General features: G+C 53.1%; 56 protein-coding genes (2 of these 56 running past the window's edge). 29 read left to right on the forward strand and 27 right to left on the reverse strand.

What is annotated here, in order from left to right:
• The 5 genes from mrdA to Q3Y66_RS11320 all read right to left on the reverse strand — a co-directional run.
• A protein-coding gene (gene mrdA / locus Q3Y66_RS11300; RefSeq protein WP_008956612.1) for a penicillin-binding protein 2 crosses the window boundary here: on the reverse strand, positions 1–1,175 show its 5' portion. The gene continues 733 nt to the left of window position 1, outside the view; only the first 1,175 of its 1,908 coding nucleotides appear in the window; it begins with the start codon at positions 1,173–1,175; the stop codon falls past the left edge of the window.
• Between the two features lie 71 nt (positions 1,176–1,246).
• Positions 1,247–1,714, reverse strand: coding sequence for a 23S rRNA (pseudouridine(1915)-N(3))-methyltransferase RlmH (gene rlmH, locus Q3Y66_RS11305; protein ID WP_008956613.1), 468 nt, complete (start codon positions 1,712–1,714; stop codon positions 1,247–1,249).
• Positions 1,711–2,097, reverse strand: coding sequence for a ribosome silencing factor (gene rsfS / locus Q3Y66_RS11310; protein WP_008956614.1), 387 nt, complete (start codon positions 2,095–2,097; stop codon positions 1,711–1,713). The genes rlmH and rsfS overlap by 4 nt, the downstream gene beginning before the upstream one ends.
• 78 nt (positions 2,098–2,175) lie before the next feature.
• Complete coding sequence (nadD, locus tag Q3Y66_RS11315; RefSeq protein ID WP_008956615.1) at positions 2,176–2,835, reverse strand: nicotinate-nucleotide adenylyltransferase; 660 nt, start codon at positions 2,833–2,835, stop codon at positions 2,176–2,178.
• 9 nt (positions 2,836–2,844) lie between these two features.
• Positions 2,845–4,152 (reverse strand): glutamate-5-semialdehyde dehydrogenase, encoded by a 1,308-nt coding sequence (locus tag Q3Y66_RS11320; protein ID WP_008956616.1) that lies wholly within the window; start codon positions 4,150–4,152, stop codon positions 2,845–2,847.
• Positions 4,153–4,497: 345 nt separating this feature from the next.
• Here Q3Y66_RS11320 and Q3Y66_RS11325 point away from each other — a divergent pair, with 345 nt between their 5' ends.
• Genes Q3Y66_RS11325 through Q3Y66_RS11335 form a run of 3 tightly spaced genes read left to right on the forward strand, consistent with a single transcriptional unit; the run spans position 4,498 to position 7,718 of the window.
• Positions 4,498–5,352: a hypothetical protein gene (locus tag Q3Y66_RS11325; RefSeq protein ID WP_008956617.1), complete on the forward strand. Its 855-nt coding sequence runs from the start codon at positions 4,498–4,500 to the stop codon at positions 5,350–5,352.
• A complete protein-coding gene (locus Q3Y66_RS11330) occupies positions 5,349–6,281 on the forward strand; it encodes a diguanylate cyclase (protein WP_008956618.1) in 933 nt (310 codons plus the stop codon). The genes Q3Y66_RS11325 and Q3Y66_RS11330 overlap by 4 nt, the downstream gene beginning before the upstream one ends.
• A 39-nt stretch (positions 6,282–6,320) precedes the next feature.
• Positions 6,321–7,718, forward strand: coding sequence for a bifunctional DedA family/phosphatase PAP2 family protein (locus Q3Y66_RS11335; protein WP_008956619.1), 1,398 nt, complete (start codon positions 6,321–6,323; stop codon positions 7,716–7,718).
• Positions 7,719–7,737: 19 nt separating this feature from the next.
• Here the strand turns inward: Q3Y66_RS11335 and Q3Y66_RS11340 are convergent, their stop codons facing one another.
• The 3 genes from Q3Y66_RS11340 to mpl are packed head-to-tail and all read right to left on the reverse strand — an operon-like array spanning position 7,738 to position 10,463.
• Positions 7,738–8,361, reverse strand: a complete 624-nt coding sequence (locus Q3Y66_RS11340; RefSeq protein WP_008956620.1) for a LysE family translocator — start codon at positions 8,359–8,361, stop codon at positions 7,738–7,740.
• A gap of 3 nt (positions 8,362–8,364) precedes the next feature.
• Positions 8,365–9,030: a flavin prenyltransferase UbiX gene (locus tag Q3Y66_RS11345; RefSeq protein WP_008956621.1), complete on the reverse strand. Its 666-nt coding sequence runs from the start codon at positions 9,028–9,030 to the stop codon at positions 8,365–8,367.
• A complete protein-coding gene (mpl, locus tag Q3Y66_RS11350; protein WP_008956622.1) occupies positions 9,027–10,463 on the reverse strand; it encodes a UDP-N-acetylmuramate:L-alanyl-gamma-D-glutamyl-meso-diaminopimelate ligase in 1,437 nt (478 codons plus the stop codon). The genes Q3Y66_RS11345 and mpl overlap by 4 nt, the downstream gene beginning before the upstream one ends.
• Before the next feature lie 188 nt (positions 10,464–10,651).
• Here mpl and Q3Y66_RS11355 point away from each other — a divergent pair, with 188 nt between their 5' ends.
• Both Q3Y66_RS11355 and Q3Y66_RS11360 read left to right on the forward strand, forming a co-directional pair.
• Entirely contained in the window at positions 10,652–11,671 is a 1,020-nt protein-coding gene (locus tag Q3Y66_RS11355; protein ID WP_303319483.1) for an IS30 family transposase, read from the forward strand.
• 174 nt (positions 11,672–11,845) lie between these two features.
• Positions 11,846–12,232 carry a glutaredoxin gene (locus Q3Y66_RS11360; RefSeq protein ID WP_008956417.1) on the forward strand — a complete coding sequence of 129 codons (387 nt, stop codon included), beginning with the start codon at positions 11,846–11,848 and terminating at the stop codon, positions 12,230–12,232.
• A gap of 57 nt (positions 12,233–12,289) precedes the next feature.
• Here the strand turns inward: Q3Y66_RS11360 and Q3Y66_RS11365 are convergent, their stop codons facing one another.
• Entirely contained in the window at positions 12,290–12,856 is a 567-nt protein-coding gene (locus Q3Y66_RS11365) for a hypothetical protein (protein WP_008956416.1), read from the reverse strand.
• 274 nt (positions 12,857–13,130) lie between these two features.
• Between Q3Y66_RS11365 and Q3Y66_RS11370 the strand changes: the two genes are divergently transcribed.
• The 7 genes from Q3Y66_RS11370 to pepQ all read left to right on the forward strand — a co-directional run bounded on the left by Q3Y66_RS11370 (position 13,131) and on the right by pepQ (position 21,296).
• On the forward strand, positions 13,131–14,711 hold the full coding sequence (locus tag Q3Y66_RS11370; protein ID WP_008956415.1) for an ABC transporter substrate-binding protein: 1,581 nt from the start codon (positions 13,131–13,133) through the stop codon (positions 14,709–14,711).
• A gap of 185 nt (positions 14,712–14,896) precedes the next feature.
• Complete coding sequence (locus Q3Y66_RS11375; protein ID WP_008956414.1) at positions 14,897–15,946, forward strand: ABC transporter permease; 1,050 nt, start codon at positions 14,897–14,899, stop codon at positions 15,944–15,946.
• Entirely contained in the window at positions 15,943–16,899 is a 957-nt protein-coding gene (locus tag Q3Y66_RS11380; protein ID WP_008956413.1) for an ABC transporter permease, read from the forward strand. Before Q3Y66_RS11375 ends, Q3Y66_RS11380 begins: the two co-directional genes overlap by 4 nt.
• 7 nt (positions 16,900–16,906) lie before the next feature.
• Complete coding sequence (locus Q3Y66_RS11385; protein WP_008956412.1) at positions 16,907–17,923, forward strand: ABC transporter ATP-binding protein; 1,017 nt, start codon at positions 16,907–16,909, stop codon at positions 17,921–17,923.
• A gap of 17 nt (positions 17,924–17,940) precedes the next feature.
• Positions 17,941–18,993 carry an ABC transporter ATP-binding protein gene (locus Q3Y66_RS11390; protein ID WP_274377702.1) on the forward strand — a complete coding sequence of 351 codons (1,053 nt, stop codon included), beginning with the start codon at positions 17,941–17,943 and terminating at the stop codon, positions 18,991–18,993.
• Positions 18,994–19,042: 49 nt separating this feature from the next.
• Positions 19,043–19,954, forward strand: coding sequence for a LysR family transcriptional regulator (locus tag Q3Y66_RS11395; protein ID WP_008956410.1), 912 nt, complete (start codon positions 19,043–19,045; stop codon positions 19,952–19,954).
• Between the two features lie 43 nt (positions 19,955–19,997).
• Entirely contained in the window at positions 19,998–21,296 is a 1,299-nt protein-coding gene (gene pepQ / locus Q3Y66_RS11400) for a Xaa-Pro dipeptidase (RefSeq protein WP_008956409.1), read from the forward strand.
• Positions 21,297–21,436: 140 nt separating this feature from the next.
• On the opposite strand, the gene Q3Y66_RS11405 is transcribed toward pepQ, so the two are convergent.
• From Q3Y66_RS11405 to Q3Y66_RS11415, 3 genes are all read right to left on the reverse strand, one after another.
• Entirely contained in the window at positions 21,437–22,033 is a 597-nt protein-coding gene (locus Q3Y66_RS11405; protein ID WP_008956408.1) for an OmpW family protein, read from the reverse strand.
• A 546-nt stretch (positions 22,034–22,579) separates the two neighbouring features.
• Complete coding sequence (locus Q3Y66_RS11410) at positions 22,580–23,656, reverse strand: 2,3-butanediol dehydrogenase (RefSeq protein WP_008956407.1); 1,077 nt, start codon at positions 23,654–23,656, stop codon at positions 22,580–22,582.
• 15 nt (positions 23,657–23,671) lie between these two features.
• On the reverse strand, positions 23,672–25,486 hold the full coding sequence (locus Q3Y66_RS11415) for an NAD(P)/FAD-dependent oxidoreductase (protein ID WP_008956406.1): 1,815 nt from the start codon (positions 25,484–25,486) through the stop codon (positions 23,672–23,674).
• 289 nt (positions 25,487–25,775) lie between these two features.
• Here Q3Y66_RS11415 and Q3Y66_RS11420 point away from each other — a divergent pair, with 289 nt between their 5' ends.
• The 3 genes from Q3Y66_RS11420 (at position 25,776) to Q3Y66_RS11430 (ending at position 29,907) form a co-directional block, all read left to right on the forward strand.
• Positions 25,776–27,758, forward strand: coding sequence for a sigma-54-dependent Fis family transcriptional regulator (locus Q3Y66_RS11420; RefSeq protein ID WP_008956405.1), 1,983 nt, complete (start codon positions 25,776–25,778; stop codon positions 27,756–27,758).
• Positions 27,759–27,867: 109 nt separating this feature from the next.
• Positions 27,868–28,722, forward strand: a complete 855-nt coding sequence (locus Q3Y66_RS11425; RefSeq protein ID WP_008956404.1) for a MoxR family ATPase — start codon at positions 27,868–27,870, stop codon at positions 28,720–28,722.
• A gap of 3 nt (positions 28,723–28,725) precedes the next feature.
• Positions 28,726–29,907: a VWA domain-containing protein gene (locus Q3Y66_RS11430; protein WP_008956403.1), complete on the forward strand. Its 1,182-nt coding sequence runs from the start codon at positions 28,726–28,728 to the stop codon at positions 29,905–29,907.
• A gap of 16 nt (positions 29,908–29,923) precedes the next feature.
• Here Q3Y66_RS11430 and Q3Y66_RS11435 read toward each other — a convergent pair whose 3' ends face one another.
• Positions 29,924–30,457: a cytochrome b gene (locus Q3Y66_RS11435; protein WP_008956402.1), complete on the reverse strand. Its 534-nt coding sequence runs from the start codon at positions 30,455–30,457 to the stop codon at positions 29,924–29,926.
• A gap of 124 nt (positions 30,458–30,581) precedes the next feature.
• Complete coding sequence (locus Q3Y66_RS11440) at positions 30,582–31,145, reverse strand: hypothetical protein (protein WP_008956401.1); 564 nt, start codon at positions 31,143–31,145, stop codon at positions 30,582–30,584.
• A gap of 171 nt (positions 31,146–31,316) precedes the next feature.
• Between Q3Y66_RS11440 and Q3Y66_RS11445 the strand changes: the two genes are divergently transcribed.
• A complete protein-coding gene (locus Q3Y66_RS11445; RefSeq protein WP_008956400.1) occupies positions 31,317–31,712 on the forward strand; it encodes a RidA family protein in 396 nt (131 codons plus the stop codon).
• On the opposite strand, the gene Q3Y66_RS11450 is transcribed toward Q3Y66_RS11445, so the two are convergent.
• Positions 31,675–33,141 carry a cobyric acid synthase gene (locus Q3Y66_RS11450; protein WP_008956399.1) on the reverse strand — a complete coding sequence of 489 codons (1,467 nt, stop codon included), beginning with the start codon at positions 33,139–33,141 and terminating at the stop codon, positions 31,675–31,677. The genes Q3Y66_RS11445 and Q3Y66_RS11450 overlap by 38 nt on opposite strands.
• A 231-nt stretch (positions 33,142–33,372) precedes the next feature.
• Between Q3Y66_RS11450 and Q3Y66_RS11455 the strand changes: the two genes are divergently transcribed.
• Genes Q3Y66_RS11455 through Q3Y66_RS11480 form a run of 6 tightly spaced genes read left to right on the forward strand, consistent with a single transcriptional unit; the run spans position 33,373 to position 39,107 of the window.
• The gene (locus tag Q3Y66_RS11455) at positions 33,373–34,395 is read left to right on the forward strand and encodes a LacI family DNA-binding transcriptional regulator (RefSeq protein WP_008956398.1); all 1,023 of its coding nucleotides are present in this window, start codon (positions 33,373–33,375) and stop codon (positions 34,393–34,395) included.
• Positions 34,396–34,406: 11 nt separating this feature from the next.
• The gene (locus Q3Y66_RS11460; RefSeq protein WP_008956397.1) at positions 34,407–35,423 is read left to right on the forward strand and encodes an ABC transporter substrate-binding protein; all 1,017 of its coding nucleotides are present in this window, start codon (positions 34,407–34,409) and stop codon (positions 35,421–35,423) included.
• Positions 35,424–35,425: 2 nt separating this feature from the next.
• Positions 35,426–36,322 (forward strand): ABC transporter permease, encoded by an 897-nt coding sequence (locus Q3Y66_RS11465; RefSeq protein ID WP_008956396.1) that lies wholly within the window; start codon positions 35,426–35,428, stop codon positions 36,320–36,322.
• Entirely contained in the window at positions 36,319–37,107 is a 789-nt protein-coding gene (locus Q3Y66_RS11470; protein WP_008956395.1) for an ABC transporter permease, read from the forward strand. The genes Q3Y66_RS11465 and Q3Y66_RS11470 overlap by 4 nt, the downstream gene beginning before the upstream one ends.
• Positions 37,108–37,165: 58 nt before the next feature.
• Positions 37,166–38,248 carry an ABC transporter ATP-binding protein gene (locus tag Q3Y66_RS11475; RefSeq protein WP_008956394.1) on the forward strand — a complete coding sequence of 361 codons (1,083 nt, stop codon included), beginning with the start codon at positions 37,166–37,168 and terminating at the stop codon, positions 38,246–38,248.
• Positions 38,241–39,107, forward strand: a complete 867-nt coding sequence (locus Q3Y66_RS11480; protein ID WP_008956393.1) for a phosphodiesterase — start codon at positions 38,241–38,243, stop codon at positions 39,105–39,107. Before Q3Y66_RS11475 ends, Q3Y66_RS11480 begins: the two co-directional genes overlap by 8 nt.
• Here the strand turns inward: Q3Y66_RS11480 and Q3Y66_RS11485 are convergent.
• Positions 39,104–39,967, reverse strand: a complete 864-nt coding sequence (locus tag Q3Y66_RS11485) for a bifunctional transcriptional activator/DNA repair enzyme AdaA (RefSeq protein ID WP_008956392.1) — start codon at positions 39,965–39,967, stop codon at positions 39,104–39,106. The two genes, Q3Y66_RS11480 and Q3Y66_RS11485, sit on opposite strands and share 4 nt — an antisense overlap.
• A gap of 215 nt (positions 39,968–40,182) precedes the next feature.
• On the opposite strand from Q3Y66_RS11485, the gene Q3Y66_RS11490 reads away from it, so the two are divergent.
• Both Q3Y66_RS11490 and Q3Y66_RS11495 read left to right on the forward strand, forming a co-directional pair.
• A complete protein-coding gene (locus Q3Y66_RS11490; RefSeq protein WP_008956391.1) occupies positions 40,183–41,103 on the forward strand; it encodes a glutaminase in 921 nt (306 codons plus the stop codon).
• Positions 41,104–41,206: 103 nt separating this feature from the next.
• Positions 41,207–41,812: a LysE family translocator gene (locus tag Q3Y66_RS11495; protein WP_008956390.1), complete on the forward strand. Its 606-nt coding sequence runs from the start codon at positions 41,207–41,209 to the stop codon at positions 41,810–41,812.
• Here Q3Y66_RS11495 and Q3Y66_RS11500 read toward each other — a convergent pair.
• Positions 41,798–42,670 carry an AraC family transcriptional regulator gene (locus Q3Y66_RS11500; protein WP_193365442.1) on the reverse strand — a complete coding sequence of 291 codons (873 nt, stop codon included), beginning with the start codon at positions 42,668–42,670 and terminating at the stop codon, positions 41,798–41,800. The genes Q3Y66_RS11495 and Q3Y66_RS11500 overlap by 15 nt on opposite strands.
• 155 nt (positions 42,671–42,825) lie before the next feature.
• On the opposite strand from Q3Y66_RS11500, the gene Q3Y66_RS11505 reads away from it, so the two are divergent.
• Positions 42,826–43,644: a DUF1206 domain-containing protein gene (locus Q3Y66_RS11505; protein WP_008956388.1), complete on the forward strand. Its 819-nt coding sequence runs from the start codon at positions 42,826–42,828 to the stop codon at positions 43,642–43,644.
• A 10-nt stretch (positions 43,645–43,654) separates the two neighbouring features.
• The gene (locus Q3Y66_RS11510) at positions 43,655–44,257 is read left to right on the forward strand and encodes a YqaA family protein (protein WP_008956387.1); all 603 of its coding nucleotides are present in this window, start codon (positions 43,655–43,657) and stop codon (positions 44,255–44,257) included.
• 52 nt (positions 44,258–44,309) lie between these two features.
• On the opposite strand, the gene Q3Y66_RS11515 is transcribed toward Q3Y66_RS11510, so the two are convergent.
• The 3 genes from Q3Y66_RS11515 to Q3Y66_RS11525 all read right to left on the reverse strand — a co-directional run bounded on the left by Q3Y66_RS11515 (position 44,310) and on the right by Q3Y66_RS11525 (position 47,111).
• Positions 44,310–45,098 (reverse strand): slipin family protein, encoded by a 789-nt coding sequence (locus Q3Y66_RS11515; RefSeq protein WP_008956386.1) that lies wholly within the window; start codon positions 45,096–45,098, stop codon positions 44,310–44,312.
• 75 nt (positions 45,099–45,173) lie between these two features.
• Entirely contained in the window at positions 45,174–46,523 is a 1,350-nt protein-coding gene (locus Q3Y66_RS11520; RefSeq protein WP_008956385.1) for a nodulation protein NfeD, read from the reverse strand.
• A gap of 180 nt (positions 46,524–46,703) precedes the next feature.
• On the reverse strand, positions 46,704–47,111 hold the full coding sequence (locus tag Q3Y66_RS11525; protein WP_008956384.1) for a DUF4019 domain-containing protein: 408 nt from the start codon (positions 47,109–47,111) through the stop codon (positions 46,704–46,706).
• 201 nt (positions 47,112–47,312) lie between these two features.
• Here Q3Y66_RS11525 and Q3Y66_RS11530 point away from each other — a divergent pair, with 201 nt between their 5' ends.
• Positions 47,313–48,056, forward strand: coding sequence for a class I SAM-dependent methyltransferase (locus tag Q3Y66_RS11530; RefSeq protein WP_008956383.1), 744 nt, complete (start codon positions 47,313–47,315; stop codon positions 48,054–48,056).
• A 41-nt stretch (positions 48,057–48,097) separates the two neighbouring features.
• Here the strand turns inward: Q3Y66_RS11530 and Q3Y66_RS11535 are convergent, their stop codons facing one another.
• From Q3Y66_RS11535 to Q3Y66_RS11545, 3 genes are all read right to left on the reverse strand, one after another.
• Positions 48,098–48,583 carry a DUF1456 family protein gene (locus tag Q3Y66_RS11535; protein WP_008956382.1) on the reverse strand — a complete coding sequence of 162 codons (486 nt, stop codon included), beginning with the start codon at positions 48,581–48,583 and terminating at the stop codon, positions 48,098–48,100.
• A 94-nt stretch (positions 48,584–48,677) separates the two neighbouring features.
• Positions 48,678–49,100: a hypothetical protein gene (locus Q3Y66_RS11540; RefSeq protein ID WP_008956381.1), complete on the reverse strand. Its 423-nt coding sequence runs from the start codon at positions 49,098–49,100 to the stop codon at positions 48,678–48,680.
• A gap of 168 nt (positions 49,101–49,268) precedes the next feature.
• Entirely contained in the window at positions 49,269–49,694 is a 426-nt protein-coding gene (locus Q3Y66_RS11545) for an N-acetyltransferase (protein ID WP_008956380.1), read from the reverse strand.
• 451 nt (positions 49,695–50,145) lie between these two features.
• Here Q3Y66_RS11545 and Q3Y66_RS11550 point away from each other — a divergent pair, with 451 nt between their 5' ends.
• The gene (locus tag Q3Y66_RS11550) at positions 50,146–51,342 is read left to right on the forward strand and encodes a DEAD/DEAH box helicase (RefSeq protein WP_035586153.1); all 1,197 of its coding nucleotides are present in this window, start codon (positions 50,146–50,148) and stop codon (positions 51,340–51,342) included.
• Between the two features lie 56 nt (positions 51,343–51,398).
• On the opposite strand, the gene rho is transcribed toward Q3Y66_RS11550, so the two are convergent.
• A complete protein-coding gene (gene rho, locus Q3Y66_RS11555; protein WP_008956378.1) occupies positions 51,399–52,355 on the reverse strand; it encodes a transcription termination factor Rho in 957 nt (318 codons plus the stop codon).
• Between the two features lie 385 nt (positions 52,356–52,740).
• Positions 52,741–54,384, reverse strand: coding sequence for a hypothetical protein (locus tag Q3Y66_RS11560; protein ID WP_303319484.1), 1,644 nt, complete (start codon positions 54,382–54,384; stop codon positions 52,741–52,743).
• Positions 54,385–54,473: 89 nt separating this feature from the next.
• Here Q3Y66_RS11560 and Q3Y66_RS11565 point away from each other — a divergent pair, with 89 nt between their 5' ends.
• Complete coding sequence (locus tag Q3Y66_RS11565) at positions 54,474–55,445, forward strand: IS30 family transposase (protein ID WP_303319548.1); 972 nt, start codon at positions 54,474–54,476, stop codon at positions 55,443–55,445.
• On the opposite strand, the gene Q3Y66_RS11570 is transcribed toward Q3Y66_RS11565, so the two are convergent.
• Both Q3Y66_RS11570 and Q3Y66_RS11575 read right to left on the reverse strand, forming a co-directional pair.
• The gene (locus tag Q3Y66_RS11570) at positions 55,408–55,695 is read right to left on the reverse strand and encodes an ATP-binding protein (RefSeq protein WP_303319485.1); all 288 of its coding nucleotides are present in this window, start codon (positions 55,693–55,695) and stop codon (positions 55,408–55,410) included. The two genes, Q3Y66_RS11565 and Q3Y66_RS11570, sit on opposite strands and share 38 nt — an antisense overlap.
• Before the next feature lie 11 nt (positions 55,696–55,706).
• A protein-coding gene (locus Q3Y66_RS11575; protein ID WP_050805283.1) for an ABC-three component system middle component 2 crosses the window boundary here: on the reverse strand, positions 55,707–56,103 show its 3' portion. The gene runs 107 nt beyond the window's last position; the window shows 397 of its 504 coding nt (coding positions 108–504); the start codon falls outside the window, past its right edge; its stop codon occupies positions 55,707–55,709.

Raw genomic sequence — 56,103 nt, forward strand, 5'->3', positions numbered from 1 at the left:
GTGTAGTAGTAAGTGTTATTGGAAACAGCCAGGGAACGCTCCATATCGACACGACCGTGCCCCCAGCGCAACCAGTTGCGGTAACGGCGGGAGTCGTTGGGTAACTGATAATAACCGGGGTCATTAATCGTGCTATCAGGGGTAATGACGCCTTTCACCAACCCGGCCAGCGCTAGAAAGGGCTTAATAGTAGAGCCAGGAGGATAATGGCCACGGATAGCACGGTTAAAGAGCGGTAAATCGAGATCCTCCTGCAAACCACGATAAGAAGCCACATCAATGCCGGTGACAAATTGATTACTGTCAAAACCCGGTGTCGAGACCATAGCAAGAATCTCACCCGTAGCTGGCACAATAGCGACGATAGAACCGCGACGACCATCTAACAATTCATAAGCCAACATTTGGAGGGACTTATCCAGCGTCAATGTTAAATTCTTCCCAGGCACCGGGTCAGTGCGCCCTAGCTCTCGTAGCACTCTTCCGCGGGCGTTCGTTTCCACTTTGCGTAAACCCGCCTCACCGTGAAGTTCTTCTTCGTAAAAACGTTCAATGCCGGTTTTACCGATAAAGTGAGTACCCGCGTAACGGCCTGCATCCAGCGTTTCCATCTCTTCAGCATTAATACGACCAACGTAACCTAGCGCATGGGCCATTATTTCGGCATCCGGATAAAACCGCAGCGGCTGTGCCTCTATCTCCACCCCTGGCAATCGGTGGCGGTTAACTGCCAAACGGGCAATTTGGTCTTCGCTTAGATCACTGGTAAGCAGCGCTGGCTGGAAAGGTCGTTGACGCTGGCGTGAGCGCACGTTAAACGCTTCAATCTCTTCTTCAGGTAGCTCAAGAAGCTCTACTAGCAGCGCCAGCGTTTCATCCAGATTATCGACGCGCTCGCGGACGAGGGTCAGGTTATAGGTTGGACGGTTTTCGGCTAACAGTACGCCATTACGATCGTAAATTAACCCCCGATTAGGCGGCAGCGGTTCGACGCGAACCCGGTTATTTTCAGAGCGCGTGCTATACATGTCGTGCTGGACGATCTGTAAATAAATTAGCCGCCCCGTTAACAAGCTGGCAAGGGTCAACACCACCAACACGGCGAGCAGCGCTCTAACACGAAAAATACGCAGTTCTTGCTCGGAGTTTTTTAGCGTGTTGGGGCGCTTGAGCATGGCAACGAAGACTCTCAAATCAAACAAAAGGCGCAACAGGACACAAACAGTAATGGCTTACCATTCAGCCGTTAACGGTGATAAGGGTGACCCACTAATAGTGTCCAGGCACGGTAGAGCTGCTCGGCCAGCATAATTCGTACCAGTGGATGTGGTAGCGTCAGTGGAGAGATTGACCAGGTTTTGTCGGCCGCGGCTGAGAGCGAAGGCTCAAGCCCGTCTGGCCCACCTACAAGCAAAGCAATATCCCGCCCAGCCATGCGCCAAGCGTCAGCTTCTTGTGCCAACTGCTCGGTGGTCCATGGCTTACCTTTCACTTCCAGTGCTACCACGTATTCGTCGCCACGCAACTTATCGCGAATACGCTGCGCCTCCTGGGCGCGCGCTTTCGCGATATCTGCATTTTTGCCACGTTGGCCGAGGGTAATTTCTTCGATCTCGAGATTGAAATCTCTCGGAAGCCGCTTACGGTAGGTCTCCACGCCCTCTTCTACCCACCCAGGCATTTTGCTTCCCACCGCTAACAGCCGGATTTTCATGACATGCCGGCTCGCTCTTGAAAGCGCTCAAGCGACTCACCAATCGCGCCCGAATCCGTCGGCAGATCGGCCCATAGCCGCTCCAAATCATAGAGCGTGCGCGCCTCAGGCATCATGACGTGAACCACAATGTCACCCAGGTCGACCAGCACCCAGTCGGCGTTATCACCACCTTCCACGCCCAAAGGGCCAAGTCCTGCAGCCTTGGCTTTTTCCACTACGTTTTGCGCCAGAGCAGCGACGTGACGGGTCGACGTACCACTGGCAATCAACATGAGGTCGGTGACCTCGGTTAATTTAGCAACATCTAACTGCGTAATGTCGCGTGCTTTCAGTTCTTCTAGCGCGTCAACCGCTAGAGTTTTCAATGTATCGATGTGCATGACTCCTAAAGACAACCTCATGGGGTAATCGGTCAATAAAGCCGGCCATTGTAACGGCTTATTTGACGACTGCCAGCGCTATTCACACTGCTGGTAAAGTCCGTAGTGCGCAATAGCCTGTTCAACGGGGGGCGGCACCAAATAGCGCACGCTTTTACCCGCTTCTAGCCGCTTTCGAATATAGGTCGCTGAAATGGCCATTAACGATGGCAATTCAAGCGACAAAAAGCCCCCACATGACCGCTGCATTAATTCCTCTACGCTATCGACTACCCGATGCTCTACCAGTTCCATTAATGGTGCTGGCAATGGATCGCCATAGCCTGGACGAGCAATAACCACCAAATGGGCAAACTCAAATATGCGCGCCGGTTGATGCCATTGTGTAAGCCGCAAAAAAGCATCGAAACCAATCGCCATGACCAAGCGCGCATGCTCACCATACTCCGCACGCAGCTCGACAAGCGTATCGGTGCTGTAGGAGGGGCCGTCACGCATCAGCTCGCGATCATCAGCCAACAAGCCAGGCGTGTCACCGATACCTGCCTTTAAGAGCGCCAACCGTTGCCGCGCTGACACCTGGGGCTGATCCCGCAAAGGGGGCTGCTGAGCAGGTATCATATGTAGCTGATCAAGCGACAGCGCCTCATGCAACTCCACAGCACTGCGTAAATGCCCCAAGTGAATGGGGTCAAAAGTGCCCCCCAACATTCCGATACGCTGAAACTTTAGACTCACACCGCCCCCTTATTCACGCACTTGGCCATCACCGAATACGACGTACTTCTGGGTGGTTAAGCCCTCTAACCCTACCGGCCCGCGGGCATGCAGCTTGTCGGTTGAAATCCCAATCTCAGCGCCCAAGCCATACTCAAAACCGTCAGCAAAGCGAGTCGAGGCATTAACGATGACCGAGCTCGAATCCACTTCCGCCATAAAGCGTCGCGCCAGTGAATAATCTTGGGTCACAATCGCGTCGGTGTGGTGTGAGCCGTACTGTTCGATATGGGCGATCGCTTCATCAACCCCATCGACCACTTTAATCGCCAGGACCGGGGCTAAGTACTCAGCGTACCAATCCGCCTCATCGGCTGCGATAGCCTGAGGTAACAGTGCCTGAGTACGCTCACAACCACGCAGTTCCACCTCATGTTCAGCATAGGCACGTGCTAGCTCGGGTAACAGTAAATCAGCAATCGGCGCATCGACCAGCAGTGTCTCCATGGTGTTACAAGTGCCGTAGCGATGGGTTTTCGCATTGACGGCGATGGCTAAGGCCTTGGCAGGGTCAGCGGTGGTATCGATATAAACATGACAAACCCCGTCAAGGTGTTTGATAACCGGTACGCGCGACTCACGGGTAATACGCTCAATCAGCGATTTCCCACCACGGGGAATAATGACATCGACATATTCCGGCATGCTAATCATGGCGCCTACTGCCGCCCGGTCGGTGGTTGCTACCACCTGAACACTACCTGCTGGCAGACCTACATCCGCAAGCCCTGCTTGAATACAGGCACTAATCGCAGCATTTGAGGCGCTGGCTTCTGAACCGCCACGCAAAATACAGGCATTACCCGATTTTAGACACAGGCTAGCGGCTTCCAGCGTCACGTTAGGGCGCGACTCATAAATAATGCCAATAACGCCTAGTGGCACGCGCATTTTGCCAACCTGAATCCCGCTGGGTCGGTAACGCATATCACTAATCTCGCCCACTGGGTCTGGCAAGCTCGCTACTTGCTGAAGCCCTTCAATCATGGCGTCGATTCGAGCATCGTTTAGCGCTAAACGGTCTAACAGCGCGCTCTCTAAGCCGTTCTGGCGGCCACGCTGCAAATCCTCAGCATTGGCATCTAGAATGCGCCCACGCGCTTCTGCCAAACGCTGCGCCATTGCCATCAGGGCACTGTTTTTCAATCCCGTATCCGCCCGGCGTAGCTCACTGGCTGCGCGGCGTGCCGCCTGACCCAACGCCTGCATATAGGCGGGCACGTCTCCAGACGCTAGGTGCTGATGGGCCTCTTCTTGGAACGATGTTGAAACGCTCATAGTGTCTCCATGCGGCATCGTGCGTGCTAAGTTCAAATATGAAATTCCAGTACTCAAGCCATGTATTCAAGCCGAGTGTTCAGAATAACTACCAAGATTAAAATCTAAAGTGAATAATGCCCTAAGCAGGGTCGAGGTACGCTGTTCAGTGGTTATGAAATGATAACCCAATATCTTTGAATGGCATGATTGTGCAGCCGTTTTTACGTTTGTGCTTATGTTACGCCATTTCGACGTTATACTGAGGATGATTAAGGCGCTAATATGTGTCGCGTACGTTGTTCATAATACGCTCACCCACTTGCTCAGATATTTCTGGTTATTCAGGACGAATAGTAAGTCACCATGCAAAGCAAGTACAAAATACGCTTACTACGTGCCAACCTTTTAGCGGCTGCCGTTGCTTTGGCGCTTTGGACGCCCTCTACGCCGCCCGCTGCAGCACTCGTGCTGTGGCTTTCAGTCGGCTGGCTATTTATTACCGCTCTAATGCTCGACTTCAGTCACCGACGCTCGCGAGGGTTGCCATGGCAGCTTGTGCCGGGCGTGCTGCTGGTCGCGTTAATTGCGGCTGCTCCTGAACGGCACAGCATTTTGATTTGGGCCTGGGCCGCCATGCTGATGCTGCCACAAAATAATTGGGTGGCGGCGTTTCACCTCAGCGCCGCATTGGTTAGCTCTGTTCTGGTGGCGCCCCAACTGGAAAAGTCTGAATTTATTCTGCTGCTCTGCTGCCTGTTCGTGCTTGGCTTGCTGGCCCTCTCCAGAGCACAGCAGCTTATTGATATGAACGGCTCTATTCGCCAACGCTTACGCTTGATTCCAGGGCTCAATTTATGGGCCGGTGAACAATTACTGCGCGACATTGCCCGCGAACAAACGCGCTGTGAGCGTGAAGGCATTCATGCAGAAGTATTTATACTGCACGTCAAACGTCATCAACTTTGGCCAACCGCACAAAAACTGTGTGGATTAACGCATGATTTTGAAAACGTGTACCGTTTAAGCAGTACGACGCTGGTCACCCTGCTTCTCGCACGTTCACCGAAAGAAGCCACTCAACGACGCAGCTTGCTGCTCGCCGATTTACCCGACAATATCACGAGTGAATACCTTGAATTGATCGATATCGAACCGGCAACCCTATCGGTATGTGAGATGAGTAAGTTACCGGCTGAGCGAGCACGAGAGACAATATGACCGAGCACCATATTCCCAAGCGGTTGATGACGCTCGCCTACGCCGCCAGCATTGCGCTAATGGCGGGTTATGCGCTTTGGCTATATGCCATGGGTGACTACCGCGACCTGCTGATCCCTACGTTCATGACCCTGCTGCTCATGTCAGCGTTACTCATGCATATCGGGCAAGGGCTGAAAAGTTATCTGCCGCGCATCATATTGCTTTGCAGTACTTACTCGGTGGTACTTAGTGCTTTTTACTACCACCCTGGGGCATCGCCCATTTGGCTTGGCCTGCCCGTTACCGCCACTTTTTTATTGTTACCGTTGTGGGCTGCGTTACTGATCAATGTTGCTATTGGCCCCTTATGGTGGCTGCTTCCCTCCGTCGCCGCTGCGCCACCCGCGATTATTGTCGGCTATGCCGCCTTAACGCTGCTCCTTGCGCTACCTCGCTGGGAACACGCCCGTCGCCGTGCTTTGCTTCGGGCGACTGACCCAAACGATAGCGACTGCAACGCCTATCACATTGATACGCTGAAAGAACGCTTAAATAGCGAATTCCAGCGTGCAGCCATGCTCAATCAACAGCTAGCGGTGCTAGTAGTGCACTTGCCGCAGCTGGATATGGCCGCAGAGCAATTTGGCCATCGCGCCCAGACGGCTCTATTAGGCGCACTATGTAGCGAAGTGAATAGCCGCTGCCGTGACCATGATGTCCTGGGTCGCGCCGATAACGCTACGTTTTGGCTGGTTCTGCCAGACACCAGTGAAAGCGGCGCACTATTGGTTCGCGAGCGCTTACAGCGAGCTCTTTCTGAGCGCGTGCTGGTGGAAACTGGCCAGCTTGAAGCACGTATTGCGGCCTGCTTACCCAGTCGAGCAGAAAGCTTTGAGCGCTATTTAAAGCGCCTGGAAGCACGCGGCGCGTCACTCTCCAACGTTTAATTTATTGTTAGCCCCCCTCATTTGTCGCCGGAGAAGTATGTGCCGCTAGCCGATATGCTCCTCTCATTAACGCCATCGCCCCTACTACTACTTTGCTTGGTGCTGGTCATTGCATTAGTGGAATCGCTTGCACTAGTGGGCTTGCTAGTACCTGGCGTGGTGTTAATCACCTCAACGGCCTCTATGGCAGGACATCAGGATATTACCTTGGCATGGCTGATTGGTGCGGCCTTTATAGGGGCTGTTATAGGTGACGGCATCAGCTTTTTGCTCGGCTATAGACATCGCGATCAAGTTACCCAGCGTTGGCCACTGTCTCAGCATCCCGAGTGGCTGGGAAGAGGGTCACGCTTCTTTGAGCGCTACGGTATATGGTCGGTTTTTATCGGCCGCTTTGTAGGCCCTGTAAGACCTATTATCCCTTTGGTGGCAGGCATGATGCGCATGCCGCCGCACACTTTCATTTGGGCCAATCTAACCTCGGCAGCCCTGTGGGCACCTGCTTATATTCTACCCGGCTACTTACTAGGCCGCACTTGGCAGCACCATTTGAATCTACCACCAGGCCTTGAAGCCGCCTTACTGATACTGGCCGTTATTGTTGTCGCTCTCGCGGTTATTTTTTCATGGGGCCGCCATCAAGCCACACGGCATGGGCGACTTTACCGGATGATCGCCGGTACTGCTCGCCGGCTGCCACTGCTACGGCGTCCCTGGCTAGCAATGAGCCAATCTGGAGATGTCCCATTAGCCTCCCTGCTGCTGTTGGTCATAGCACTTGGTAGCCTCTCGGGCTGGACGTTAATGGTTATCGGCGAAAACGGCCCACTGGATATGGATATTTTTATTCATCGGCTGTTTACAGGGCTGCACGGCGATATTTCTTACAGCGTAGGGAATGTTTTTGCAAAAATTGGCGACACCTTTGGCATTATCGCGTTCGCGCTGCCATGGGCGGTGTGGCTACTGTTAGGCAAACGCTGGGATGCCCTACGGCACTGGGGCAGCGCCTTTGCAGGGGTCGCGCTGCTTAACATTATTGGCAAAGGGTTGTTTGGACGTGCCCGCCCTGACACACCGGACTACCTGATGGGCTCTTTTTCCTACCCAAGCGCGCATACATCCACCGCTGTGGTGCTATTTGGTCTGACAGCAGCGTTTATTGCAGCCGAAATGCCTCGCCATAAGCGCTTTTTGGCCTATTGGTGTGCACTTGCGCTTGCACTGCCTATGGCATTATCGAGACTGGTGGTGGGTGTGCACTGGTTTAGCGACCTGGTGGGAGGCGCGCTGTTAGGCTTAGTTGTCTGCGCACTAACCCTGCTGCATTGGCAGCAGCAGCCTCGGCCAAGCCTACGGCCATGCCCTTGGCCTCTACTCAGCGTGGCATCATTGGTACTTCTCAGCGCCCGCATCGGTTTTTTGCCGCCGGTTTAAAGCACTAACACCGTTTTGTTCAACCAAGGGCAAGCCAGAGCCCAACCCCTATCATCAACGTGCCAGCGATACGGTTAAGTAAGCGCACATTGCCGCTCTTGCCGAGCACATTACGTAGCGTTTTACCCCCAGTGGCGTAGACCAGCATGCTAGCGAACTCGATGGTTAAAATGACCGCAATCAGCAGGCTGAGCTGGCCTGGCAATGGGCGATTACTGTCTAAAAAAGGTGGCAGTAGTACCATAAAAAACGCCCACCCCTTGGGGTTTGCTACCGCGGTCACAAAGCCTTGCGTCGCTAGCTGTAGCCGACTGGCTGGTGGGCCAGCATCCAACTCGCTAGGTATTGCCATTCGTCCGCGGGAACGCCACATCATAATGCCCAAATAGCCTAAATAGGCGCCGCCCACCCATTTGAACAGCACAAACAGTTCTGGCTGGCGTAACATTAGCGCCGCCACCCCAGCACCCGCTGCTGCCGCTACCAAGCCGACGCCGAACAGCTCGCCCATCATCATCCACAGCGTACGCTTAACGCCTTGGGTCATACCCAGCACCATAGCAAGTGTCATGCACATGCCTGGGGTAAGCGAGACAAACAAAAACGTTGGTACAAAAACCGAGAGCGTCGCCCACGACATCATAGATTAGTTATCCTTAGTTGATGAGGGGTTTGCTGTGCTTTCCACCTCACCCCAGCGAGGCATCAGCGAATGCTCGATTCCCAACTGGTTTAGGATACGCGCCACAATAAAATCGATTAGATCCTCAATACCTTGTGGGCGATGATAAAACCCCGGCGCCGCTGGCAAGATGACCACGCCCAGGCGGCTTAATGCCAGCATGTGCTCAAGATGAATGGGGGAAAACGGACTTTCACGAGGCACTAACACCAGCGTACGGCGCTCCTTAATTGCAACATCGGCCGCCCGCTCAATCAGATTATTGCTTGCTCCGGTGGCTACCGCCGACAGTGTTCCCGTTGAGCACGGGCACACCACCATTGCCGATGGCGCACCGGAGCCTGAAGCCACTGGTGCCATCCAATCTTCGCGCCCAAAGCAGCGAATTTGCCCTGGCTGGGCACCGCTACGCTCACTTAACACCTGAGCTAACCGCTGAGGCTGCGCTGGCAGTTCGATATCCGTTTCGGTGGCAATCACCATGTGTGCTGCTTTGGAAATCATCACCCACACTTCATGGCCCGCTGCGACCAGCACATCAATCAGTCGTAGTCCGTACTGTGCCCCAGAGGCACCGGTAAGTGCGACGGTAATTGGCTTTTTGAATAGCGGTTCAATTTGATTGGTCACACATGCCCCTCGTTGGCGGCGGCTTTTTGGGCAGTCGTCAAAGCGGCCAGCAAGCGCTCATGCACACCCTCAAAACCACCATTAGACATCACTACAATACGGTCCAATGGTGACGCTTGCTTGACCACCGCCGCCACCAATTTATCGATGTCATTATGCAGCTGCGCACGCGTCCCCTGAGTGGCTACCAGCTCCTCCATTGACCAATCCAGCCCAACGGGCTGAAACCAAAACACACTATCAGCGTCAGCCACGCTCTCAACCAAACGTTCGCGCAGTGCGCCCAAGCGCATTGTATTGGAGCGCGGCTCAATGACTGCCAGCAACCGCCCCTTGGTGGTCGCCGCGCGCAACCCTTTAAGCGTGGCGGCAATTGCCGTGGGGTGGTGGGCAAAATCATCAATGACCTGAATACCATTGATTTCACCGCGCACTTCCTGCCGCCTTCTGGGGGTTTCAAAACGCGCCAGCGCTGCACAACCACGGACTAAATCAACCCCACACACGTTGGCTGCCGCCAACGCTGCCAACGCATTACGAGCGTTATGCTCACCGGTGAGAGACCATTCAACGACACCATCTTCGTCTTGGCCGCTTTGATCCTGGACGGGCTCGCCACCACAATGAAGCACCTGGAAACGGCTGGCATCGTCACGCTCAAGGGTAAGCTGCCATTCACTCGTGGCTTGGTCACCAAAATGAGCGACCGGAGTCCAAGCGCCCTGGGCAAGCACACGCTCAAGAGCGGGCTGCTCATCAGCCACTAAAAGTTGGCCTTGGCTGGGCACGGTACGCACTAAATGATGGAACTGGCGCTCAATCGCGGCCAGATCAGGGAATATATCCGCGTGATCAAACTCAAGGTTATTGAGTATCGCGATATGCGGGCGGTAATGAACGAACTTGGACCGCTTATCGAAGAAGGCCGTGTCGTACTCGTCAGCTTCCACTACAAACGGTGCCCGCGGATCGCCTAAACGCGCCGATACACCAAAATTACGCGGTACACCACCGATTAGGAACCCTGGCGTTAATCCGCCGCTTTCTAATAACCACGCCAATATACTCGCAGTGGTCGTCTTTCCATGGGTACCTGCTACCGCAATCACTCGTCGACCAGGCAATACGTGCTCTGCCAACCACTGCGCGCCTGAGGTGTATGGCAGGCCACTATTAAGTAGTGCCTCCACCTCTTCATTACCGCGCGACATCGCGTTACCGACTATCACAAGGTCGGGCGTAATGCCCGGTGCTACCGAGAGGTGATCCGCGTGGTAACCCTCTTTCAAAATAATACCCGCTTCAGCAAGCTGGGTACTCATGGGCGGGTATACATGCTGGTCAGAGCCGCTTACCTGATGACCCAACTCACGCGCCAGCAGCGCCAAGCTTCCCATAAAGGTGCCGCAGATACCAATAATATGCAGATGCATGGCTTTCGCCCCGTTATTCGCCAATAAACTATTCGCAAAGACGTTTAATTAAAAAGCCAAAAGATGGCGTAAAAATAGCCAAATAGCCTAGCATGCTGACTCAATTTGCTCATCTACTCATCGCTATAAACTGCTTGGCCGCAGAAACTGAGTGCAACACCTAAGAATTTTAGTAAGGTGTTGGATTTATGTCCTATTCAGAACTCAGCATCGAAGAACGTGCCACCATACAGGTAAGCCTCAGGCAAGGCATGAGGCTCCGCCAGATTGCTCACATGTTGAGGCGTTCTCCGTCTACCCTCAGCCGTGAAGTACGGCGCAACCAAACTCAGTCAGGTGCCTACTGTGCTCATAGTGCGCAGACGCACCGCTGCGCTCGACGCATGGTTTGTCGCCCAAAACGTAAGCTGCTGTTGGGGAGTGAACGCTTTGAGCTGGTCATTCATATGCTTCGCAACCGCTTGTCTCCAGAACAAATAGCAGGCAAGCTCAAACGCATGATGACGCCCAGTTTTGAAGATGCTTACGTCTGCCGTGAGACGGTCTACAACGCCATTTACGCCTTGCCTGTGGGCCAGCTTAAGAAAGAGTTGATTCACTGCCTGCGCCAAGGCAAATCGACCCGTAAGCCTCGCCGTGGTCAGGTCGATCGCCGTGGCCAAATACCCGACATGGTGAGCATTCACCTTCGTCCACCGGAGATAGAGAAGCGCGAAATGCCAGGCCACTGGGAGGGCGATTTAATCAAAGGTAAGAACAATGCCTCTGCCGTCGGCACGTTAGTTGAACTCAGCAGTGGCTACGTCATCCTCGCCAAATTACATGACGCCACAGCGACCTCAGCTGTTGAGGGATTTAGCGCAGCACTCAACCGAATGCCACTAGCCGCACGCAAGAGCATGACGTATGACCAAGGCCGAGAAATGGCTAAGCATGCACAGATTACCCAAGCAACGGGTGTTGCAATCTACTTTTGTGACCCTCACAGCCCATGGCAACGCGGTAGCAATGAAAACATCAATGGCTTGATACGGCAGTATTTACCGAAAGGGACGGATCTGTCGCACCACACCCAAGAGGAACTTGATGCCATTGCATTACAGCTGAATATGCGGCCTCGAAAGCGCTTTGACTTCAGGTGCCCAGTTGAAGTGCTGGGCGAAATATTGGCGAACACCAAGAAAGCCCACCAGCCATTCATTAAGTAGCGTTGCACTCAGAGACTGCATCCACCCTGTGATTAACGGGTTCAAAACACCCGTCAAGTGACAAATCCTTTCAGTTGTTGCAGGATGCGGCCACTGTTTATCAATGTTGACTATCACTCTCTTTCCACTCGGCACGCTGATATTAGCCTAACCATCAGCGAAAGGAGCCTTTTGATGCGCATTTTAATCCGCTATTTTTTTCGTGGCGTTCGCTTAGTGCTTGCCCCGTTTATGCTGATTTCTGAAAAGCTCTCTACGCCTAAGTCAGTTGAACGCTCGCCTGAAGAGCAAGCCACTATTGATCAGACATGCCAGCGGCTGGCCCTGTATCAATTCCGCACCTGCCCGTTTTGCATCAAGGTACGCAAAGAGATAGCGCGGCTGGGATTGAACATTGAACTGCGCGATGTCCAGCTTGACCCTGACCATAAGCAGGCGCTCTTGGAAGGCGGGGGGAAAGTTAAAGTGCCCTGCCTCAAAATTATCCATGACGATGGCCGGGAAGAATGGATGTACGAATCTGACACAATCAATGCCTGGTTACATAAGCAGTTTGACTAACTAACAGCGTCATACCGTCATGTATTACCCGAAATGGGCAGATGTCGGTTTCGGGTATCAAAACTCGATTTTTTGCGCCTCCACATCAAACGCCACATCAATCTCAATGGTTTCTTCCTGGCTCGGAGGCTCATCTAGCTGTATTTGTAGCGCCAGCACGCCCTGTATCGTGCCAACCACGTGAACTCGTTGACTCGTCCGCTCATAGTGCGTCAGCGTTACCTCTACATCGCCCCCTTCAGAGGTGTAGAGCGGCGGTGAGGTCGAGTCCCCCAGCGGGTGTAACACCACGGCGCTGATCAGCTCCCCTTCGCTTATCGCTAGGCTAATAGACAGCGCTTCTTGAGTCTCCCAAGCTTCATCATCAACAAACCCTGTGATATCCATAGTGATATGGTCACCTGACTCAATAAATGACGCATTTGAGTCATTGCCATGGCTCAAAATAAACCATTCGCGTAACTCACCATCTAGCGAGCCTTTGATCTGAGCCGCCATTTCCGAGCTGTGTGGCAAATCATGCTCTGAGCCCTGCTCTGCCTTGGATCCGAACGTTGGTTCAACGGCGGCAGCTACGGTGGGAAGGTACCAAGCCATAGCTGCCACGACGATTTTTTTCCACATACGGCTTCTCCGCCTATTCGGGCTTATCTTTTCTCTTACTACTTTCGTCTAATTATAAGCACGCAATGTGCCGCTACTAGCCACGTCATGTAGCAGATGAATGATGCCTGTCATTATTTCGATTGTATGACGCAACAGGCAGTCTCTATGTTGTTAGCCTATGTTATTAAGGTATCTTTCAAGCTGACCGTGTCTGTTTTACGGGTATTTCCGCTCTTTAGCGAGGGAAAGCATCTGTAAAACGAACAATAAACAATGACCCAAGGGAACAATTATGACGTTCAAGAAAACCCTACTGGCTTCTGTTATTGGTGCAGTGGTTGCAGGTACGACATTGCTGCCGATGACGGCAAGTGCTGAAACCCTTCGTATTGGTTACTCTGCCGACCCTGAAACGCTCGATTTACATGAACAACTCTCTGGTGGCGTGCTGCGTTTCTCTCACCTCGCGTTCGATCCGCTCGTACGCTGGACCAAAGACTTCCAGTTTGAGCCGCGCTTAGCCACCGAATGGGAACAAGTAGACGAAACCACTATGCGCATGACACTGCGCGAAGGCGTTACCTTCCACTCTGGTAACGAATTCACCGCTAAAGATGTGGTATGGACTATTGAACGCCTGAAAGAAAGCCCTGATTACCGCGCTATTTTTGAACCGGTTGCCAGTGCCGAAGCGGTGGACGACTACACCGTTGAGATCGTTACCACTGAACCTTACCCACTGTTGCTCAACCTTGCTACGTACATCTTCCCGATGGATAGCGAGTTCTATACGGGTGAAACCGACGACGGTAGCGACAAAGCTGAAATCGTCAAAGCGGGCAACTCCTTCGCTTCACGCAACGTTTCAGGCACCGGCCCGTTCATTGTGACTGACCGTCGCCAAGGCGTTCGGGTTGATTTCGAACGTTTCGAAGATTACTGGGACACTGAGAGCGAAGGCAACGTATCCAACATCGTCATGACGCCTATCGCTGAAAACGCCTCTCGCGTTGCGGCACTGCTTTCTGGCGGCGTTGACTTTATTGATGCCGTTCCGCCCAACGATTTAGACCGAGTCCGTGAAGCAGATGGCGTCAATCTGATTGAGATAGACGGTACCCGCATCATTGGCTTCCAAATGAATGAAGAGCGCGTAGAAGCCTTCCAAGACGCCCGCGTTCGCCAAGCAGTTGATCTGGCTATTAATCAAGAAGGCATTGCAGACCGTTTGATGCGTGGGTTTGCTAACCCGGCTGGACAGTTCTCGCCAGAGGGTTACTCAGGCCACAACCCTGATTTAACGCCACGCTACGATATCGAACGCGCCAAAGAGCTAATGGCAGAAGCGGGATATGAAGAGGGCTTCAGCGTTGAAATGATCGCCCCCAACAACCGCTACGTGAACGATGCCCAGATTGCCCAAGCAGTGGCCAACATGCTGGCACAAATCAACATCAAAGTTGATCTACGCACCATGCCACTCGCCCAGTACTGGCCTGAGTACGATACCCGCGAATCCGATATGGCAATGATCGGCTGGCACGCCGATACGGAAGACAGCGCTAACTTCTTCCAGTACCTCACCTTCTGTATCGATGAAGAAACCGGCGCGGGTCAGTACAACTACGGCAGTTACTGCAACGAAGAGATTGATGCACTAGTAACCGAAGCGGATGGCGAAACGGATCTGGAAAAACGCAACGAAATGCTGCGTGAAGCCGAAGCTATGCTTTACGAAGACGTCGGTTTCATCATGCTGCACTGGCAGAACCTTGCCTACGCCGCGGCGGATGGTGTTGAGGTCGAGCCGGTGGTGAACGCTATCGACTTCCCTTACCTGGGTGACTTGGTCGTTAAAAGCAGCGACGACTAATCATGTCCATCGCGCATTAATTGCATAGTGCCAAAAGAGTCACTGCAATATTAACTGCCAGTATGCTTCGCTCCCTAAGCGTTTAGGGAGCGAAGCCTTTTATTTGGCGGCACGAACCTGCAAGCACTTTGAATAACCATGCCCCTACTTTCTTTGATGAACCCTTCACATAGGTGGCGTACGCCATGATTGCCTTTTTAATCAAGCGGCTGATGCACGCGATTTTGGTGATGTTTGTCATCAGCGTGTTGGCCTTCGCCATTCAGGACAACCTGGGTGACCCCGTACAGCAGATGGTCGGCCAATCAGTGCCGGAAAGCGAACGCGAAGAGATTCGCGAGCGTTTAGGCCTAAATGACCCCTTCCTGGTGCAATACGCGCGTTTTGCTAAAAATGCCGTTCAAGGTGATTTTGGCTACTCGTATTTTTACCGCGAACCGGCGTTAGAAGTCATTGCTCGCCACTTACCCGCCACCCTGGAGCTGGTATTTGCGGCGACACTGATAATTGTGCTGTTTTCAGTACCTATCGGGGTATACAGCGCGATCAAACCGCGATCGCCAATTTCACGACTATTCATGGGTGTATCGATCATCGGTATTTCAATCCCCGTGTTTCTAACCGCGATCGTGCTTATTCAAATTTTCGCGATTGGCGTTACCGTGACGCTATTCCCAGAAAGTACCGGCTGGGGCGCTTGGTTAAACGCCTTCTTTTCTACCGAAGGAAACATGCCGTCCTTTGGCCGTGGCTATGATCTGGTGAATGTGGTGGGTAACTGGGATACCAATTTAGCCACCTGGAACGGCTTACAGCATCTAGTATTACCGGCCGTCTCACTGGCCTCTATCATGTTGCCGCTATTTATTCGCCTTATCCGCGCCGAAATGATGGAAGTCCTGCAGTCGGAGTACGTTAAGTACGCCCGCGCCAAGGGTATCTCTATGCGCCGCGTATATTTTGTTCACGCGCTTAAAAACACCATGCTACCGGTGATTACCGTCGGCGGCGTACAGATCGGCACCATGGTGGCGTACACCATTCTGACCGAGACCGTTTTCCAATGGCCGGGCATGGGTTTGATGTTTTTGGATGCGATCAACCGCGCTGATATTCCGCTCATCGTCTCCTACCTGATGATTGTCGGCGTTATTTTTGTCGTCACCAATACGATTGTGGATCTGATCTACGGTCTGGTGAACCCCACCGTTAAACTGACTGGGAAGCCCGCATGAGCACCACAAGTAATTCTTCACAAGCGAGTGCTTCACCCGGCCGCTGGGAGCGCGTGCGCGACTCCTATATGTGGTACAGCTTCAAGCGTGACCGCACCGCACAGCTCTGTCTGGCCGTGTTTATTTGCATGGTTATCGCTGCCTTTGCCTCCCCGCTGTTGGCGCCAACCAATCCTTACGACCTTGCTCAGATTGACATCATGTCATCTGAACTGCCGCCCTTCTGGATTGACGGCGCCGATGATCGCTATGCCTTGGGCACCGATGCCCAAGGCCGTGATTTATGGTCAATTGTGCTGTACGGCACACGCGTATCGCTACTGATCGGCTTTGGCGCGGTCATTTTGCAAGCGCTGCTAGGGGTCACTTTCGGCCTGATGGCGGGCTATCTTGGCGGGCGTGTCGATACTATATTGATGCGGCTAGCGGATATTCAGCTCTCCTTCTCGACGCTAATGGTCGCTATCGTGGTAGGCGCTTTGGTCAAAGCGACCATGGGCAGCGCTTTCTATAGCCAATACGCAGTGATGATGCTGATCCTGATTATCGGCCTGGCCGAATGGCCACAGTATGCCCGCACCGTTCGCGCCTCGGTGCTGGCAGAGAAAAACAAAGAGTACGTAGATGCTGCCCGTGTAATGGGGCTGCGCAGTAAGCGCATTATGTTCCGTCACGTGTTGCCCAACACCATGTCGCCGATCTTCGTTATCTCGACCGTACAGATTGCCAACGCGATTATTTCTGAAGCGGCGCTGTCGTTTCTGGGGCTTGGGATGCCAGAAACGCATCCATCTCTGGGCTCGTTGATTAAATCAGGCTTTGACTATATTCAGTCCGGCTCCTGGTGGATCACTCTCATTCCTGGTGCGGTACTGGTCGTGCTGGTGCTGTCGATCAATCTACTTGGTGACTGGCTGCGCGATGTCATGAACCCACGACTCTACAAAGGCTGAGGACACCATGGCACTACTTGAAGTCAATAATCTTGATGTCCGCTTTGCGCTGCGCCAGGGTGAAGTCCACGCCTTGCGGGACATTAGTTTCAGCCTTGAGCGCGGTGAGCGCTTGGGCATTGTCGGTGAATCTGGCGCAGGTAAATCTGTCGCGGCTTTTTCGCTGCTTAACTTAATTTCCAAGCCAGGCTTTATTGCCGGCGGCACCGTCAACTTTGACGGCCAAGTGCTCAACCATATGTCTGAGCGCGGCCTGCGCAAAGTGCGCGGCAATCGTGTTTCGATGATCTTCCAAGATCCGATGATGACGCTCAACCCAGTGCTCTCCATTGGCGCGCAAATGGTTGAGTGTTTGAAAGCACACCGGCGTATTTCCTCCAAAGAAGCCCGCGCGATTGCCTTGGATAAGCTGCAACAGGTGCAAATTCCCTCACCGGAAACGCGTTTGGATCAGTACCCTCACGAGCTATCCGGCGGTATGCGCCAGCGGATTATTATCGCCATTGCGCTGCTGCTCGATCCTGACATCATTATCGCCGACGAGCCCACTACGGCGCTTGATGTAACGATACAGGCCGAGATCATGGCCCTGCTGCTGGATCTTTGTGAGCAGCACAACGTAGGGCTTATTCTGATCACCCACGACCTGGGCGTGGTCAGCCAGGTCACCCAACGCATGCTGGTCATGTACGCGGGCCGGGTGATTGAGCAAGGGCCGACACGGGAAATCATTAATGACCCGCAGCACCCCTATACCCAAGGGCTAATCAACGCCTTGCCACAGATGGCAACGCCAGGCGAAAAGCTCAACCAGATTCGCGGCAGTATGCCATCGCTTTCTAACCTGCCAAGCGGCTGCGCGTTTCATCCACGCTGCGATTTTATCAATCGCGCCGATGGCCAGCCCCGCCCCGCCTGCACCCAGCAAGTGCCTGAGTTTGTCGAGTCCGGCAATTGCCGCGTGGCGTGCCACATGGTGGCTGAAATGCTTGAAGACCGCCGTTTGAAGGAGGAAACCTCATGAGTGCGCACGCTGAGGCCATGACGGAAAACCCTATGCCCACTCCTCGTCAGAATGAAGAGAGTGCTGATTCGTTGCTGCAGATCCGCGATTTGAAAAAGCGCTTCTCTCTCTCGGGTGATTTCCTTGATCAACTGCGCTTCAAGGGCGGCAAGCTGGTGCGGCATCAAGAGCACGTCCATGCTATTAACGGCGTGAATCTGGACATCAAACGCGGTGAAGCACTGTGTGTGGTGGGCGAATCCGGCTGCGGTAAGTCCACTGTAGCGCGTACGGTGATGGGGCTTTTGACACCCTCTGAAGGCGAGATTCGCTACGATGGCCAACGTATCGATAATTTAAGCTCGCGTCAGTTGCTGCCGTATCGCAAGCGTATGCAGATGATTTTCCAGAACCCTTATGCGTCGCTTAACCCACGCATGACCATTCAGCAAACCTTGGAAGAGCCGCTGCGCCTGCACCACCCTGACTGGAAGCGGCCAAAAATCCTCGAAAAGGTTGAAGAAGTGATGCACTCAGTGGGTATTGATCCCGACTGGGGCAAGCGTTTTGGCCACGAGTTCTCGGGTGGTCAACGTCAGCGTATCGCGATTGCCCGTGCCCTGGCCGTGGATCCTGAATTCATCGTCGCCGATGAGCCTATTTCTGCCCTCGACGTCTCGATTCAAGCCCAGGTACTCAACCTGCTGATGGAAGCTCAGCAAGAGCGCAACCTGACCTATCTGTTCATCACTCACGATTTAGCCGTGGTCGAGCATTTTGGCACCCGTGTGGCGGTGATGTACTTGGGTACGGTGTGTGAAATTGCCACGACGGCCACGCTGTTTGAAAAGCCGCGCCACCCTTACACCCAAGCGCTGCTCTCGGCGATCCCGCGCTTAAAGGATGACCGCCCTCAGCATATTCGTCTATCCGGTGAAGTACCGACCCCGGTTAATTTGCCCAGTGGCTGCGTGTTTCATGGCCGCTGCCCGCATGCTAATGCACGCTGTAAGCAAGAGATTCCTCTTTTGCAAACACAGGATGACGGAACCCGTGTCGCATGCCACGCTGTTGAAGAGGGGCGCCTATGAGTAGGGTCCCCTTTACAATACAGCGAGCCAAGTCGCTGAGAGGTAGAGCATGGAAATTCGCTGGCTAGAAGATTTTATCGCCCTGGCCAGAACGCGGCACTTCTCTCGCGCAGCAGATGATCAACACGTTACCCAGCCCACCTTCTCCCGGCGGATTAAATTGCTTGAGGAGGAGATGGGCGTAACGCTGATTAACCGTCAAACGTTACCCCTCTCGCTCACGCCCGCTGGTGAGGAGTTTTTAACCCTGTGTGAACAGGTGACCGAGCGAGTGCGGCTTACGCGAGACCGAGTGCGTGAAATCAATGCTGGCCAGCAGCGGCGTATTATGGTGGCGGCGCCGCAGAGCCTGTTGCCGCATTTTTTGCCTGAATGGCTTGCCTCTACAGGCTGGCAAGACCGCGTACAGCCCTATTTGCGGGCGACTGGCTGGGTCGCTAACGACTATTTTCAAGCGTTAGCGCGGGCCGAGTGCGACCTTGCCATCTGCTACTGGCCGATTGGGCGTTGCGACCTGGATATTGATACCAGTGCCTGCACCTACCGGGTCATCGGTCATGAAAGATTAATACCGGTGACTGGGTTAAATGCAGAGAGAGAACCCTGTGCGTTGCTACCAGGGTCGCGCCATCAACCAGCACCTTGGCTTGCCTACCCAAAGCGCGGCTTGCTTGGCTCAGCCGTTAAAGCCCATTTGGCTAGGTTGCCGCAGAGCACATACTTAACTGCACAGAGTGAAAATCTCTACGCGGCGGGCATTAAAGAGCTGGTGCTGCTTGGCTATGGCATGAGCTGGCTGCCTGAGCGCAACGTGGCCGCAGAGCTTGCTCAAGGTACGCTGGTAAGAGCAGGCGATAGCCGTTGGGATGTGCCGATGGAACTACGGCTCTATCGCCATCAAAGCCACCACCACGCTGAACTCGACGGTTTCTGGAGTGAACTCGCCACTCCACGCACTTGAAGTCGTCTTTGAGAAAGCTTAATTGAGAAAGGACACGGTTTGCATGTCGAGCACTCTTTTTAACTTGCAACTCGATCATATAGCCCACCTTCAGCGCGCCTATGCGTCGATGTTGAGCGAACATGGATTAGATAGCCTAGCGATTTACAGTGGTCATGCCAGCGTGCATTTTGCTGACGATCATACGCCCCCCTTTCAGACTTACGGCCATTTCATGCACTGGGTGGGCTTAGCCGATGTACAGCATAGTTGGCTGATTATTCAGCCAGAAAAACGTCCACAGCTATACTTGTATGCACCCGCCGATTTTTGGCATTTACCCACTCATCTTCCCGAAGAGCCTTGGGTGACCGCCTTCGATGTTCACTTTTGCAGCGACAAAATCACACCACCCTTGATCGGTAATGCGGCCATTATCGGCGATACTGACCAACTCTCAGCCAGTCATCAGCAGACGATGAAAGCCGAACGTCAGCCTGAGCAGCTGGTGAATTCACTGGATGAATTGCGGCTATTTAAAACGCCCTATGAGATTGCCTGTATTCGTGAAGCCAACCGCCTAGCGATAGCGGGCCATCAAGCAGCGCAAGCAGCGTTTATTGGCGCCTCCGGTGAACTGGATATTCAATTGGCTTACTTAGGTGCCAGTCGTCAGCGCGAATCAAACGTACCTTACCAAAATATCATCGGTTTGAATGAGCACGCGGGTGTATTGCACTACCAGCATTACGACCTGAACGCGCCTAAACGGCGTTACAGCCTGCTAGTAGATGCTGGTCGACGGTTTCGTGGTTACTGCGCTGATATTACTCGCGCCTACGCTGGCCCCGATGCCCCCGTTGCGTTTGGCGAACTGATCACAGCCATGCATGATTTAAAAGATGAGCTTATGAAAGGCGTTGCACCAGGCGTTAGCTTTATTGCCCTACATGAGCAAATGCATCAACAGCTAGCTGAGATATTGGTGGCCCACGGTTTATTCAAAGGCACCGCAGATCAAGCGGTTGCCGAGGGCGTTACGCGGCTATTCTGCCCTCATGGACTGGGCCACTCGCTGGGCCTTCAAGTGCATGATGTTGCCGGGTTACGTCACTCGGATGGGACACCCGCCCCTGCGCCAGAGCAGCACCCAGCGCTACGGCTTACGCGCACTCTGCGCCCTCGCATGGTCGTTACCATTGAACCCGGGCTCTATTTTATCGCCATGCTGCTCGACCCGTTGCGCAACACCTCACTGCCCGTTAACTGGCGGCTGGTCGACCAACTCTCATCCTGTGGCGGTATTCGTATCGAAGATAACGTAGCAGTGACAGAGAGCGGTTTTGATAACTTAACGCCATAAGCCCTCTATAACTTTTTTTTGCATCGTCTTGCTAATCGCCTCTCTACAACGCACTACGCCCGGCTCAAAGCCGGGCGTAGTGCTATTTCAGAAGGCTTAGCAAAGCTAAAATCTAGGCAAAGCTAAAATCTAGTTAAAGCTTAGAAGCGGTAAGTAACACCACCGCCAATGGTGACGGGTTCGATGTCAACTTCACCACCGACGTTGATATCTGCGTTCACGTCAGCGTAGCTTGCGTAACCATTGAGCATAATATTATCAGTCACGGCCAGATCAACCCCTACTTGCCCGATAGCGCCGTAGCTTTCATCAACGTTCACACCACTCGGCTCGCCAGAGAAGCGTGTGTAGTTAAGGCCAGCACCAACGTAAGGCTGTACACGTGAATCCAAGCCACCCATCGGGTAGTAATTCACAAGTAGATTAACAGGCAGACGATCAACACTACCCACATCGCCTAAAGCAGAGGTGTTCAGATCGTGCTCGAACTTCTCAGAGCTGTTGAGTTCAACGCCAACCTTATCAGTAAACAGGTAACCTGCACCAAAGGTGAAGCCGCGAGCGCTCTGCACGTTCAGTGAATCACCATTCAGATTGCCATTACCTGACCCCGTATCCGTTTGGGCAACACCACCACGAACGAATACATCGCCAGCGTTATAAGCGAGAGCCGCTTGGCTTGCCAGTGCGAAACCGGCAGCGATTACAGCAGCAGAAATCAGTTTCATATTACTCATAAGGGTCGTCCTCTATGCAGCGCGCAGTTCCTTGCGCTTGCGGATTGCGGTAGTTGCTATCCAACTTTCCTATACAGAGTGTAGTATACGAACACTGTTTCCAAATGTCTTGTGAAATATTGTTATAAGAAAGTGCGCCCTGATAGTTTTTCTATTTATAAAACTCGGTCATAAAGCTCAAACATGAAACTAAGACATAAAATACAGGCATAAAAAAAGTCCCCCGAAGGGGACCCAGGTGGAGCACGCCAGCTCACTCGGTGTGTTGCTACCAGGTGGTAACAACGTGGATGAAGAAGGCAGAGAAGCTAGATAGTGAATGGTGCCTCTCTATTCAATCACCCTTTGCCATATATATTGCGATCTGCGTGCCACTTTTTAAAAAATAACCATAAAACAACATTTTAATATAATACCACTTGATTCGCATTGATCTTTCTCGCACTGCAACAAATAAAGTGCACCACCATTGCGCAATTTTCAGCCTTTGTGCATCACAAAGAATCATGTGAGTTCGTTAGCGCTTAAAAATCCTCAAGATAGTGGCTAGGGTGTCACGATAATTTTCACTTGGGCTTTGTCGTTTAGCAGCGCCTCAAAGCCCTCCTCCACGATATCCGCCAGTGGAATGCGCTGGGTCACCATGTCCTCGGCGCGGAAGTAGCCTCGCTGCATCAGTGCCATTACCGCGGGGTAAACATGGCGATAGGCAATAATGCCCTTCATGGTGCGCTCTTGGATGACTAGGTCGTTAGGCTGAAAGCTGGCCTCTCCTTCCCAAATACTCACCACCACCACTTCACCCCCTTCGTGGGTGCTATGCAGCGCCTGATTCAGCACGGCAGGAATGCCGGTGACTTCAAACGCCACGTCTACCCCGCCACCACTCAAGACTTGTAGCTTCGCAACCGCATCCTCCTGTTGCGGGTCAACCACAATAGCCCCTAACGCTTCGGCTTTGGCTTTCCGTGAAGGCGCGACCTCAACGGCATATATTTGAGCAGCGCCTGCGGCCTTGAGAGCCTCAATCGTCATCAAGCCAATCGGCCCAGCGCCAAATACTACCGCGCTATCCCCCGCTTTCAGGCAGCTTTGGCGCACCGCATGCAACGCTACCGCCGCAGGCTCGACCAGCGCGCCTTGCTCGTAGCTAAGATCATCCGGCAGCTTATGCACCATATGTTCACCCATGACGGTGAACTCCGAAAAGCCACCGCCCCCGCCAGAGAGGCCATGAAAGCCCAATAGCGGTGTTAAGTTATAGCGCTCCATTAAGTAGGCGCCATCCTTATTGGGTGAGAGAATCGGCTCAATGGCCACGCGGTCGCCTACCTTCACCCGCGTGACTTTCTCGCCGACCTCAACCACTTCCCCAGCGAACTCATGGCCCATGATGATCGGCGCCTGCTCGCCACTGATCGGGTGCGGCTTACCTACCGGAATAAAAATCGGCCCGGCGGCATACTCGTGTAAGTCACTGCCGCAAATACCACAGGCAGCCACTTTCACCTTCACTTCATGGGGGTCGCTGATAGTGGGCACTGGCACTTGCTCAACGCGTAAATCTTTTGCTGCGTACCAAACCGCTGCCTGCATAGCTTGCTGATTATTCGACTGACTCATGGCTTTGCCTTCCTGTTAAGACATATGATGAACCGGCTGCAGACCGTAGACAGGCGTTTCCAGCCCCTCCATGCGTGCCTTTAACTGCAGCGCCAAATAGTGTGAGTAGTGCCGCGACTGGTGCAGGTTGCCACCATGGAACCATAGCGCCTCCTGCTGGGTGGGTTTCCACATATTGCGCAGCTCGCCCTCCCAAGGACCGGGGTCTTTGGTGGTGTCAGAGCCCAGGCCCCAGCACTTGCCGACTTTATCCGCCACTTCCTGAGAGATAAGCCGCGCCGCCCAGCCATTCATGGAGCCATAGCCGGTGGCGTAGACGATCAAATCTGCCTCTAGCTCACTGCCATCAGTAAGTGTGATGGAGTGGGGGTTAATGCGCTCAATGCCCACACCGCTGCGCAACTTGATATCGCCGTTAGCCACCAAGTCGCAGGCGCCTACGTCGATGTAATAACCTGAGCCCCGGCGTAGATACTTCAAAAACAGCCCCGAGTCATCGTCACCGAAATCGAGCAGAAAGCCCGCGTCTTCCAGCTTCTGATAAAACTCGGCGTCGCGCTGTTTGATTGCCTCGAACGCCGGGCGCTGAAAATCTGGCAGCACCTTGTAGGGAATCGAGGCAAAAATCAGATCAGCCTTGTCGTGGGTTAAGCCATTGGCCACCGCCTCTTCGGAGTAGAGCGGCCCCAGCACTTCCTCCATCAAAGAGTCCGACTTCACGATATGGGTGGATGAACGCTGCAGCATGGTCACATCGGCGTCGTGCTCCCAGAGTGCCGCGGCAATATCGTGAGCGGAATTATTGGAGCCCACGATTACGCACTTTTTGCCCGCATAAGCATCTGGCCCCGGGTGCTGGCTGGAGTGCTGCTGCTCACCTGCAAAGCTTTCCGCGCCGGGAAATGTCGGCACATTGGGCATACCCGACATCCCGGTGGCCATTACCAGCTGTTTCGGGCGTAGCGTGATCTCTTCGCCGTTGCGCTTAACGTTAACCACCCACTCGCCTGCGGCGTCGTCATAGCGTGCATTCTGACACTCAGTGGAGCTCCAATAATTGAGCTCCATCACCTTTGTGTACATTTCCAGCCAATCGCCCACCTTGTCTTTCGGTGCAAACACCGGCCAGTTCTCCGGGAAGGGAATATAGGGTAGGTGGTCGTACCACACCGGGTCGTGCAGGCAGAGAGATTTATAGCGCTTGCGCCAGGAGTCACCGGCTCGCTCGTTGCGCTCGATAATAATGGTCGGCACGCCCATCTGCTTCAGCCGCGCGCCCAAACCAATACCGCCCTGGCCGCCGCCAATAACAACACAATACGGCTGCTGCGTGTAGCCAAGCTCTGCTTCTTCGCGCTCCCGTGACTCTAACCAGGTTTCACGCTGTTTATTGGCACCGTGCTCGGCCCCTTTTGGGCGGTTGTGGTTACGGGGCTCGGGGAAGTCGTGCAATGCCTGCATGGTGGTTAACAGCGTCCAGCATTTGCCGTCTTTAAGACGTAGGTAGCCTTTGCCGCTGGCGACCGCTGTCTCAAAGGTAAACCACGCCTCACTGGTATCACCGTTCTGAGTAGCTTCGCCTTCTAGCTGCCAGTTCGAAGGGCGCACGTTCTCCAGGGTGGCATTGAGCATGGCCTGAATAGCATCTTTGCCTTCGCAGGTTTTTAAATTCCAGGTAAAGGTTAGAAAGTCGCGCCAGTAGCATTCGTCGTTAAACAGCGATAGAACACGCTGAATATCCTGGGCTTGCAGCGCGTTATCAAAATCACTCAGCCACCCTTGAACAGCAGCCGTGGCAATATGCTGGGTTTGTGCTGATATCTCGGACATAGCGAGAACTCCATGGTTTGTTATTGTTGAATTGCTGGTGAGACACCCAACCCTAAGCACCCGCCGTGCCAATCATTTCAGACAAACCACAAGCACATGAAAGATATGAATAAATTTTAACAAGCAGTTATCTACTAAGCGTTGCACAAGGCGTACACCTGTCACGTAACGCTGTAAACGACGTTACAGGTGTAACGCACGACTAACGGCGTAATAACGCTGCGTTGACACCCACGCCAGAGCGCATAGGCTGGAAGGACAATAACAATCCCCCACGGTGAACTACGCCATGCCTACTCAATCGCCTCTGCCTGCACGGCTGCAATCCGTCCAGCGCCAGCATATCGAGCATATTTTCCAGCTCGGCGAAGGCCTGGAAGTTCCGCAGCTACCGGCCCAGCCGACCATTCGGCGTTCATGGCTGCGCTGCCTAAACGAGTACCAGCTTGATCCCACCCAGCCACGCCCAGCCCGGGTGGTGCCCCAGCAAACCCTGATCGAGCACCGAGAATCCGTGGATGAACTACTGCACGTGGCGAGAGCCGGGGTTGACCAGCTCTATCAGCAAATCGCCCAGCTAGGCTACGTGCTACTGCTCACCGACCACCGCGGGATAACCGTCGAGTTTCGTGGCGATCCTAATCAAGACCAGCAACTGCGCAAAGCAGGTCTCTATCTCGGTGCTGACTGGGACGAACGCTTTGCAGGCACCTGTGCCGTGGGCACCTGCCTGCATGATCGCCAAGCGATTATTTGCCACCGGCAGGAGCACTTCGACGCCTCGCACATTTCGCTTACCTGCACCGCGGCGCCCATTGCCGACCCACAAGGCAACGTCATGGCCGTGCTGGACATTTCAGCGCTGCAATCACCTACCCAGCATGAGAGCCAAAATTTTAGTCTCTCGCTGGTAACGCTCTACGCACGGATGATCGAAGACGCCTATTTTCTCCAGCGCTACCGTGACTGCCTGATGGTGCGCCTGGATACCTCGCGAGAGTTTGTGCATGTAAACGGGCGCGGGTTAATCGCCATTGAAGAGAACGGGCAAGTGATTGCCGCCAACGCAGTGGGTCGTGATCTGATAAGTGGACACCAGCGCCGTTGGCCACCCTGGTCAGCCCATCACACTCCCATGCTGGGGGAGCTATTCGAGTGCGAGATCGCCGATGTGCTCAGCATTAACAGTGCCACCGACGATCAACTGCGTGCTTTTCGCGCCAGGGTCGACAACACGATTTACTTTATTAGCCTGCTGGAGCCCCGCCGCCCGCGACCTGCTAAGCAAGCACAATCGCTCCCCTCCAGTCTGCCTGAACCACTGGTACGCCTCGGCGCCGACGACCCCGCCATGCGTAAAGTGCAGAAGCTGGCTGAGCGGTTGCGCAATGAAGCCAGCGTCAATGTGCTGATTAGCGGAGAAACCGGCACCGGCAAAGAGGTCGTTGCCCGTGCTCTGCATGACAGCGGCAACCGATCTAAAGGCCCCTTTATCGCGGTAAACTGTGCCGCCATTCCCGAAGCGCTGATCGAAAGCGAGCTTTTTGGTTACGAGCCCGGCGCCTTTACCGGCGGGCGCGCCAAAGGCATGCGCGGGCTGATCCCCCAGGCCCATGGCGGCACACTGTTTCTAGATGAAATCGGCGATATGCCGCTGGCCCTGCAAACCCGCCTGCTGCGCGTACTGGCCGAGCGAGAAGTGATGCCTCTTGGGGCCAATAAGCCTGAAAGGGTTGATATCCGGGTGATTACCGCCACTCATCGCAATATCGATGCGATGATCCAGCAGGGTGAGTTCCGCGAAGACCTCTATTACCGCCTTAATGGAGCTCAACTGCGCCTGCCCGCGCTACGCGACCGCGCCGATAAGCTCTACGTTATCCGCCGTGTATTTGACGACATCATCCAAGAGCGAGCCTCTAGCCAATCACCGCGCCTGCGAGCCGATGCCATTAGCGCCCTACTCGCTTACGCTTGGCCCGGCAACATCCGCCAGCTAAAGAATGCGCTGGCCTTTGCACTGGCCACATCAGAAAGCGACGAAATCACCGTTCATGATTTACCCGAGCAGTGCCTAAGCCAACGCATCACGCGGCTGGCAACTCCCCTGCCTGCAGATGTTGGTAGCGACAGCGATCACACACTGCTGGAAATGCTCAAGGAGCAGCACTGGAACATTAGCGCCGTTGCTCGCGCTCTCGGGGTTTCGCGGCCTACCGTATACCGGCAAATGCAGCGCCAGGGCATAGTGCCGCCAAATTGGCAGGGCTAAGCGCAAATCTGTTAATCCGCTAGTTGGCCTTGGGGTTTACCCTCACGTACACTTGTTTGAATCCGTTTATCCTTTTATAACCCCGCTTTCGACAAGCCGAGGCTCTCCCATGGCGTTTGAATCCACTTCTTCCTATATCGCAACCGATGCGCTTAAGCAGGCGGTGAATGCTGCCGTGGTCCTTGAGCGGCCGCTATTGATCAAAGGCGAGCCAGGCACCGGTAAAACCCTGCTGGCTGAAGAGTTGGCCGAGTCTCTCGATACCCAGCTGATTACCTGGCATATCAAATCCAGCACCAAGGCGGCCCAGGGTTTATACGAGTACGATGCCGTCAGCCGTCTGCGTGACTCTCAGCTAGGTGTTGAAGGTGTAGAGAACGTCGCCAACTACATCAAACCCGGCAAGCTGTGGGAAGCCTTTACCGCCAACGAGCGCGTGGTGTTATTGATCGACGAGATCGACAAGGCCGATATCGAATTCCCCAACGACCTGCTCCAAGAGCTGGATCGTATGGAGTTCCACGTTTACGAAACTGGCGAAACCATCCGCGCCGAACAGCGCCCGATTATCATCATCACCTCGAATAATGAAAAAGAGCTGCCGGATGCGTTCCTGCGCCGCTGTTTTTTCCACTACATCGAGTTCCCCGACCGCGAGACCATGCAGGCGATTGTCGATGTGCACTTCCCGGATATCGCCTCCCGGCTTGTCAGCGAAGCCCTAGAGGTATTTTTCGAGCTGCGTAAAGCGCCAGGCCTTAAGAAAAAGCCGTCAACGTCTGAACTGGTCGATTGGCTCAAGCTACTGATGGCTGACGATATTGCTCAAGAAGCGCTCTACAACCGCGACCCGGCCAAAGCGCTGCCGCCCATGGCCGGCGCCCTGATCAAAAACGAGCAGGACACCCAGTTGCTCGAGCGCTTGGCATTCATGATCCGTCGTCAGAAAGGCACAGGCCGCTAAGCCATGTTTATCGGCCTATTCGAAACGTTAAAGCGCGCGGGCGTGCCCGTCTCACTGCGCGAGCTTTTAGACCTTCATGCTGTAGTGGAGCGAGGCGTGGTGTTCGCCGACATGGAGGCCTTCTATCAGGTGGCCCGCACGGTGATGGTCAAAGACGAGCGCCACTTTGACCGCTTTGATCGTGCCTTCGCCGCCTGGTTTAAAGGCCTCGAGGACATGGACGCCGCTATTGAAGCGCTAATCCCCGATGACTGGCTGCGCCGGGAGTTTGAGAAGCAGCTGACCGACGAAGAGAAAGCCAAGATTGAATCTCTGGGTGGCCTTGAAGAACTCATCGAAACGTTTAAAAAACGCCTGGAGGAGCAAAAAGAGCGCCACGCGGGGGGCAATAAATGGATCGGCACCGGTGGCACTAGCCCTTTCGGGGCCTACGGCTACAACCCAGAGGGCATTCGTATTGGTCAGGATGGCTCGCGCCACCGCCGCGCCACCAAGGTCTGGGACGAGCGACGCTTTCGGGATTACGATGATTCGCTGGAGCTAGGCACACGCAATATCAAGATGGCGCTGCGGCGGCTGCGCAAGTTTGCCCGCCAGGGCGCGCAGGACGAGTTCGATGTGGATAGTACCATCCGCGAAACCGCCAAAGATGCCGGGCTACTCAACGTGCAGATGCGCCCAGAGCGCCATAACGCGGTGAAGGTGCTGCTATTTTTGGATGTAGGCGGCTCGATGGATGACCATATTCGCGTCTGCGAAGAACTGTTCTCTGCCGCCCGCTCAGAGTTCAAGCACCTGGAGCACTACTACTTCCATAACTGCCTTTACGAAGGGGTTTGGCGTAACAACATGCGCCGGGGTAACGAGCGGATCCCGACCATGGATGTTTTGCACACCTACGGCGCGGATTACCAGGTAGTGATCGTCGGTGACGCGGCCATGTCGCCCTATGAGGTTACCCACCCCGGCGGTAGCGTCGAGCACTTTAACGACGAAGCGGGCGGCGTTTGGCTTAAGCGTTTATGCGAAACGTTTCCTCGCCTGGCGTGGCTTAACCCTATGCCGACCCGAGCCTGGGAGTACACCTACTCGACCCAACTGATCCGCGAGATCATCGATGACCGCATGTACCCCATGACCATGGAGGGTCTGGAAACCGCCATGCGCGAGCTAGCAAAGAAGTAGTCTAATTATCCGGCTATTATCTGGCCATGCGCGTCAGCACATCGTGGTGAGTCAGCTTGCGATGCAAAATGGCCATCACGATGTGCCCTACGATCAGCGCCAGCAGAGTCCAGCCCAGCTCACCGTGGAGCAAACCGCCGAGATCCGTCATCCAGGTGATCTCCTCGTCCTCAAAACCTGACATCAGATTAATTCCAAACACCTCAAGCGAACGGCCCGAACCGTACTGGCGAATAAGTGCAATCGTCGGAATCGCGATCATCAAGCCGTAGAGTGCAAGATGGCCCAGCTTTGCCATAACGCTCACCGATGGCGGGCGACGCGACGCATTGGCTAACGCCCATATCGCTCTCAGTACGACTAAGGTCAGTAGCAATACACCCACTGGGTAATGGGTTCCCCAGAAAAACTCTTCAAAGGGTGTGTCCGGAAAAAGCCAGTGCGCCGTGGCACTCGTAAACTGCCAAGCAAACAGTAGCGCCATCCCCCAATGCAACAAGCGGCTAATCGCACCGTAACGTTGACTGTTATCCATTATCGGTGATGCCATGCAGCTTCTCCCTTCTTTTAATAAGCTAGTCGTGATGCTTATTTTATCGGGGCAACACGTAAATAACATGGCAACAACGTGCAACTTTGTTGCACAAACTGGAACGCAGCGTTCCCAAGGGCTGTTAAAGCGACTGCGGAAAATCGTTTAACCCCTTCAAAAAGGCCTGCTTGGCAGCCTCAAACGTCTTAGGGTCATGCTTAAAGCGACGCAGAATAAGCGCTTCATCCAACACCAGGGTAGGCGCCAATTCGCGAATACTCTTGGCAGGATGGCGAGCGCCCAAGCCAATACGCTTTCCATCCACCCCGCCGAACCAGCGCTTAATGCCACTTTTTTTATAGAACGCTTCTTGTTCGGCGTTATCCACTTCGACACGTAGCGGGGCTTTCAAAGTAAGTTCGCTGATCAAACGCTGCTTGGAATCTGCTTGGTCAAGCGCGCAGGCGTGAGTCACCGTCATGCCCTCGCCCTCCTCGTCCAGCACTAGCAGCGCCAGCGCTTGGGGTTTACCCTGGCCGTCAACGGCAGCAAACAGCCGCGCTGCTTCTTGCGGAAAAAACACACTGCAGGTGCCGGTGAACACGACCAGCGGCGTAAGACCCGCCTCTTGTCCGTAAACCTCAGCGCATAATCGCGCCAGACAGGCGTTGCGCTGGGCCTCTGCGTTAACGTGTACGACCTTCATTTGAATCATCCTCACCGACTAAAAACCCGCAAGCCTAGAGCAAACATCACCGTTTTGACAGCGCGACGTGCCTCACCACAACGTCCATTCATTTTTACTGATACTGAACACTACTGTTAACAATCTGTCGAAGAGAATTGTAAGCGTGAACATCACTTAGAAGGAGCTAGTATGCCCACCTTTATGAATGACCCTACCATGCCCACACCAAGCTTTCCCGGTAGCCACATGGTAGTCGATGATCACTATGTGTTTATTTCAGGACTGACCGTTGACGATCTCTCTAACGGCCACGCAGTCAAAGGCGACGTTAAAGAAGAGACCCGCCTTGTGATGCGCGCGCTATCGCGCATGCTTGAAATGGAAGGCGGCAGCTTAGCGGACATAGTGCGCGTGGATATCCACCTTACTGACTTACACGCTATCCAAGACATGGATGGTATTTACGCCGAGTATTTTGAACCCGGTCGCTACCCGGCGCGCACATGTACCGAATCCCCCCATCTCTGCGGCGGTAGCAATGTTGAAATCACCGTGATGGCGAAGCGCCAGCATCAATCAACGTAATAACCGCCTCAATATCGACGTGGGCTTCCAGCATATCGGCCAAGCGATCAAGCTCACGATCTCGGTGGGCTTGATAATCGCTCTGTTCACCGTTAACCAAACCTAACTGTTTCAGCAGTGCTTGGCAGCCGTCGGGATGGTCAAACAAGCCATGCAGGTAGGTTCCTAGAATCTGTCCATCACCGCTAACGGCACCTTCCGGGCGACCATCCACAGTAAATAAGGGGGAATTCAAGGCAGCCCCTTCGCTCACGCCATTATGGATTTCATAGCCGGTGACTGTCGCACCTTCAGTAACCGTTATGCCGCTCACATTTCGCAGCTGTTTGCCCGCCATCATACGCGTTGTGAGCGGCAGCAGTCCCAATCCTGCTTCTTTCCCCGGCTGGCCCTCCAGCCCATCAGGGTCATCCACCCACTCGCCCAGCATTTGAAAGCCACCGCAAATACCTAACACCTTACCGCCGTAACGCAGGTGGCGCAGAATGGCTTTATCCCAGCCCTGGCGCCGTAACCAGGCAAGATCGCTCGCAGTGCTTTTACTACCAGGCAGGATAATCACGTCAGCAGCAGGAATCGGCTGCTCGGCCCCCACAAAGGTCAGCGCCACCTGAGGGTGCAAGCGCAGCGGGTCGAAATCAGTGTGGTTACTGATGCGTGGAAGCGCTGGCACGACGATAGTAAGAACCTTGCTCTGCTTCTCGACCTGGGTCACCCCAATGCTATCTTCAGAATCGAGCACCAGCCCTTGCAGATAGGGCAGCGTGCCCAGTACCGGTTTACCCGTACGCGCTTCCAACCAATCAAGCCCCGGTTCCAGCAGCGCAATATCTCCTCGAAAGCGGTTAATAATAAAACCTTTGGTGCGCGCCTGCTCGCTCTCACTTAGCTGCGCCAGCGTGCCCACCAACTGGGCAAATACACCGCCGCGGTCAATATCCCCCACCAGCAGCACTGGGCAGTCGGCGGCTTCGGCAAAACCCATATTGGCAATATCGCCTTCGCGAAGATTAATTTCTGCAGGGCTACCCGCGCCTTCGGCAATAATCACATCGAAGCGGCTTTCCAGTGCCTGCCAAGCCGCCATTACGCTCGCCTTTGCAGTGCGTTTATAGGCATGGTAATCCAGCGCATCCATATGGCCATGCACCTTGCCGCGCAAAATCACCTGGGCGCCACGATCCGTTTCCGGCTTTAGCAGTACCGGGTTCATATCGCTATGAGGGGCCAAATAGCATGCCTGGGCCTGCAGCGCCGTGGAGCGGCCAATCTCGCCGCCATCGCTGGTCACTGCGCTATTCAGCGCCATGTTCTGGGGTTTGAACGGCGCCACTGATATACCACGCCTTGCCAGTGCACGGCAGAGCGCAGCCACCACAGTGCTTTTACCTGCATCCGAGGTGGTGCCTTGAATCATTAGTGTGGCCATCACGTTATCCCGCCCAGGTGAACAAGAGCGAGACTGTAGCGACCTGGGAGCATCAGCGCAATTGTGACCAAGCTCATCGACCAGTGCCCTCTTCATCACACTCCCTCTTTAATGACACTCAAAAACGTACTTCAAAAATACTTCTTACCGCCATCAATTTGTCACACGCCAACTTTAGGCTGATCAACAACAAATGAGATCGATCTCATTTTTCATTTATAGAGACTCTCTATGTCCGATTTAGTCAGTGTGGCCAAACTAGCCGGGGTTTCCCGGGCAACCGCGGCGCGGGCTTTTTCAAGCCCCGATCTAGTTCGCCCAGCGACCCGCGAAAAAATTTTTAGCGCTGCTCAACAGCTGTCATTCAGGCCCAACAAGGTCGCTCAACAGCTACGCTCGCAAGCCACGCAGATGATTGGCGTCATGGTACCGAGTCTCGATAACCCGGTGTTTGCGGAGCAGCTACAAGCCATGGAAGTGGCAGCCAGAGCGGCTGGTTACTCACTGATCGTTACCACCAGCGAATACTCGCCCAGCCGGGAGGGTGACATTGTTGAGGAGATGCTGCGTCAGCGCGTGGATGGCTTGGTGCTTACCGTGGCTGAAGCCGATAACAGTGCCGTGCTGGATAAGCTCAGTCTCGAAACCACCCCGTGCTTACTGGTCTACAACCCACCTGGGAACAGCGGTTTCCCCTCCATCGGCGTCGATAACCGCGCCGCCAGCGCTGATGCCACCCGCCATTTAATTACTTTGGGCCATGAGCGCATTGGCATGGTCGCTGGCCCGCTGCTGCAATCAGACCGCGCCCGGCAGCGCTTTGACGGTTACTGCCACGCTATGCGCGAGGCAGGCCTGATCGCACGTCCGTTGGTTGAGATGGCCCGCCATACCCAAGCTGACCTGAAAAGCCTAACACCTGCACTGCAAGGGCCAGACGCTCTCAGCGCATTGGTTTGTACCAATGACCTGCTCGCCATCAGCCTGATGGGCGAATTGCAACGCGCTGGTTTTAACGTGCCTGGCGACCTTTCTGTGATGGGCTTTGATGGCATTGCCTTAGGCAAGCACCTCTACCCATCGCTATGCACCATTGAGCAGCCTCGCGCCGACATTGGGCGAGCCGCGGTGCACACCTTGTTAGCCATGATTCGGGGAGAAAGCTGCACACCTGCTCCCCTGCCCCACGCATTGCGTAAGGGCGAAAGTGTCGGAAACCCGACATCCCGCAAGTCCACGTTAGGCACTTTATAGAGGAGCACGGTATGAATCTTAAACGTCTTTATCAGGCAGTATTGGCCACGGCGATTATCAGCACGTCGGGAAGCGTTTTTGCGCAATCAAGTGACAACGCGATTTGCTATAACTGCCCACCGGAATGGGCCGACTGGGGTACACAGCTGCGCTTGATTGAACAGGAAACCGGCATTCGCGTGCCCCAAGACAACAAGAACTCCGGCCAGTCTTTAGCTCAGTTGGTGGCCGAAGCGGGGAGTCCGGTAGCAGATGTCGTCTACTACGGTGTGACCTTTGGCATTCAAGCCATGGAAGAGGATGTAGTAGCGCCTTACCAGCCCGAGCACTGGGATGAGATTCCTGAAGGCCTGAAAGATCCTGAGGGCAACTGGTTCGCCATTCATTCCGGCACGCTCGGTTTTATGGTTAATGTCGATGCCTTGGATGGTGCGCCGGTGCCCACCTCTTGGGAAGACTTACTGAAACCTGAGTACCAAGGTATGGTGGGCTACCTTGACCCCGCCAGCGCTTTTGTCGGCTATGTAGGCGCCGTTGCGGTCAACTTGGCAATGGGTGGCGATCTTAACGATTTCACCCCCGCCATCGACTACTTCAATGAGCTCGCCGAAAACGACCCCATTGTGCCTAAGCAGACTAGCTATGCGCGGGTGCTTTCTGGCGAAATACCGATTCTCCTCGATTACGACTTCAACGCTTACCGTGCCCGCCACAGCGACGGTGCTAACGTTGAGTTTGTGATTCCCGAAGAAGGTAGCGTGGTCGTTCCTTATGTGATGAGCCTGGTAAAAGATGGCCCGAACCCCGAGAACGGCCAGCAGGTGCTTGACTTCGTGCTGTCTGACCAAGGTCAAGCGGTATGGGCAGACGCCTATTTACGCCCCGTACGTGAAAGCGCCATCTCCGCTGAAGCACGGGAAGTCTTCTTGCCGGATAGCGATTATGCCCGCGCAGAAGCTGTCGATTACACCGCCATGGCGGCTGCCCAACGCAGCTTCTCTGAGCGGTATTTGTCGGAGGTGCGTTAATCATGACCGCGGCATCCAAGCAGCCCTCCGGGGCTGCTTCTTACTTTAGACGCCAGTCAGCTAGCGTAGGCCCAGCGAGGCGTCAAAGACTGATCGCTTTGTTAGCGCTGATGCCTGCGCTGGTCATCTTCTGCGCCTTCTGGTTGCTGCCTTTTTCACGCTTGATAGTCATGGGTGCCGAGGCTGACCGAAGTAGTGGCATCAGCGCCTATCTCACCATTCTCACCCATCGCCAGTACTTGATCAGCCTCGTGACCACCGTGGGCATCTCGCTTGTTGTATCGATCACGGCGGTGGCCATAGCGGGCACGGTTGGCTTTTTCCTGGCTCGACACCGTTTTTTCGGTAAGGCGGCCTTGGTGGCGATCCTCACTTTTCCACTGGCCTTTCCAGGCGTAGTGGTGGGATTTCTGGTGATTATGCTGGGTGGTCGCCAAGGAGCGCTGGCGCAGACCAGCCTATGGCTGTTTGGCGAGCGCTGGATGTTCGCCTACTCGCTGGCCGGTTTATTTATTGGCTACCTCTACTTTTCGATTCCTCGCGTGATCACCACGGTGATAGCGGCCTGCGACAACCTGGACAAAAGTCTCGAAGAAGCCGCCCGCTCGTTAGGCGCTAATACTTGGCAGGTCACCAAAGACGTCATCATACCCGGCATTGCACCTGCTCTGCTTTCTACTGGGGCTATCTGTTTTGCTACCAGCATGGGCGCGTTTGGCACGGCGTTTACCCTTGGTACGCGATTGAGCATTCTTCCCCTCAACATCTACGGTGAATTCACCAACTACGCCAATTTCGCCATGGCAGCCGCGCTTTCAGTGGTATTGGGGGTCATCACCTGGATGGCATTGAGCCTTGCCCGTAGGCTGGCAGGCGGCAACTTAGGGGCTTCGGTATGAAATCTCGCCTTCGCTTCACGCTGCAATTGGGCTTCACCCTGCTGGTGTGCTTGTTCATGATTGTGCCCGTCGCCATGTCAGTCATGGCGGGGCTGACTGAGAACTACTTTGTAGGCCTGGAGAGTGGGCTGACGCTGCGCTGGGTGAATGAGGTGTGGCAGCTCTATGCCGATACCATCTGGCTCTCCATTAAACTGGCACTCGCTTGCTTATTGATCACTATTTTGGTTGGCGTGCCTGCTGCCTATGGACTGCTACGCAGTCGTCGCCGCTGGGCCAACGCGATTGAAGAGCTCCTGCTGCTACCGGTTGCCGTGCCGGGGCTGGCCACCGCGCTTGCCTTGTTACTCGCCTACGGCAGCTATCGTGAGTTTCGCGGTAGCTGGCTGTTTATTCTTGTTGGCCATGTGCTGTTTACCCTGCCCTTTATGGTGCGCGCGGTGCTATCCGTGATGCAAACCGCCAAACTTCCCCAACTGGAAGAAGCCGCTGCCAGCTTAGGTGCCAGTTTCAGGCAACGCTTTTTCGGAGTGGTCATCCCCAACAGTATGAGCGGCATTCTGGCGGGCGCGTTGATGGTGGTCACCCTATCCATTGGTGAGTTCAACATTACCTGGATGCTGCACACACCCTTGACCAAGACACTCCCGGTCGGCTTGGCCGATAGCTACGCCTCCATGCGCCTCGAAGTTGGCTCGGCTTACACGCTGATATTTCTAGTCATGGTGGTGCCGCTGCTGGTGGCGATTCAGTGGGCAGGAAAACTCACCCAGCAGCGCCACTGAGCAATCGAGTCGTCACCCACCTTTACAGTCATCTGATTGCTTTATTCGAGAAACTTATATGAGTTCATCTGTCAGCATTACGCTTACCCAATGCAGCCGCACCTTCGCTGGCGGCAACACCGCCCTGCAGCCGCTGGATCTGCACGTCAACGCGGGCGAAACGTTAGTGCTGTTAGGGCCTTCTGGCTGTGGCAAAACAACGACACTACGCATTATTAGCGGCCTGGAAAGCCCCGACAAAGGCGGGCAAGTGCTGTTTGGAGAGCGTGATGTCACCGCTCTGCCGATTGAGAAGCGCGATGTGGGAATGGTGTTTCAAAACTATGCCCTCTTTCCCAATATGAGCGTTGCCGACAATATTGCCTACGGCTTGAAAATACAGCGTTTGCCACGTAGCGAGATCGCCCATCGGCTTGACGAAGTCATGCGTATGGTCGACTTGCAAGGCTTTGGTGGACGGCGCATTGACGCCCTCTCCGGCGGGCAAAAGCAGCGTGTTGCGCTCGCTCGCGCCATCGCCGTTCGCCCAAAGGTGCTGCTGTTTGACGAACCCTTGGCTGCCCTCGACGCCAAACTGCGTGATCGGCTGAGAATTGAAATTGGCCAGTTGCTTCGAGAGCTAGGCACTACAGCGGTTTATGTTACCCATGATCAAGACGAGGCAATGGCGTTAGGCGACCGCATCGCAGTGATGCAATCAGGCCGCATTGCCCAACTGGGCACGCCCCAGGAGATTTATCACCGACCGGCCAATGCTTTTGTAGCGGACTTTATTGGTGCGGTTAACTGCCTGGAAGTTATCGGTATGCAAGCCGATGGAGGGTTAATCGTACATGGGGGAGAACTTGTCGCCACCCATTTGCAGGGAGTACCCATGGTTTACTGTCGACCTGAAGATATTCAGGTGGTTTCCGTTGACCAAGCCGATGTAAAAGGCAGGGTGGTACAGAGCATTTTCCTGGGCCAGACCCAGCGCCTCATGGTGGACACGGGCGGCACTTCGACACTCCAGATTGAGGCCCCCTCCCGCGAGCGCTGGCCAAACGGTACCGCGATTGGTTTGGCACTCCCCTCCAGCGTGCTTTTTCATCCAGATAAGCCCACTGCCCCTGTTAATGCCAAGGAGATGGCCAATGGCTGATCAAGGTTTAAACATTAAGAAAGACCCTTATGCCCAGCAGTGCCTTATCGCCCAAATCAGCGATCCGCATATCAAGGCGGGCGGTAAACTCTCTTACCGCCATGTAGATACCGCCAGTGCTCTGCGCCATGCAATCAGCACGCTCAATCAGCTAGCCCCGCGGCCCGACCTAGTGCTGATTAGCGGTGACTTGGTTGATTTTGGCCACCCTGACGAGTACACCACCTTTAAGCAGATCCTGGCTGAATTAACGCTGCCTGTGTACTTGATCCCTGGCAATCATGATGATCGCCAGCATCTACGTGCCGCATTTCCCGACCACCGCTACCTATTCCAGCATCACGACTATTTGCAGTGGGCCGTTGAGGACTATCCGGTTCGCTTGGTGGGGCTTGACTCATCGGTACCGGGAAAACCCCACGGCGAGCTAAGTAATGAAAGCCTGCAGTGGCTAGACACCACCCTGGCAAAAAACCCTGAAAAACCGACTCTTGTCATGGTGCATCACCACCCTTTTGTTAGTGGCATCGACCATATGGATCGCCAGCCGCTGAAGCGACCAGACGCGCTAGCCGACGTCATTGGCAAACATGCCCAGGTCGAGCGCGTGCTCTGCGGGCATCTGCACCGTTCGATCCAAGCGCGCTTTGCTCACACTTTGGCGATTAGCTGCCCTGGGGTTTCCCACCAGGTGAGTTTGGATCTCAGCCCAGATGGCCCCTCCAGCTTTCAGCTAGAGCCACCCGGTTACCTGCTACACCAATGGTCGGCCACTAACGGCATGGTGACACACCAAGGGTTTATCGAGCGCTACCCTGGCCCTTTCCCGTTTTTTGATGCTAATGGGCTTATTGATTAGGTCGTTAAACTGGGGGCGAGCGCTGTGTTGTCGGTGTGAGCCAGCGCTAGCTCCCAGGCTTGCACCATCCGCTTTTTCTCAACGCCCCACCGGTAGCCGCCAAGCGCACCGCTTTGCTGAATCACCCGGTGGCAGGGAATCCACAGCGCGATCGGGTTAGCCCCCACGGCATTACCTACTGCACGGGATGATTTTGGCGTGCCTAATGCCCTAGCGATATGCGAGTAACTGGCCAGCTGGCCTTCGGGAATAGTGAGTAGTGCACGCCACACGGCAACTTGAAAATTGGTGCCCGTCACGTGCAATGACAAAGCAGCCGGCGCCTCTTCTGACTTGGCAAAAATCGCCTCCACCGCATAGCGCGTGGCAACTCGGTTAGGGTGGAAGGTGCTGCGCGGCCACTCCATGGCTAGTCTTGTTAGCAGTTCTTCTTCACTGGTGGTATCGATAAAGCCCATGCGACAAATACCACGGGGCGTCATTGCCACAAACATGCTGCCAAGAGGCGTTTCATGAACCCCATAAGTAATCTCAACGCCCTCACCCTGGCGCTTATACTCCCCAGGCGTAACGGCCTCTAGCTGAACAAAGTGATCATAAAGCCGTGAGCCGCCGCTAAGCCCCAGAGTATGAGCAATATCCAGCAACGAAGTAGAGGAGTGCATCAATTGCTTACCCCGCTCCAGCGTTAGCGCCTGTAAAAACCGTTTAGGGCTAATCCCCACGTAACGACAAAACAGCCGCTGGAAATGGAAGGCGCTAATATGAACGTGAGCGGCCACTGTTTCCAAATCAGGCTGCTCAGTAGCATTGGCAACCATGTAGGTCATGGCCTTTTCGATACGCGCATAATCGTTCATGTTTATCTCTCTAGCCGTTTCGTTTCAGGCTACTTATGGGCTTATCATGGCAGCCTAAGCGCTCAAGGCCCCGTTGCCGACCCGTATCTTGCTCAATGCGTTGTGGGCAAACACCCACTGTTTTAGCGTTATTGTTTCGGTGATGCAAAAAAGACAATTCTCCTGTTTTCCGCTAGGGTGAGGCCCCGCCTCCATTGACAGTGCACACTAAGCCCATGCAAGACTTAATTGATGACATTGCCGCAGCCATGGCGAAAGCAGAGGAACGTGGCAAGGTCGCAGACTATATTCCCGAACTTGGTCATGTAGACCCACAACAATTTGCCATTTCGCTCGCCACCGTCGATGGCCAGGTATATTCGGCGGGCTGCGCGACCACCCCCTTCTCAATCCAAAGCATTTCCAAAGTTTTTACGCTGACGATTGCGCTAGGCCAGATGGGCGACTCACTCTGGACAAAAGTGGGCCGTGAACCCTCGGGCGACCCCTTCAACTCTATCGTGCAGCTTGAACACGAAAGCGGCAAACCGCGTAACCCGTTTATTAACGCCGGTGCCATTGCGGTAGTCGATGCGATTATGATGGGCCATGAACCCAAAGAGACGCTGGGTGAGATTCTAAGCTTTGTGCGTTATATCGCCGATGACGACAGCATTTGCTTTGACCATGCGGTAGCTGCATCAGAGATGGCGCACCGCGACCGCAATGCTTCATTGGCGCATTTCATGAAAGCCTTTGGTCACCTTCGCCACGATGTTGATAAGGTGCTAGGCACCTACTTTCATCAGTGTGCTATTGCGATGAGCTGTAAGCAGCTCGCTCATGCCGGCCTGTTCCTGGCTTCAGATGGCGTCAACAAACCCAGCGATATTCGAGTCGTCGCCCCTCAGCGGGCACGGCGTATCAATTCACTGATGATGATGTGTGGGCACTACGACGCCTCAGGGGAGTTCGCCTTTCGGGTGGGCCTGCCCGGCAAAAGTGGCGTGGGCGGCGGCATACTAGCCATCGCCCCAGGCCACGGCGCCATTGCCGTTTGGTCACCGGGGTTAGACCCCTACGGCAACAGCTTGCTAGGCACCCAGGCGCTTGAAATGTTTGTACAGCGCACAGGCTGGTCGGTGTTTGGGCATTAAAAGCAAAGAGTTAAAGGCAATGGTTTAATCAGTCACCTCAATTTTGTTCAATACCGCCAACAAGAACCATTACAAACTCCTTGCACTACCAAGGAGAATGACAATGAGCGCTACACTACTGCTGCCTACACTTCTGCCCATGACTGCATTTGCTCTTGCTGCGTCTATTTCGCCGGGGCCGGTCAACATCGTTTGTTTGAGTAGCGGTACGCATTACCCTATCGCTAAAGGGCTTGTTTTTGTAACCGGCGCCACGCTGGGTTTTGTCGCACTGTTTTTAGCCATCGGCGCTGGCCTTTACTCCCTGCTGAGTGTGGTGCCACTGCTGGAAACGTTTTTACGCTGGGCAGGCATTCTGTTTTTACTCTATCTCAGCTATCAACTTTTACAGCACGATGGGCGCTTGCAGGAGCGAGCCGGCGTCAAAGCCCCAGGGTTTATGACAGGCGCCATGATGCAGTGGCTCAACCCCAAGGCGTGGCTGGCATCTGCCGCTGGCATTGGTGCCTACACCAGTGCTGATGCCCCCTATCAGCTATGGCTGTTTGCCGGTCTCTATTTGCCTATTTGCTGGATATCGCTAGCCAGTTGGGTATATGCAGGCGCTTTTCTGAAACGCTATGTTCATCGTCCTATCATCTTACTAACGGTTAACCGCGCACTCGCTATCTGCCTGGCGGCTAGCGCTATTGCCTTACTGATTGAGTAATGGGTAGCGGTACTGGTTTGGTGTCGCTGCTACCAGCCGCTTAAAGGTTCTTTGAAAGTGGGGCTGGTCATTAAATCCAGCGTTCAAAGCCGCCTCAACAATGGGCTGCCCGTGCTTAAGCGCTTTCTGTCCCATCTGGATGCGCTGATTAACCAGGTAGGCATGAGGCGTTAGCCCGAAGTGCTGTTTGAAGGCGCGAATCAGGTGCCCAGCGCTATAGCCCGACTGCTGACATAGCCGCTCAAGCGATATATCGGAAGCATAATTGGCACGTAAATAAGCCGCGACATTCTCTAGCCTACTGGGCGCTTGAGGCAATGCGGCGGGGGATTCCTGAGCCAGCACTTGCAGCATGGCAGACAAGTACTCGACTAACGTCGTTTGCTTATCGCCAATGTCGCGTTGTTCATTCAGCAAACAAGCGGCCATATCGCAGTACCCGGCATAAAGCGCTGGCTGAGTAATGACGGCGGTAGCGATATCTTGCCAGTACGGCGTATTCAACAGGCCCAGTTGGTAACGCAATTCACTCAGCCACTCGGTATCGACGTAGAGCATCATGTACGCCCAGGGCTGGTTCTCGAGGGGATTGCAGGCATGCACCCAATGGGGATTCATTATAACGATATCTCCCGCACTAATCTGATGTGTCGCATCGCGATAGCAAAAGGTGCTTTGACCAGAGGTAACCGCCCCCAGCGACCAATGCGTATGGCTATGAGGTGCATAGCAAACTTGTCGCGCGTCGCTGATCTTGCGCAGTTCCACATATGGCATCCCTATATCGCGCCAAAAGACAGGTGTCGATGTATTAGATGTGGTAGCTGACGACTTGTTAATTGACAAAGGTGCACTCATGGTTTGCTCGCATTAATAAAAATAGCGACTCGTCTTTTTTGAAGAAACTACACTGGACAATAGCACAGCACACGCACAGTATGGGCCGCCAAAAAGCTCGAGATGAACTAGTTTGCATAGGAATTCGCAACGCCATATCAAGTCAGGAGGACACCATGGCTAATAGTATGAAAAACCCCGATCACCGTGATGCGATTACACTTTTCGCCCGCATGGGCTACGCCTCCCGCGGCATCGTTTATGTGTTAGTGGGTGGTCTTGCCGCGCTGGCAGCCTTTGGGCAAGGTGGCCAAACAGAAGGCAGCCGCGGTGCATTAGAAAGAGTCCTCACCGCTCCCTTTGGAAAAATACTATTAGGTGTCATCGCAGTGGGTTTGGTTGGCTACGCCATGTGGCGCACCATTCAAGCAGTCAAAGACGCCGACCATCACGGCAACGGCGCTAAAGGCTTAGCTATTCGGGCGGGTTTATTAGCGAGTGCGATTACCCATACGCTATTGGCCTTTTTTGCCGCCACGCTCATCTTCCAATTTACGGGCTCCTCCGGGGGTTCAGGCGGTGGCTCGCAGGGCGTGGCAGGCTGGTTGATGCAACAGCCTTTTGGCCGCTGGCTGGTAGGGGCCGTTGGCTTGGTCATGATTGGGGTAGGGATCGCCCATGCGCTTAAAGGCTACAAGGCCAAGTTCGACAAGCACTTCGCGATGCCACCCCAAACCCAAAAGTGGGCTTATCCCATCTGCCGTTTTGGCTTAGTCATTCGCGGGATTGTATTTGTTATCGTGGGTAGTTTCTTTCTGATTGCCGCTTATCAGTTTAATCCCGACCAGGCAGGCGGTACGGCTGAAGTATTTAGTACACTGCGCAGCCAAGCATACGGTCAATGGTTACTGGCCGTTGTCGCTATAGGACTCTTCGCGTTTGGCCTATACAGCCTATTAGCGGCTATCTATCGCCGCATTAATCCAGAGATGTAGCGACTCCCTAATGGCCAACACAACAAAGCGAACCAAGCAGTGGTTTGAGCGTATTAATGGCTCGAAGAACATGCTGTGGTTACTCGGCACCCTCTCCTTTTTGGAAACGATTATTCTTCCCATTCCGCTTGAGCTGGTGCTGATCCCGCTGATGGCAGCCAATAAACAACGTATCTGGCTTTTAGCGACTGTCACTACCGCAGGTTGCTTAATTGCATCGCTGGTCGGCTATGGCGTTGGCATGCTGCTTTTTCAGTCGATAGGTACTTGGTTTATTGAATTTATGGGCATGGAACAAAGCTATCAGTCGTTCCAAACCTTCTTCGATCAGTATGGTTTTGCCGCGATTTTAGCCATTGGCATTCTGCCCATTCCCTTTCAGGTTGCGATGATTACCGCAGGCCTTTCCGGCTACCCGGTTCTTCTCTTCGCGCTAGCGGCGTTAATTGCCCGAGGCCTGCGTTACTTCGGCCTCGCCTGGCTCGTCCACCGCTTTGGCAGCCGAGTACTGATGTTATGGAAACAACAAGCCCTAGTAACCAGCTTGGTGGCGGGTGTAGTGGTGCTGGTGGTGGCGCTGGGAATGCAGGCTTTGGCGGGGCTGATTGCTTAACCGGCGGTTGAAATATCCAGTCCCACCTTAGCAATGCGCGTTTGGCATTGGCTTACGCATCATCCTGCGTCTTACCAGACGTTGCTGCCGTATGCTTGGCTTTCATATCTTTGAAGGCCTCCATGATGTCCATGGGTAGTGGAAACACAATCGTCGAGGCGTTTTTGTTGCTCATGTCGCTCATGGTTTGCAGGTAGCGAAGCTGTAGCGCGGCGGAATTCTCCTGCATTACGTTGGCGGCCTCCACCAGCTTTTTGGACGCCTGAAGCTCCCCTTCGGCGTGTATCACCTTGGCGCGACGCTCGCGCTCCGCTTCGGCTTGACGTGCAATGGCGCGGATCATGCTCTCATCCAGATCCACATGCTTGATTTCAACATTGGCCACTTTGATGCCCCAGGCTTCGGTTTGGGTATCAATGATTTCCTGGATATCGTCGTTGAGTTTATCCCGCTCGGAAAGCATCTCATCCAGGTCATGTTTACCCAGCACGGAACGCAGCGTGGTCTGCGCCAACTGGCTGGTCGCCTGGGTGAAATTTTCGACTTGAATGATCGCCTTTTCAGGGTCGACAACGCGGAAGTAAAGCACCGCGTTGACCTTAACGGTGACGTTATCCCGGGAAATGACATCCTGCTCCGGTACGTCCATGGTAATTACACGTAAATCCACCACTTCCATCTTCTGAATGGCAGGAATCACAATGACCAACCCTGGCCCCTTCACTTTCTGGTAACGGCCCAGAAAGAACACCACGCCACGCTTATATTCCGGCAGTATACGAATGGAGGCAGCGATCAACATCACCACCAGCACCACAGGGACTAAATACGAAATAATCATTGGGCACCTCGTTTTGCAGATAGCTCGTTTTGCAGATGGTTCGTTATGGGGGAAAGCACGTCATCGTCGCAGGCATCACCGGGGCGTCACATGTACCGTCAAGCCCTCAAGGCGCACCACTTCAAGCTCATCACCCTGTTTAACGGGTGCATCGCTCACCGCGTTCCAGCGCTCGCCATGCAGGCGCACATGGCCGTTGGTCTCAAAATCCTCCAGCGCCACTGCCGTTGCACCAATCAGTTGCTCCGCACCGCTGTGCACCGGCCGCCGCCGCAGCGTTGCAAAGCGCGTTAACGTCCATAGCATTAAGCCGCCAAAAATCAGGGCTACACCGCCAATCAGCGGTAACGAAATGGCCAAGTGTTCGGCATCCATCAGCATCACCGACCCCAACACAAAGGCGATAATGCCGCCCGCCCCCAACACCCCGAAACTGGGCATGAACGCCTCGCCTACCATCAGCGCCATTCCCACCACCATCAGTGCCAGGCCCGCATAGTTAATGGGCAGAACCTGAAAAGCGAATAGCGCCAGCAGCAGGGAGATAACCCCAATGGTGCCGGGAAAGAGGCTGCCGGGGCTGGAAAGCTCGAAAATCAGCCCGTAAAAGCCGATGATCATCAGGAAATAGGCAATGTTGGGATTGGTGATCAGCGAGAGTAGTTGAGTACGCCAGTCCGGGGAGTAACGTTCAATGGCAAGTTCCGCCGTCGCCAATGTATCCTCGCCGCGCTCCATCACCACTGTCCTACCGTCAAGCTGAGCGAGCAGGTCATTCATATCCCGCGCCACCACATCAATGACATTTTGCTCCAGGGCATCACTCTCGGTGAGGTTTACTGCATCTCGCACTGCCTCTTCCGCCCAGTCGGCATTGCGGCCGTGGCGCTCCGCCAGGCTGCGGATAAAACTCACCGCGTCTTCAATCACCTTGCGCTCCATCGCGCTGCCATCTTGCTCGCCTTCAGACCCCTCGCCCGCCTCATCACCACCAGTCAGCCCGCCGCCGCCCATTTGCACCGGTGTCGCAGAGCCCAAATGGGTAGAAGGCGCCATGGCCGCTACGTGGCTGCCGTAAAGCAGATAGGTGCCTGCGCTGGCTGCGCGCGCACCACTGGGGGAGACGTACATCACTACCGGCAGGTCTGAATTGAGCATTTCCCGAATCATATCGCGGGTGGTATCAACTAACCCGCCAGGGGTATCCAGCTCAACAATCACCATTTCGCTGCCCTGCTCTCGGGCTTTACGAAGACCACGCTCAAAATAATCCTTGGTCGCAGGGCCGATGGCGCCTTCAATATTAAGGATTAAAGCGCTAGGCGAGGTTTGTGCCCTGGCCTGCCACGTGATCGACAGAACCGCCATCAGCAATCCCGCCACCAATAGCCACAGCCAGTGCGATTTGTGAGAAAGGGAGTGCATATCCGCTCCAGCAGCTACCAATACGCTCAAGGGTATCTACTCAACGTAGCACCCGCAGTGAGCTTCGTCATGAACAACGTGATAGCGGGCGGTTAAGCGTAATAACGCCTAACCGCAGGAGGTTATGCTAAGCAACAGCGATGGCTGGAAGGATGTTCGAGGAGGTTGGCTGGGAGTTGGTTAGTTGACGTAATAGCCGCTTACCTTCCAATCGCCCCCTTCTAGGTGAGGCGTGATAGTTTCGATAATCTGAGGCTTATTTTCAAAACGGGTTTGGAACGTAAACACCGCATAATCACCAACAGGCGCGCCGGGCATAGACGTTTCGCGGATAACACGTATTCGCCGCCTGGACTCAACTGCCCCAAAATCACGTCGGGCTGCATTGATGGTACGGGCCAACATATTGGAAGAGAGCGGCACCTGCAGCAGCGTTGAGGATGCCTCCCACGCTTGTTCATACTCACCGCTATCGATGGCCTCTAGCCACGCCAGCGCTGCCGCTTCAGCCGCATCGGTGTGCGAATGCGCGTTCGTGGTGAGCAAGAGAAGCAAGGTAGCAATGATAAAAGTCACTGTTTTGGACATAGCAAACTCTTGTGGCAGCCAGGGTTAATCGTGCGTCTTAAGTCATTATCGGAAGCTGGGGAAATTTCTTTAGCGTTAATCCCGCCTAGCGGAAACTAATGATAGAAAGGGATTCACCTGTCGTGGTCCGCGCTTCTCAAACCCCACCTGCTCGTTTACTATGCGCCACCCAACCTATCCAGCCCTCACCTTTAGGCGACCATGTCCGTCAACGCACTCTATACCGACCTTTCCGGCTACTACGATTTGATGTGCGTAGATATCGACTACCAAGCGCAAAGCAACGCCATTCGACGGCTGCATCAGCTTTTCGGTAACGACGGCACCGCCCATCTGGATTTAGCCTGCGGCACCGGCCCCCACGTGCGCCATTTTATTGATTTTGGTTACACCAGTGGCGGGCTGGATATCAATCAGCCGATGCTGGATATCGCCGCCTCGCGCTGCCCAGAAGCCCAGTTCACCTTGCAAGACATGAGCACGTTCGACGTTAGCGAACCTGTCGATTTAATCACCTGCTTTTTATACTCGATCCACTATAACGATGGCATTGAGAAGCTAACCGCCTGCATCGCCAGCGCCCACCGCGCCTTAAAAGCGGGCGGTGTGTTCTCCTTTAACGGGGTGGATAAACAGCGCATCAATAACGATCTATTCGTTAAGCACACCGCGAAACAGGCCGAGGATTCGTTCACCTTCCGCTCAGGGTGGCACTACAGCGGGCACGGTGAAAGGCAGGCGTTAAGGCTCAGCATTGAAAAGACCAGCGCCGGGGCCACCCAAGTATGGAACGACGAACACTCCATGGTGGCGGTGAGCTTTGTAGAGCTAACCGCCCTGCTAACGCCTTACTTTGAGGTGCATGTGTTTGAGCATAACTACGAGACCATCACCCCGTGGGATAACGTCTCGGGCAATGCGATTTTTGTGTGCGTGAAGCGTTAACGCTTGCAAGCGCAGCGGCGCTAATCTTCTGTCCTAACGATTTAGGCTTCTGAATCTGAATCGTTCGAGCTGGGCCGTAGTTGGCGCTGAACGCCGAGTAAAAAGTTACGCAGCACCTGATCTTTACACTCGCGATAATTCTTGTGAGTTGGCTTGCGGAAAAAGGCGCTTAACTCATGATTACTAATGCGGAAGCCAGCCAGCTCAAAAATAGCCAGAATATCGTCAGCCTTCAGGTTTAGGGCAATGCGCAGTTTCTGAAACACCATGTTGTTGTTCAACTGCGTCTCTGGCGCGGGCTGCGGGCCCTCGCGCTTGCCACGCTTGAAGCTGATAAAGCCGTTCAGAAACGCTGCCAGCTCTCTATTTTTCATCGTCACAAAGGCGTCGTCTTCATCCTTTTTCAGCCAGGCAGTGACCTGCTCTTGAGCCACGCTGACCTCTGCCAAGGCGAAGATATCCACGATGGTGCTGTCTTTTAAATCAAAGGTGTAACGTATGCGGCGGAAAATATCGTTATTGGTCAAAATAGTGTCCCTAGTCTTAGGCAAACCCAGCACAATCAGGCGTTATGTGCATCTACGTCTATCATCAATATCACTAACATCAGCAGCTTAACAACTAACCTGATGTCAGCTTTCCAAGCAGCTCATCAATTTCGTCTTTAAGCTCGCCATCTTCAATCTTGTTGGCAGTGACTTGGGCCTTTTTAAGATTGTTGATCGCCGCATCAGTTTGACCAAGCTCAACCTGCAGCTTCGCCATGGAGAACGCGATGGATGACATGTGGTCTTTCGAGTTAACTGCAACGGCCTTTTCAAAGGCTTTTTCATAGACAGCCAACGCCTCATCCAGTTCTTCCGTGAAGTCAGCCAGCGTTTCCCACTGCTCTGGATGGTCCTTATCGGTGTTTTCGTTCTCGGTGCAGATCGCTTCCAACTGCGTATAAAGCGCGTCAAACGCCTCTCTATCCTCTTTATCAGCAGCCTTCATGAGCTTTTCAGCGAGTTCGTAAACCGCTTTGTATATTTTGGTGTTAATCATGAACGACTACCTTTTCTCTATTAAAAACAGTAACAAGCTAAAAACCTGCTCAAAACAACGTTGTGGAACCGCCAACTCACCGTGGCCGGTGACATTATACCCTTTGAGGATAGCGCTACGGGCGCTCATTTTTCGGTTTTTGTAGCAAGACCATACCGTTGACCGCTATTAACAGTAATGCTCCATGATGAACTCAGGTTGCCCCGTTTGCTCATCAATCTGCTCACCTAATGAAATAAAGCCATGTTGCTTATAAAAATTGATACTGGGCGCATTCTGACTGTAAACACTGAGCTGCAAACACGACCTTCTGCTCTTGGCATCATCAATTAATGCTGACCCTATCCCTTGGCCCTGAAGGCTGGGTGACACAAAAACCGCTGCCAACGTACTTCCATAGAGGCAGTAAAACCCTGCTATCTGATCATCCGCTTCATAGACAAAGGTCTCCGATGCAGGGATGTATACATCACGCATTTCGCTAACTTTGGACTGCCAATATTCTGACCCAGCAAAGGAGTGAGCTTTAATCGATGCTGAAAGCCAGATATCCAAAATGTACTCAATATCCGCCTTCCGGTATTCACGAATCATCTAGACGTTCCTAATGAGGGTCATCGGCGCCAAAAGCGTTACTGAAAAGCTGCCGAGCCCTGGAATAGGTTTGCACCGATACCAGAGCTAGACAGCTTCATAAAATAAGGCGGAAATGCTTTGCCTTCCTTAAGGTAAATCTGATTCTTCCAGAAGATGAAGTATCTTCCTTCAATTTCTACCGAAAGCAAAAAGAGATTTTACCAGATTATTCAAAAATATTTTTAGGCGCGGAAAATCTAAATTGTTCACAAGCCAGCACCCTGGAGGGCGCTGACCTGCTTATTAATGGGTATCTCGATTTAAATTCCGCTCAGCCGGGATGTCGCTCAGATACTCGACAAACTCCACTTCAAACACCGACGATTCGAGCAACGAACGGGTGCTTTTACGTTATGATGTAGCATTTTTTATTTTCGACAAACCTTACAACCATCTGTCAGAGCGCCTTATGCCATTTGCAAAACTAGGATTATCCCCTCCTCTTGTTCAAGCGATTTCCGAACTAGGTTACCAAACGCCAACGCCCATCCAGGAACAAGCGATTCCTGCCATTCTTTCGGGTAAGGACTTAATCGCCACCGCACAAACGGGCACAGGCAAAACCGCTGCCTTTGTTCTGCCTCTGCTAGAACGATTCAGTAACGCGGGAACGTTACGCGGCAAACGCATACGTGCGCTGATTCTCGTGCCCACCCGTGAGTTAGCGGTTCAGGTCGAAGCCAATGTGGCTCAATACGCTAAACACACACACTTAACCTCTATGGCGATGTATGGCGGTGTGGATACGGAAGCTCAAAAAGCGCGCCTAATCGCAGGCGTCGATATTCTGGTCGCCACGCCGGGCAGATTGCTTGATTTGGCGCATCAGCGTGCGCTGCATTTTGATGAACTTAAAGCCATGGTATTGGACGAAGCGGACAGAATGGTCGACATGGGTTTTGCCGACGATATCCGTAAAATCATAGAACGCCTACCTGAAAACCGTCAGAACCTACTGTTTTCGGCCACCATCACAGACGATGTTCGCGCCCTCGCCTACGATTTTTCAGATCGCCAGATGACCGATCTGGCGGCTGAAATATCCATTTCTCCCAACATCCGCGCCGCCGCTAATGTCAAACAGTGGCTAATCACCGTCGACAAAGACACTAAGTCAGCCTTGTTGAGTCACTTAATTAACGAACAAAAGTGGGATCAGGCGCTTATTTTTACCGAGAAAAAACACAATGCGGCCAAGCTTGTTGCTCAACTGGAAAAACGCGGCATCACAGCGGATTCCATTCATGGCGATAGAAGCCAAGCCATGCGTGAAAAGATTTTGGCTCAGTTCAAATCTGGTGAGCTAAAATACTTGGTCGCCACGGGGGTTGCCGCGCGGGGTTTGGATATTGATGAACTGAGTCGTGTGGTGAATTACGATTTACCTTTTCAGCCAGAAGAATACATCCACCGCATTGGCCGAACCGGCCGCGCGGGCGCCTCAGGTGAAGCCATCTCTTTAGTCGACATGAGTGACTTTAAAAATCTTTGTGCCATTGAACGGCGTTTAAAAAGCATTATTGAGCGCAAAGAGATTGCAGGCTTCCCTGTTCGAAAAGCAGTACCCGAGTCAAACTTAAATTATAATAAACAAAGTAATCGTTAAAATTTACCCAAGAAGCTCACCTCTTAAAAAAGGTGAGCTTCTTTATTATAGGCACTTCACGAATCTGGTAAAAACATATCTAATAGCTCGGCATTAGTGGGATATTTATCCAACAACGCAAGCAACTTTTGCGCGCCTTCTACTGGCTTAAGCGTTGTCAAACCTCTACGCAATGCCCTTACTTTTTCAATATCTTTTACATCAATCAAAAGCTCTTCGCGGCGGGTACTGCTTTTGGCAATATCGATCGCCGGGAAAAGCCGTTGATTGGCCACATCCCGGGATAACACGAGTTCCATATTACCCGTGCCCTTGAACTCCTCGAAAATCACCTGATCCATACGGCTTCCCGTATCCACCAGCACGGTGGCCAGAATGGTGAGCGATCCGCCGTTTTCGATCTTTCTCGCGGCACCAAATAGTTTTCGGGGTATTTCCATCGCTCGGGAATCCAGCCCACCCGACATAGTGCGACCATTGCCCCGCTGCTCGGCATTATGAACGCGCGAGAGTCTGGTAAGAGAATCGATCACAATCATCACATTATGACCTTCGCCTGCTTGCTTACGCGCCGTCTCAAGAAGCTTATCGGCCATATTCACATGGTGTGTGTAGCTTTCGTCTGAAGACGATGCATGTACTTCTGCCGACACACTGCGCTTAAAATCGGTCACTTCTTCCGGGCGCTCATCAATAAGCAAGGCGTACAGCTTTATCTCAGGATGAGCTTCTGCCACGGCCTGACAGATATGTTTTAACATCGTCGTTTTGCCAGAGCCTGGCGGTGCAACAATCAACCCTCGTTGCCCCATCCCAATGGGCGTAATCAAATCCATCGCTCGCACAGTAAGCTGATTAGAACCAGGCTCTAAATAAATGCGCGGGGAAGGATGAATAGCGACGCCATTTAGAAAACGTTTTTCGGGATCATTAGGGAATTGATCTACAACTTCGTCGGCGGGCTTGGCATCTATCTGTCTTTTCGCCTTCAAACCTAGTGTTTTTCTCGTCATAATATTGATGGATCGCCTTTAATAACCTGAATTTATAGAGTACTTAATTTATAGAATAGCTACATCATAGACACTCGGCCGGACGCATCGTTGCGGTACTTGGCATGGAAAACGGTTAAGTCTACCTTGTGCGCAAAGGTATCGGGTTGGAGCTGATCTTAGTAGTTGGTCATCATCATGGCGTTTTGATCGTGATTGTAGAGCTTGAAGCGCGGCATGCTGACCATTTCTCGTCTGTTTTCTTGATCTTACCAAAGCTTAGGCGTCAGCGTTGTTATTCTACAGCCTCAACGCCTTGATCACCGGTAAACTAGGAGCAAAGCGAGTAATTTATCCGAGTGCAGCAAATTGTTATACGGCTCCGATACTATTTCCAATCTTTCGGTTAATTCTTGGGTTTTATCGGGAAGAATCCATAGCGTCCTGAATTTTTCTTAGTAAACTGAACAACTTGTTCTCCTGAACTGTACTTATTTGGTATAGACTTTTTATTTTCAAAAACAATAACCTGCTTAGCATTCCAGGCTGCCAAGTTATCAAAGAACTTAATATTTACATCCGTACCGCTAAGATCATCTTCCTCATTATCTGGCTCTTCATAAGCAAGCAGTGGCGAGTCAAGTATGGAAAAACCTAAGTGAGGAAGCTCATTCTCTTCTGTATACTTCATCAGTCCGAGAGTGGCTGCAGCGTGTGTAATAGCACGGTATCCTTTTCCATTGCTAATTCTATGTTTTCCATTAATAACAAAATCACATGTTTCTTTATCAAAGTGAACATCATTAGAATTAGGCAAACCCCATTCTTGCAAGAAGTTCTGTACTTCTTTAGAGAGCTTAAACAAAGCGTTTGTTGGCAACACTCTTTCGCCTTCACCCTTGCCTTTGATTTCTTTTTGTGGAGCTGAATTCTCCAACTCCTCTTTCTTTTTGTTTAGGAGAACTAATTGTTCGTACCACTTTATTGATTCATTAACTTGGGATTTGACAGCAAACAATTCTGAAAACTTGGTACGCTGCTCTACTAACTCAGGGTTCACAACAGATAATTCCTTAGCAACAAAAGACAACTCCTTCTCTATGCCCGGCAATTGTTCGTTAATTGATTCCAACTCTGAATTAAGATTATTCACTGTAAATTTAAGTTCACAATTAAGTCCTTCAATCTTCAATTTTTCTGATTCTGCTGCAGCAATAACATCTTTAATACTTGCATCGCAATCTTGATGAACCTTATCCCCAGAAACTCGCCTTCCACACGTAGGGCATTTTTCAGAAGGTAATGCCTCTAACAAAGTTCCTGTTTCAGCGATACTTTCAAGTCTAGCTATATCTGATTCATACTGATTTTGTAGCAGCTTGAACCGGGATAGCATTTCTGTTACTTCATCGGCTCTTCTCGTCTTGAGTTCTAATTCATCTCTTAAAGAGGCCCGATTTCTGACTAAGCTATTGTATTTTTCCTCATTTGCATCAAGGATAGAACGTTCTCTCAATATAGCCTGTGACAACCTATCATTTTGCTCTCTAAACTCCGACAATGAACTTTCCAGTGTAGCTATGTCACTTAATGAATTACCTTGTTCTTCTATCAGCTCCTTTAACACTTCTATCTTTGCTTCTCTAGATAGAGATTTTTTTTCAACTTCAGCTGGCAACAGTGAGCTATCATCTACTCCAGTAAGAATAAATTTCAGTCTAGACTTGTGCTCAGTTATTTTTGTGTATTGCGTACTAATATATGGTGATGATTCTTTTTGAATACTGGCTTCATTAACAACTGCAAGATCTAGTGAATTTCTTAGGGTTAAGCTAACCAGACCATTCTGCGCATTTTTTTTAAGTTTATTGTTAGATAAATTAACTTTCTCTAGTATAAAAGAGGAAATGCTTTTGATTTTTTTAGTTTCAGTTTTAGGTCTTAGTATGATCGGTACGATGTCTCGAGGTTTATGTTTATGCAGTCCTTCGAAACACTCGTAATCTCCACCCTCAATACTTCTTACAAAAGTAAAACACGGCGGTCTCAATGACCAAGTGCAACACCTAACCTATCAGGTAGGGTATTGCCATGACTCACTGTTATCGCCATCTTTCTGCCGAAGACCGAGCCGCCATCATGCTGATGCGGGCTAACCACTCGATTCGCGCTATCGCCCGTCAGTTAGGGCGTTCGCCCAGTACTATTTCACGAGAACTGGTGCGTCATACTGTTAGCCCTAACAGAGCGTATGACGCCAGCCTCGCTGGACATCGCGCCCGACTGACCCGCTGTCGGCCTCGCCGTAGCTTGAAGCTTCCTCTCGACGGTGAGCTGTTCGAACTGGTGGTCTACCTGCTGCGCAAGTACTGGTCACCAGAGCAAATAGCCCGCACACTAAAGCGTATGTTTCCTGATAATACTGACCGCCACGTCTCGCACGAAGCCATCTACAATGCGCTCTATCTCATGCCGCGCGGCTCGCTCAAGAAAGAGCTGATTGCCTGTTTGCGCCAGGGTAAAGGTAAACGACGCCCTCGCAGCCGTGGCAAGGATAGGCGACAACAGATTCCAGACTTGGTGAGCATCCATCTGCGGCCGCCTGAAATCGAAGATCGCCTGATGCCCGGCCACTGGGAAGGGGATCTCATCATGGGCGCTAACAATCGCTCTGCCGTTGGTACATTGGTGGAGCGCACGACGCGTTTAGTGATTCTGGCGAAAGTGGATGGCACCACGGCCACAGCGGCGGCTGTCGGCTTCAGCGACAAGCTCAATGAGGTGCCGCGCTCCCTGCGCCTGTCCATGACCTATGACCAGGGCAAAGAGATGGTGAAACATGCCGAGATCACTCAGAAGACGGGGACAGCGATCTACTTTGCCGACCCGCATAGCCCATGGCAGCGGGGTTCCAATGAGAACACCAACGGGCTGTTGAGACAGTACTTGCCAAAGGGCACGGATCTGTCGGTCTACAGCCAGGAAGAACTCGACGAGATCGCCGACTCACTCAATACACGGCCGCGCAAGACACTGGATTGGCGCTCGCCACTGGAAGTCTACGCCGAGGTGCTCAAGAAATCCGTCGCCGGCCCGAGCACTCTTCAATAGTGTTGCACTTGGAACTTGAGGCCGCCCACTCTGATTTAGAAAACTCCACACCCAGAATCACTTGGTCATAACCTTCGTGCTCAGGAAGCTCTTTCAGGGGGCTTTCCGCACCCAGCATAAAGTCAATTCCATCTAAAACCGATGACTTGCCTGTATTTGAAGGGCCGTATATTAAATTCAAACCGCTTCCAAATTCTAGTTCTGCCGACTTCTTTATAGGGCCAACAAAAACAATAAATCTAATTTCCATTTAAGTAATACTCAATCATTTATCGTAATTGACATTTCTGCCATCTGGAACTCATCTCTCCAGCGGTCAAATGCGGAATTGAAAATCTCAGAGAACAACCTATCACCGTAATCTTTATACATTTTTACAGCCCACTGCGCTCTTTGAACAAGTGCCTTTATATACTCATTAGTTAGGCTTTCAATAAATGCATAAGCAAGCTCTGTTGCACAGTAATAGAAACCATCAGGTGTTATCACTTTCTCTATGAGCCTTTTACTCTCCATAAGAGCAAGACCATTTTCTACTAACGGCCTTCTTACCAAAAGCTCACCACTTCTTTGTACAATATTTGGATGTAAACTTGGTGGAGCATTTTCAACATCTCCTGTATGAACAACAATATGATCCAAAGCTAATAGTTGCTGC

This window comes from Halomonas sp. HAL1 (assembly GCF_030544485.1).
GTDB lineage: Bacteria > Pseudomonadota > Gammaproteobacteria > Pseudomonadales > Halomonadaceae > Vreelandella > Vreelandella arctica.

Excerpts from the sequence above, each read along its gene's own strand:
- rlmH (WP_008956613.1), bottom strand. The coding sequence starts at position 1,714 with ATGAAAATCCGGCTGTTAGCGGTGGGAAGCAAAATGCCTGGGTGGGTA.
- rsfS (WP_008956614.1), bottom strand. The coding sequence starts at position 2,097 with ATGCACATCGATACATTGAAAACTCTAGCGGTTGACGCGCTAGAAGAA.
- Q3Y66_RS11320 (WP_008956616.1), bottom strand. The coding sequence starts at position 4,152 with ATGAGCGTTTCAACATCGTTCCAAGAAGAGGCCCATCAGCACCTAGCG.
- Q3Y66_RS11325 (WP_008956617.1), top strand. The coding sequence starts at position 4,498 with ATGCAAAGCAAGTACAAAATACGCTTACTACGTGCCAACCTTTTAGCG.
- Q3Y66_RS11330 (WP_008956618.1), top strand. The coding sequence starts at position 5,349 with ATGACCGAGCACCATATTCCCAAGCGGTTGATGACGCTCGCCTACGCC.
- Q3Y66_RS11340 (WP_008956620.1), bottom strand. The coding sequence starts at position 8,361 with ATGATGTCGTGGGCGACGCTCTCGGTTTTTGTACCAACGTTTTTGTTT.
- mpl (WP_008956622.1), bottom strand. The coding sequence starts at position 10,463 with ATGCATCTGCATATTATTGGTATCTGCGGCACCTTTATGGGAAGCTTG.
- Q3Y66_RS11355 (WP_303319483.1), top strand. The coding sequence starts at position 10,652 with ATGTCCTATTCAGAACTCAGCATCGAAGAACGTGCCACCATACAGGTA.
- Q3Y66_RS11360 (WP_008956417.1), top strand. The coding sequence starts at position 11,846 with ATGCGCATTTTAATCCGCTATTTTTTTCGTGGCGTTCGCTTAGTGCTT.
- Q3Y66_RS11365 (WP_008956416.1), bottom strand. The coding sequence starts at position 12,856 with ATGTGGAAAAAAATCGTCGTGGCAGCTATGGCTTGGTACCTTCCCACC.
- Q3Y66_RS11370 (WP_008956415.1), top strand. The coding sequence starts at position 13,131 with ATGACGTTCAAGAAAACCCTACTGGCTTCTGTTATTGGTGCAGTGGTT.
- Q3Y66_RS11375 (WP_008956414.1), top strand. The coding sequence starts at position 14,897 with ATGATTGCCTTTTTAATCAAGCGGCTGATGCACGCGATTTTGGTGATG.
- Q3Y66_RS11380 (WP_008956413.1), top strand. The coding sequence starts at position 15,943 with ATGAGCACCACAAGTAATTCTTCACAAGCGAGTGCTTCACCCGGCCGC.
- Q3Y66_RS11385 (WP_008956412.1), top strand. The coding sequence starts at position 16,907 with ATGGCACTACTTGAAGTCAATAATCTTGATGTCCGCTTTGCGCTGCGC.
- Q3Y66_RS11390 (WP_274377702.1), top strand. The coding sequence starts at position 17,941 with ATGACGGAAAACCCTATGCCCACTCCTCGTCAGAATGAAGAGAGTGCT.
- Q3Y66_RS11395 (WP_008956410.1), top strand. The coding sequence starts at position 19,043 with ATGGAAATTCGCTGGCTAGAAGATTTTATCGCCCTGGCCAGAACGCGG.
- pepQ (WP_008956409.1), top strand. The coding sequence starts at position 19,998 with ATGTCGAGCACTCTTTTTAACTTGCAACTCGATCATATAGCCCACCTT.
- Q3Y66_RS11405 (WP_008956408.1), bottom strand. The coding sequence starts at position 22,033 with ATGAGTAATATGAAACTGATTTCTGCTGCTGTAATCGCTGCCGGTTTC.
- Q3Y66_RS11410 (WP_008956407.1), bottom strand. The coding sequence starts at position 23,656 with ATGAGTCAGTCGAATAATCAGCAAGCTATGCAGGCAGCGGTTTGGTAC.
- Q3Y66_RS11415 (WP_008956406.1), bottom strand. The coding sequence starts at position 25,486 with ATGTCCGAGATATCAGCACAAACCCAGCATATTGCCACGGCTGCTGTT.
- Q3Y66_RS11420 (WP_008956405.1), top strand. The coding sequence starts at position 25,776 with ATGCCTACTCAATCGCCTCTGCCTGCACGGCTGCAATCCGTCCAGCGC.
- Q3Y66_RS11425 (WP_008956404.1), top strand. The coding sequence starts at position 27,868 with ATGGCGTTTGAATCCACTTCTTCCTATATCGCAACCGATGCGCTTAAG.
- Q3Y66_RS11430 (WP_008956403.1), top strand. The coding sequence starts at position 28,726 with ATGTTTATCGGCCTATTCGAAACGTTAAAGCGCGCGGGCGTGCCCGTC.
- Q3Y66_RS11435 (WP_008956402.1), bottom strand. The coding sequence starts at position 30,457 with ATGGCATCACCGATAATGGATAACAGTCAACGTTACGGTGCGATTAGC.
- Q3Y66_RS11440 (WP_008956401.1), bottom strand. The coding sequence starts at position 31,145 with ATGAAGGTCGTACACGTTAACGCAGAGGCCCAGCGCAACGCCTGTCTG.
- Q3Y66_RS11445 (WP_008956400.1), top strand. The coding sequence starts at position 31,317 with ATGCCCACCTTTATGAATGACCCTACCATGCCCACACCAAGCTTTCCC.
- Q3Y66_RS11450 (WP_008956399.1), bottom strand. The coding sequence starts at position 33,141 with ATGGCCACACTAATGATTCAAGGCACCACCTCGGATGCAGGTAAAAGC.
- Q3Y66_RS11455 (WP_008956398.1), top strand. The coding sequence starts at position 33,373 with ATGTCCGATTTAGTCAGTGTGGCCAAACTAGCCGGGGTTTCCCGGGCA.
- Q3Y66_RS11460 (WP_008956397.1), top strand. The coding sequence starts at position 34,407 with ATGAATCTTAAACGTCTTTATCAGGCAGTATTGGCCACGGCGATTATC.
- Q3Y66_RS11465 (WP_008956396.1), top strand. The coding sequence starts at position 35,426 with ATGACCGCGGCATCCAAGCAGCCCTCCGGGGCTGCTTCTTACTTTAGA.
- Q3Y66_RS11470 (WP_008956395.1), top strand. The coding sequence starts at position 36,319 with ATGAAATCTCGCCTTCGCTTCACGCTGCAATTGGGCTTCACCCTGCTG.
- Q3Y66_RS11475 (WP_008956394.1), top strand. The coding sequence starts at position 37,166 with ATGAGTTCATCTGTCAGCATTACGCTTACCCAATGCAGCCGCACCTTC.
- Q3Y66_RS11480 (WP_008956393.1), top strand. The coding sequence starts at position 38,241 with ATGGCTGATCAAGGTTTAAACATTAAGAAAGACCCTTATGCCCAGCAG.
- Q3Y66_RS11485 (WP_008956392.1), bottom strand. The coding sequence starts at position 39,967 with ATGAACGATTATGCGCGTATCGAAAAGGCCATGACCTACATGGTTGCC.
- Q3Y66_RS11490 (WP_008956391.1), top strand. The coding sequence starts at position 40,183 with ATGCAAGACTTAATTGATGACATTGCCGCAGCCATGGCGAAAGCAGAG.
- Q3Y66_RS11495 (WP_008956390.1), top strand. The coding sequence starts at position 41,207 with ATGAGCGCTACACTACTGCTGCCTACACTTCTGCCCATGACTGCATTT.
- Q3Y66_RS11500 (WP_193365442.1), bottom strand. The coding sequence starts at position 42,670 with ATGAGTGCACCTTTGTCAATTAACAAGTCGTCAGCTACCACATCTAAT.
- Q3Y66_RS11505 (WP_008956388.1), top strand. The coding sequence starts at position 42,826 with ATGGCTAATAGTATGAAAAACCCCGATCACCGTGATGCGATTACACTT.
- Q3Y66_RS11510 (WP_008956387.1), top strand. The coding sequence starts at position 43,655 with ATGGCCAACACAACAAAGCGAACCAAGCAGTGGTTTGAGCGTATTAAT.
- Q3Y66_RS11515 (WP_008956386.1), bottom strand. The coding sequence starts at position 45,098 with ATGATTATTTCGTATTTAGTCCCTGTGGTGCTGGTGGTGATGTTGATC.
- Q3Y66_RS11520 (WP_008956385.1), bottom strand. The coding sequence starts at position 46,523 with ATGCACTCCCTTTCTCACAAATCGCACTGGCTGTGGCTATTGGTGGCG.
- Q3Y66_RS11525 (WP_008956384.1), bottom strand. The coding sequence starts at position 47,111 with ATGTCCAAAACAGTGACTTTTATCATTGCTACCTTGCTTCTCTTGCTC.
- Q3Y66_RS11530 (WP_008956383.1), top strand. The coding sequence starts at position 47,313 with ATGTCCGTCAACGCACTCTATACCGACCTTTCCGGCTACTACGATTTG.
- Q3Y66_RS11540 (WP_008956381.1), bottom strand. The coding sequence starts at position 49,100 with ATGATTAACACCAAAATATACAAAGCGGTTTACGAACTCGCTGAAAAG.
- Q3Y66_RS11545 (WP_008956380.1), bottom strand. The coding sequence starts at position 49,694 with ATGATTCGTGAATACCGGAAGGCGGATATTGAGTACATTTTGGATATC.
- Q3Y66_RS11550 (WP_035586153.1), top strand. The coding sequence starts at position 50,146 with ATGCCATTTGCAAAACTAGGATTATCCCCTCCTCTTGTTCAAGCGATT.
- rho (WP_008956378.1), bottom strand. The coding sequence starts at position 52,355 with ATGACGAGAAAAACACTAGGTTTGAAGGCGAAAAGACAGATAGATGCC.
- Q3Y66_RS11565 (WP_303319548.1), top strand. The coding sequence starts at position 54,474 with ATGCTGATGCGGGCTAACCACTCGATTCGCGCTATCGCCCGTCAGTTA.
- Q3Y66_RS11570 (WP_303319485.1), bottom strand. The coding sequence starts at position 55,695 with ATGGAAATTAGATTTATTGTTTTTGTTGGCCCTATAAAGAAGTCGGCA.